At 63.3% G+C, this 55,148-nt stretch carries 58 protein-coding genes and 1 riboswitch (2 of these 59 only partly in view); of the genes, 34 read left to right on the top strand and 24 right to left on the bottom strand.

Annotated features, from left to right (window positions below; translation table 11 throughout):
- Both ACFWYE_RS26335 and ACFWYE_RS26330 read right to left on the bottom strand, forming a co-directional pair.
- Positions 1-214 carry the 5' portion of a hypothetical protein gene (locus tag ACFWYE_RS26335; protein WP_379062907.1) on the bottom strand. Its footprint begins 374 nt before the window's first position, so the window shows 214 of its 588 coding nt (coding positions 1-214); it begins with the start codon at positions 212-214; its stop codon lies beyond the left edge, outside the window.
- A 58-nt stretch (positions 215-272) separates the two neighbouring features.
- A complete protein-coding gene (locus tag ACFWYE_RS26330) occupies positions 273-1,187 on the bottom strand; it encodes a DUF937 domain-containing protein (protein ID WP_379115125.1) in 915 nt (304 codons plus the stop codon).
- Between the two features lie 228 nt (positions 1,188-1,415).
- Here ACFWYE_RS26330 and ACFWYE_RS26325 point away from each other — a divergent pair, with 228 nt between their 5' ends.
- The gene (locus tag ACFWYE_RS26325; protein WP_379115170.1) at positions 1,416-2,246 is read left to right on the top strand and encodes a GyrI-like domain-containing protein; all 831 of its coding nucleotides are present in this window, start codon (positions 1,416-1,418) and stop codon (positions 2,244-2,246) included.
- An 86-nt stretch (positions 2,247-2,332) separates the two neighbouring features.
- Here ACFWYE_RS26325 and ACFWYE_RS26320 read toward each other — a convergent pair whose 3' ends face one another.
- The gene (locus ACFWYE_RS26320) at positions 2,333-3,706 is read right to left on the bottom strand and encodes a glutamate--cysteine ligase (RefSeq protein ID WP_379115124.1); all 1,374 of its coding nucleotides are present in this window, start codon (positions 3,704-3,706) and stop codon (positions 2,333-2,335) included.
- A gap of 187 nt (positions 3,707-3,893) precedes the next feature.
- A complete protein-coding gene (locus ACFWYE_RS26315) occupies positions 3,894-4,520 on the bottom strand; it encodes a TetR/AcrR family transcriptional regulator (protein ID WP_379115123.1) in 627 nt (208 codons plus the stop codon).
- A 91-nt stretch (positions 4,521-4,611) separates the two neighbouring features.
- On the opposite strand from ACFWYE_RS26315, the gene ACFWYE_RS26310 reads away from it, so the two are divergent.
- Positions 4,612-5,553: an alpha/beta fold hydrolase gene (locus ACFWYE_RS26310; protein WP_379115122.1), complete on the top strand. Its 942-nt coding sequence runs from the start codon at positions 4,612-4,614 to the stop codon at positions 5,551-5,553.
- A gap of 9 nt (positions 5,554-5,562) precedes the next feature.
- Here the strand turns inward: ACFWYE_RS26310 and ACFWYE_RS26305 are convergent, their stop codons facing one another.
- Positions 5,563-6,294, bottom strand: coding sequence for a 16S rRNA (uracil(1498)-N(3))-methyltransferase (locus ACFWYE_RS26305; RefSeq protein ID WP_379062901.1), 732 nt, complete (start codon positions 6,292-6,294; stop codon positions 5,563-5,565).
- 240 nt (positions 6,295-6,534) lie between these two features.
- On the opposite strand from ACFWYE_RS26305, the gene ACFWYE_RS26300 reads away from it, so the two are divergent.
- A complete protein-coding gene (locus tag ACFWYE_RS26300; protein WP_379115121.1) occupies positions 6,535-6,930 on the top strand; it encodes a GFA family protein in 396 nt (131 codons plus the stop codon).
- A gap of 9 nt (positions 6,931-6,939) precedes the next feature.
- Here the strand turns inward: ACFWYE_RS26300 and ACFWYE_RS26295 are convergent, their stop codons facing one another.
- Positions 6,940-7,911 (bottom strand): helix-turn-helix domain-containing protein, encoded by a 972-nt coding sequence (locus tag ACFWYE_RS26295; RefSeq protein WP_379115120.1) that lies wholly within the window; start codon positions 7,909-7,911, stop codon positions 6,940-6,942.
- A 217-nt stretch (positions 7,912-8,128) separates the two neighbouring features.
- Between ACFWYE_RS26295 and ACFWYE_RS26290 the strand changes: the two genes are divergently transcribed.
- Both ACFWYE_RS26290 and ACFWYE_RS26285 read left to right on the top strand, forming a co-directional pair.
- Positions 8,129-9,877, top strand: a complete 1,749-nt coding sequence (locus ACFWYE_RS26290) for a hydantoinase B/oxoprolinase family protein (protein WP_379115119.1) — start codon at positions 8,129-8,131, stop codon at positions 9,875-9,877.
- A 10-nt stretch (positions 9,878-9,887) separates the two neighbouring features.
- Entirely contained in the window at positions 9,888-11,966 is a 2,079-nt protein-coding gene (locus tag ACFWYE_RS26285) for a hydantoinase/oxoprolinase family protein (RefSeq protein ID WP_379115118.1), read from the top strand.
- Positions 11,967-12,019: 53 nt separating this feature from the next.
- On the opposite strand, the gene ACFWYE_RS26280 is transcribed toward ACFWYE_RS26285, so the two are convergent.
- Positions 12,020-12,925 (bottom strand): LysR family transcriptional regulator, encoded by a 906-nt coding sequence (locus ACFWYE_RS26280; protein ID WP_129411244.1) that lies wholly within the window; start codon positions 12,923-12,925, stop codon positions 12,020-12,022.
- A 285-nt stretch (positions 12,926-13,210) separates the two neighbouring features.
- Here ACFWYE_RS26280 and ACFWYE_RS26275 point away from each other — a divergent pair, with 285 nt between their 5' ends.
- The 7 genes from ACFWYE_RS26275 (at position 13,211) to ACFWYE_RS26245 (ending at position 19,614) form a co-directional block, all read left to right on the top strand.
- A complete protein-coding gene (locus ACFWYE_RS26275) occupies positions 13,211-14,011 on the top strand; it encodes a 5-oxoprolinase subunit PxpA (RefSeq protein ID WP_379115117.1) in 801 nt (266 codons plus the stop codon).
- A gap of 3 nt (positions 14,012-14,014) precedes the next feature.
- Entirely contained in the window at positions 14,015-14,257 is a 243-nt protein-coding gene (locus ACFWYE_RS26270; RefSeq protein WP_379115116.1) for an acetyl-CoA carboxylase, read from the top strand.
- Positions 14,254-15,642: an acetyl-CoA carboxylase biotin carboxylase subunit gene (locus ACFWYE_RS26265; RefSeq protein WP_379115115.1), complete on the top strand. Its 1,389-nt coding sequence runs from the start codon at positions 14,254-14,256 to the stop codon at positions 15,640-15,642. Before ACFWYE_RS26270 ends, ACFWYE_RS26265 begins: the two co-directional genes overlap by 4 nt.
- Positions 15,639-16,514 carry an allophanate hydrolase subunit 1 gene (locus tag ACFWYE_RS26260; RefSeq protein WP_379115114.1) on the top strand — a complete coding sequence of 292 codons (876 nt, stop codon included), beginning with the start codon at positions 15,639-15,641 and terminating at the stop codon, positions 16,512-16,514. The genes ACFWYE_RS26265 and ACFWYE_RS26260 overlap by 4 nt, the downstream gene beginning before the upstream one ends.
- A complete protein-coding gene (locus ACFWYE_RS26255) occupies positions 16,504-17,475 on the top strand; it encodes a biotin-dependent carboxyltransferase family protein (protein WP_379115112.1) in 972 nt (323 codons plus the stop codon). Before ACFWYE_RS26260 ends, ACFWYE_RS26255 begins: the two co-directional genes overlap by 11 nt.
- Positions 17,476-17,585: 110 nt before the next feature.
- Positions 17,586-18,941: a purine-cytosine permease family protein gene (locus tag ACFWYE_RS26250; RefSeq protein ID WP_379062883.1), complete on the top strand. Its 1,356-nt coding sequence runs from the start codon at positions 17,586-17,588 to the stop codon at positions 18,939-18,941.
- Between the two features lie 85 nt (positions 18,942-19,026).
- Entirely contained in the window at positions 19,027-19,614 is a 588-nt protein-coding gene (locus tag ACFWYE_RS26245) for a biotin transporter BioY (RefSeq protein WP_379062881.1), read from the top strand.
- Between the two features lie 177 nt (positions 19,615-19,791).
- Here ACFWYE_RS26245 and ACFWYE_RS26240 read toward each other — a convergent pair whose 3' ends face one another.
- On the bottom strand, positions 19,792-20,451 hold the full coding sequence (locus ACFWYE_RS26240) for a hypothetical protein (RefSeq protein ID WP_379062879.1): 660 nt from the start codon (positions 20,449-20,451) through the stop codon (positions 19,792-19,794).
- A 92-nt stretch (positions 20,452-20,543) separates the two neighbouring features.
- On the opposite strand from ACFWYE_RS26240, the gene ACFWYE_RS26235 reads away from it, so the two are divergent.
- The gene (locus ACFWYE_RS26235; RefSeq protein WP_379115111.1) at positions 20,544-21,242 is read left to right on the top strand and encodes a type 1 glutamine amidotransferase; all 699 of its coding nucleotides are present in this window, start codon (positions 20,544-20,546) and stop codon (positions 21,240-21,242) included.
- A gap of 195 nt (positions 21,243-21,437) precedes the next feature.
- On the opposite strand, the gene ACFWYE_RS26230 is transcribed toward ACFWYE_RS26235, so the two are convergent.
- From ACFWYE_RS26230 to ACFWYE_RS26215, 4 genes are all read right to left on the bottom strand, one after another.
- A complete protein-coding gene (locus ACFWYE_RS26230) occupies positions 21,438-21,704 on the bottom strand; it encodes a hypothetical protein (RefSeq protein WP_379115110.1) in 267 nt (88 codons plus the stop codon).
- A 271-nt stretch (positions 21,705-21,975) separates the two neighbouring features.
- Positions 21,976-22,368, bottom strand: a complete 393-nt coding sequence (locus ACFWYE_RS26225; protein ID WP_379115109.1) for a RidA family protein — start codon at positions 22,366-22,368, stop codon at positions 21,976-21,978.
- Between the two features lie 186 nt (positions 22,369-22,554).
- Entirely contained in the window at positions 22,555-22,812 is a 258-nt protein-coding gene (locus tag ACFWYE_RS26220) for a hypothetical protein (RefSeq protein WP_379062873.1), read from the bottom strand.
- A 309-nt stretch (positions 22,813-23,121) separates the two neighbouring features.
- Entirely contained in the window at positions 23,122-23,784 is a 663-nt protein-coding gene (locus tag ACFWYE_RS26215) for a hypothetical protein (protein WP_379115108.1), read from the bottom strand.
- A gap of 600 nt (positions 23,785-24,384) precedes the next feature.
- Here ACFWYE_RS26215 and ACFWYE_RS26210 point away from each other — a divergent pair.
- Complete coding sequence (locus ACFWYE_RS26210; RefSeq protein WP_379115107.1) at positions 24,385-24,585, top strand: hypothetical protein; 201 nt, start codon at positions 24,385-24,387, stop codon at positions 24,583-24,585.
- Between the two features lie 491 nt (positions 24,586-25,076).
- Here ACFWYE_RS26210 and ACFWYE_RS26205 read toward each other — a convergent pair whose 3' ends face one another.
- The 5 genes from ACFWYE_RS26205 to ACFWYE_RS26185 form a co-directional block, all read right to left on the bottom strand.
- Complete coding sequence (locus ACFWYE_RS26205) at positions 25,077-25,538, bottom strand: hypothetical protein (RefSeq protein ID WP_379115106.1); 462 nt, start codon at positions 25,536-25,538, stop codon at positions 25,077-25,079.
- A 67-nt stretch (positions 25,539-25,605) separates the two neighbouring features.
- The gene (locus tag ACFWYE_RS26200; protein ID WP_379115105.1) at positions 25,606-25,947 is read right to left on the bottom strand and encodes a hypothetical protein; all 342 of its coding nucleotides are present in this window, start codon (positions 25,945-25,947) and stop codon (positions 25,606-25,608) included.
- Positions 25,948-25,950: 3 nt separating this feature from the next.
- Positions 25,951-27,057, bottom strand: coding sequence for a calcium:proton antiporter (locus tag ACFWYE_RS26195; protein ID WP_379062861.1), 1,107 nt, complete (start codon positions 27,055-27,057; stop codon positions 25,951-25,953).
- 153 nt (positions 27,058-27,210) lie between these two features.
- Positions 27,211-27,663, bottom strand: a complete 453-nt coding sequence (locus ACFWYE_RS26190; RefSeq protein ID WP_379062860.1) for a MarR family winged helix-turn-helix transcriptional regulator — start codon at positions 27,661-27,663, stop codon at positions 27,211-27,213.
- Between the two features lie 658 nt (positions 27,664-28,321).
- Positions 28,322-29,476, bottom strand: a complete 1,155-nt coding sequence (locus tag ACFWYE_RS26185; protein ID WP_379062858.1) for a porin — start codon at positions 29,474-29,476, stop codon at positions 28,322-28,324.
- A 699-nt stretch (positions 29,477-30,175) separates the two neighbouring features.
- Between ACFWYE_RS26185 and ACFWYE_RS26180 the strand changes: the two genes are divergently transcribed.
- The gene (locus ACFWYE_RS26180; protein WP_165358046.1) at positions 30,176-30,316 is read left to right on the top strand and encodes a hypothetical protein; all 141 of its coding nucleotides are present in this window, start codon (positions 30,176-30,178) and stop codon (positions 30,314-30,316) included.
- Between the two features lie 115 nt (positions 30,317-30,431).
- Here the strand turns inward: ACFWYE_RS26180 and ACFWYE_RS26175 are convergent, their stop codons facing one another.
- Complete coding sequence (locus ACFWYE_RS26175; RefSeq protein ID WP_379062854.1) at positions 30,432-31,463, bottom strand: LacI family DNA-binding transcriptional regulator; 1,032 nt, start codon at positions 31,461-31,463, stop codon at positions 30,432-30,434.
- Between the two features lie 192 nt (positions 31,464-31,655).
- Here ACFWYE_RS26175 and ACFWYE_RS26170 point away from each other — a divergent pair, with 192 nt between their 5' ends.
- The 11 genes from ACFWYE_RS26170 (at position 31,656) to ACFWYE_RS26120 (ending at position 43,091) form a co-directional block, all read left to right on the top strand.
- Complete coding sequence (locus ACFWYE_RS26170) at positions 31,656-32,561, top strand: carbohydrate ABC transporter permease (RefSeq protein ID WP_379115104.1); 906 nt, start codon at positions 31,656-31,658, stop codon at positions 32,559-32,561.
- An 8-nt stretch (positions 32,562-32,569) separates the two neighbouring features.
- A complete protein-coding gene (locus tag ACFWYE_RS26165) occupies positions 32,570-33,442 on the top strand; it encodes a carbohydrate ABC transporter permease (RefSeq protein WP_379115103.1) in 873 nt (290 codons plus the stop codon).
- 37 nt (positions 33,443-33,479) lie between these two features.
- Positions 33,480-34,796 carry an ABC transporter substrate-binding protein gene (locus ACFWYE_RS26160; protein WP_379115102.1) on the top strand — a complete coding sequence of 439 codons (1,317 nt, stop codon included), beginning with the start codon at positions 33,480-33,482 and terminating at the stop codon, positions 34,794-34,796.
- Between the two features lie 181 nt (positions 34,797-34,977).
- Positions 34,978-36,327 carry an alpha-glucosidase/alpha-galactosidase gene (locus ACFWYE_RS26155; protein WP_379062846.1) on the top strand — a complete coding sequence of 450 codons (1,350 nt, stop codon included), beginning with the start codon at positions 34,978-34,980 and terminating at the stop codon, positions 36,325-36,327.
- A gap of 54 nt (positions 36,328-36,381) precedes the next feature.
- A complete protein-coding gene (locus ACFWYE_RS26150) occupies positions 36,382-37,470 on the top strand; it encodes an ABC transporter ATP-binding protein (protein WP_379062844.1) in 1,089 nt (362 codons plus the stop codon).
- A gap of 183 nt (positions 37,471-37,653) precedes the next feature.
- Positions 37,654-37,765: riboswitch (TPP riboswitch) on the top strand.
- 113 nt (positions 37,766-37,878) lie between these two features.
- On the top strand, positions 37,879-39,735 hold the full coding sequence (gene thiC / locus ACFWYE_RS26145; RefSeq protein WP_379062842.1) for a phosphomethylpyrimidine synthase ThiC: 1,857 nt from the start codon (positions 37,879-37,881) through the stop codon (positions 39,733-39,735).
- The gene (gene thiO, locus ACFWYE_RS26140; protein WP_379062840.1) at positions 39,732-40,715 is read left to right on the top strand and encodes a glycine oxidase ThiO; all 984 of its coding nucleotides are present in this window, start codon (positions 39,732-39,734) and stop codon (positions 40,713-40,715) included. The genes thiC and thiO overlap by 4 nt, the downstream gene beginning before the upstream one ends.
- Positions 40,699-40,896 (top strand): sulfur carrier protein ThiS, encoded by a 198-nt coding sequence (gene thiS, locus ACFWYE_RS26135; protein WP_379062838.1) that lies wholly within the window; start codon positions 40,699-40,701, stop codon positions 40,894-40,896. The genes thiO and thiS overlap by 17 nt, the downstream gene beginning before the upstream one ends.
- A 4-nt stretch (positions 40,897-40,900) precedes the next feature.
- Entirely contained in the window at positions 40,901-41,674 is a 774-nt protein-coding gene (locus tag ACFWYE_RS26130) for a thiazole synthase (protein WP_379115101.1), read from the top strand.
- The gene (locus ACFWYE_RS26125) at positions 41,671-42,276 is read left to right on the top strand and encodes a thiamine phosphate synthase (protein WP_379115099.1); all 606 of its coding nucleotides are present in this window, start codon (positions 41,671-41,673) and stop codon (positions 42,274-42,276) included. Before ACFWYE_RS26130 ends, ACFWYE_RS26125 begins: the two co-directional genes overlap by 4 nt.
- The gene (locus tag ACFWYE_RS26120; protein ID WP_379115098.1) at positions 42,246-43,091 is read left to right on the top strand and encodes a hydroxymethylpyrimidine/phosphomethylpyrimidine kinase; all 846 of its coding nucleotides are present in this window, start codon (positions 42,246-42,248) and stop codon (positions 43,089-43,091) included. Before ACFWYE_RS26125 ends, ACFWYE_RS26120 begins: the two co-directional genes overlap by 31 nt.
- 15 nt (positions 43,092-43,106) lie before the next feature.
- Here ACFWYE_RS26120 and ACFWYE_RS26115 read toward each other — a convergent pair whose 3' ends face one another.
- The 4 genes from ACFWYE_RS26115 to ACFWYE_RS26100 form a co-directional block, all read right to left on the bottom strand.
- Positions 43,107-43,802: a metallophosphoesterase gene (locus tag ACFWYE_RS26115; RefSeq protein WP_379115168.1), complete on the bottom strand. Its 696-nt coding sequence runs from the start codon at positions 43,800-43,802 to the stop codon at positions 43,107-43,109.
- A gap of 192 nt (positions 43,803-43,994) precedes the next feature.
- Positions 43,995-44,213, bottom strand: a complete 219-nt coding sequence (locus ACFWYE_RS26110; RefSeq protein ID WP_379062833.1) for a hypothetical protein — start codon at positions 44,211-44,213, stop codon at positions 43,995-43,997.
- A 140-nt stretch (positions 44,214-44,353) separates the two neighbouring features.
- A complete protein-coding gene (locus ACFWYE_RS26105; protein WP_379115097.1) occupies positions 44,354-45,490 on the bottom strand; it encodes an L-lactate dehydrogenase in 1,137 nt (378 codons plus the stop codon).
- Positions 45,487-46,338 carry an FCD domain-containing protein gene (locus ACFWYE_RS26100; protein WP_379115096.1) on the bottom strand — a complete coding sequence of 284 codons (852 nt, stop codon included), beginning with the start codon at positions 46,336-46,338 and terminating at the stop codon, positions 45,487-45,489. Before ACFWYE_RS26100 ends, ACFWYE_RS26105 begins: the two co-directional genes overlap by 4 nt.
- 202 nt (positions 46,339-46,540) lie before the next feature.
- Here ACFWYE_RS26100 and ACFWYE_RS26095 point away from each other — a divergent pair, with 202 nt between their 5' ends.
- From ACFWYE_RS26095 to glcF, 6 genes are all read left to right on the top strand, one after another.
- A complete protein-coding gene (locus tag ACFWYE_RS26095) occupies positions 46,541-47,863 on the top strand; it encodes a DUF3422 family protein (RefSeq protein WP_379115095.1) in 1,323 nt (440 codons plus the stop codon).
- Between the two features lie 156 nt (positions 47,864-48,019).
- Positions 48,020-49,516, top strand: coding sequence for an FAD-linked oxidase C-terminal domain-containing protein (locus ACFWYE_RS26090; protein ID WP_379115094.1), 1,497 nt, complete (start codon positions 48,020-48,022; stop codon positions 49,514-49,516).
- A gap of 135 nt (positions 49,517-49,651) precedes the next feature.
- Positions 49,652-49,927, top strand: a complete 276-nt coding sequence (locus ACFWYE_RS26085) for a hypothetical protein (protein WP_379115093.1) — start codon at positions 49,652-49,654, stop codon at positions 49,925-49,927.
- Between the two features lie 10 nt (positions 49,928-49,937).
- Complete coding sequence (locus ACFWYE_RS26080) at positions 49,938-50,522, top strand: ASCH domain-containing protein (protein ID WP_379115092.1); 585 nt, start codon at positions 49,938-49,940, stop codon at positions 50,520-50,522.
- On the top strand, positions 50,519-51,721 hold the full coding sequence (glcE, locus tag ACFWYE_RS26075) for a glycolate oxidase subunit GlcE (protein ID WP_379115091.1): 1,203 nt from the start codon (positions 50,519-50,521) through the stop codon (positions 51,719-51,721). The genes ACFWYE_RS26080 and glcE overlap by 4 nt, the downstream gene beginning before the upstream one ends.
- 2 nt (positions 51,722-51,723) lie before the next feature.
- A complete protein-coding gene (gene glcF, locus ACFWYE_RS26070) occupies positions 51,724-53,043 on the top strand; it encodes a glycolate oxidase subunit GlcF (protein ID WP_379115090.1) in 1,320 nt (439 codons plus the stop codon).
- Between the two features lie 69 nt (positions 53,044-53,112).
- On the opposite strand, the gene ACFWYE_RS26065 is transcribed toward glcF, so the two are convergent.
- Entirely contained in the window at positions 53,113-53,961 is an 849-nt protein-coding gene (locus tag ACFWYE_RS26065; RefSeq protein WP_379115089.1) for an SDR family oxidoreductase, read from the bottom strand.
- Between the two features lie 83 nt (positions 53,962-54,044).
- Between ACFWYE_RS26065 and ACFWYE_RS26060 the strand changes: the two genes are divergently transcribed.
- Positions 54,045-54,608, top strand: a complete 564-nt coding sequence (locus ACFWYE_RS26060) for a TetR/AcrR family transcriptional regulator (RefSeq protein ID WP_379115088.1) — start codon at positions 54,045-54,047, stop codon at positions 54,606-54,608.
- 98 nt (positions 54,609-54,706) lie between these two features.
- Complete coding sequence (locus ACFWYE_RS26055) at positions 54,707-55,030, top strand: putative quinol monooxygenase (RefSeq protein ID WP_379115087.1); 324 nt, start codon at positions 54,707-54,709, stop codon at positions 55,028-55,030.
- A 2-nt stretch (positions 55,031-55,032) separates the two neighbouring features.
- On the opposite strand, the gene ACFWYE_RS26050 is transcribed toward ACFWYE_RS26055, so the two are convergent.
- Positions 55,033-55,148 carry the 3' end of a bifunctional 5,10-methylenetetrahydrofolate dehydrogenase/5,10-methenyltetrahydrofolate cyclohydrolase gene (locus ACFWYE_RS26050; protein ID WP_379115086.1) on the bottom strand. 811 nt of this gene lie beyond the right edge of the window, so the window shows 116 of its 927 coding nt (coding positions 812-927); the start codon falls outside the window, past its right edge; it ends in the stop codon at positions 55,033-55,035.

The raw sequence follows: 55,148 nt of genomic DNA, 5'->3' as shown, positions 1-55,148 counted from the left end.
CGTCGATTTCGATCTCGATGTCGCATTGGCTGACTTCGCCGTTGGCCTCCAGCAAGGTGCCGCCACCCACCGTGCGGATGCCGAAGCCCTGTTCCGACATGGCCACGTCGAATGCGTCTTCGATCTCGCCGCGGTCCAGCGGCTGTAATCTGGCATTCAGCACGGCCACCACGCGCACAGGAGCGGCTTTTTTCTTCCCAAACAAGCCGAACATGCATGGTCCCCTCGATCCAGCGCCGTGGAGACTGCCGCACACTCGTTAAGGAATTGGCTTACCGGCGGTCCATGCCTTTGAGGAATTGGTCGAAGATGCTTTCGACGCCCTGCTGGTAGTCGTCGCGCTGCTGGCGGCCGCTTTCGAACATCTTGCCGAAGATGTCGTCATAAGGGTTGCGCGCCCGACCGCTCGGGTTCGGTTCGGGTTCCGGAGCGCGACGCTGCGGGGCAGGGTCGGGCGCCTGCTGTGCGCCGCCCAGCATGTCCTGCAGGATCTTGCCCCAGGGATTGTTGTCGCCGAAAGGGTTTTGCGGCTGCTGCGGCTGCTGCGGCTGCGGCGCCTGTTGCTGTGCGCCGCCGCCGAACATGTCCTGCAGCACCTTGCCGAGCGGATTGTCGCCCAGCGGGTTGTTGCCGAACGGGTTCTGGCCCTGCGGCGCCTGGCGCTGCTGCGGCTGCCCGCCCATCATGCCGCCACCCTGCCGCATCATCTCCTCGATGATCTGGCCGAACGGGTTGTTGCCGCCGCCGAAACCGCCGGCCTGCATCTGGTTGGTGGTCTGCTTGAACAGCCCGCCCATCACCATCGAGGCCAGCACCGGCAGCATCTGCTGCAATACCTGCTGGCCGACGCCGCTGGCCTGTGCAGCCTGCGCCGCGACGGCGCGCGACAGGTCCTTGGAGCCGAACAACTGGCCGAGCACATCGTTGCCCTGGCTCACGCCCTGTGGCGAAAAGGCCTGGGCTGCATTGTCGAAATACTGACCGTACTGGCCGCTGGCCATCGCGTTCATGAAGGTGCCGACGCCATAGGGGTCGGCGGTGTTGCGCTTCAGGCCCTGGCTGAAGGCGGGCAGCAGTGCCTCGACCGCAGCCTGCGTCTGCTGCTGGCTCAGGTTGAACTGCCGTGCCAGCGCCTCCATGCCGTTGCCGTTCTGGGACTGGTTCAGCATGTCGAACAGGTTCAGCACGTCTTGCTCCTCCTCAGCCTATGCGCTTCTCAAGCAATTCCAGCAAAAGTGCGCTGCGGTTTTGCGTATCAAGGGGAGCGTAGAGCCTTTCAATGCAGGATTGAAGTGGGCAATTGGCTCGAGCGTTTCGATCGCATTCGAGCCATCTGGACATCGTCCATGCGCAACGGCGATCAAATGGCGGCACCCGGAATCGGCCATAAGGAGAAAATCTTCATGGGAGAGCGCATGGATCCCGTCGGCAAAGCCCTGTGGCTTATCGAGCACCGCTTCGGGCAAGCCATTTCGCTGGCCGATGTCGCCGAGGCGAGCGGCGTGTCGCGCTTTCACCTGTCACGGGTGTTCGGGGCCGCGACCGGTCACACGGTGATGGGTTATCTGCGCAACCGTCGCCTGGCCGAGGCGGCCCGGGCGCTTTCCGCAGGCGCGCCGGACATCCTGGCCGTGGCACTGGACGCGGGCTACGGCTCCCATGAGGCCTTCTCACGGGCCTTCCGCAGCCATTTCGGCCTCACACCCGAGCAGGTGCGCGCGCAAGGCCATCTCGAAAACCTGAAACTACTGGAGCCGATCAGGATGGATCACAGTCTTCTCGTCGACTTGGAAGCGCCGCGCGTCGAGGACGGCCAGGCCTTGCTGATTGCCGGTCTGGGCGAGCGTTATACATTCGAGACCAATGAGGGCATTCCGGCGCAGTGGCAGCGTTTCGGGCCATCGATCGGCAGCATCCCCGGGCAGGTCGGATGGACGTGCTACGGCGTATGCTGCAACGGCGACGATGCCGGTAATTTCGAATACATCTGCGGCGTGGAAGTCCGCGATTTCTCCGCCATCCCGGCGGAACTGACCCGCATACGAATTCCGGCTTGCCGATATGCGGTGTTTACCCACCGGGGGCATATCTCCGCGATACGCAGCACCGTCTATACGATCTGGAACAAGTCCCTGCCGGAAGCGGGCCTCGAGACGGCATGTGCGCCGGATTTCGAGCGTTATGACGGGCGTTTCGACGCTGCGAGCGGTTTCGGCGAGGTCGAAATCTGGATTCCGATCAAGTGATGCATGGACTGGAGCCCGGCGGTTTTCGGCCCGCTCCAGTGAAGATCGCGAATTCGTTCTCCCGGCGGAAGACTAAGACGCAGGCCTCAATACGCATACTCCAGGAACACCGGCTCGATCGAGTCGCCCCAGCGTGTGTGGTAGGCGGCCAGCATCTCTTCGGCGCTCGTGGTGCCGCGCGCCACCACCTCGTCCAGCGTCGACAGGAACGAGGTTTCGTCGAAGCCGTCTCGGTTCAGCCTGTTGCGGTTCCTAAGGCCCATGCGCGACAGCGCAAGCGTTTCGCGCGCGATCTCGCGCAGCGTGGTCGTGCGGAACGACGTGCCGATGCCTTTCTCCGGCACCGCGTCGCGCATCGCCCTGACCTCCTCATAGCTCCAGTCGCGTGTCAGCGCCTCGGCTGCGTCGAGCGCCGCTTCATCATAAAGCAGGCCGACCCAGAAGGCCGGCAGCGCGCAGATGCGCCGCCACGGGCCGCCGTCGGCGCCACGCATTTCCAGGAAGCGCTTGAGGCGCACGTCGGGGAACAGCGTCGACAGATGGTTTGCCCAGTCGCCCATGGTGGGCAGGCCATCCGGTACCTGGTTGCGCGCCGCGCCTTCCATGAACTGGCGGAAGGTGATGTGCGTCATGTCGTGGTAGCGGCCGTCACGGATGATGAAATACATCGGCACGTCGAGCGCCCATTCGACATAGTCGGCGAATCCGAATTCGGGTGAGAAGCAGAAGTCGAGCAGGCCGGAGCGCTGGTTGTCGGTGTCGCGCCAGATGTCGCCGCGCCAGCTCTGCAGGCCGTTGGGCCGGCCATCGGTGAAAGGTGAGTTGGCAAACAGTGCGGTGGCCAGCGGCTGCAGTTTCAGTGAAACCTGCATCTTGCGGCGCATGTCCGCCTCGCTCTCGAAGTCGAGATTCACCTGGATGGTGCAGGTGCGATACATCATGTCGAGGCCCTTGGTGCCGACCTTGGGCATGTAGCGCGTCATGATCTCATAACGCGACTTTGGCATTTGCGGCGTCTCGGCAAGCGTCCATTTCGGGCTGCCGCCAAGACCGAGGAAGCGGATGCCGAGCGGCTCGGCGATCTCGCGCACCTGTGCCAGGTGGGCATTGCCTTCGCGACAGGTCTGGTGGATCGATTCCAGTGGTGCGCCTGAGAGCTCGAACTGTCCGCCCGGCTCCAGCGAAATCGCGCCCTGGCCGGTTGGCTCGACCAGGCCGATGATGCGGCCTTCATCCAGGATCGGATCCCAGCCGAGTTTCTCCTGCATGCCTTCCAGGATCGAACGGATGCCGCGGTCGCCGCCATAAGGCACCGGCGCATGGCCGTCGACATAGAAGGGGAATTTCTCGTGTTCGGTGCCGATGCGCCACTCGGAGCGCGGCTTGTTGCCCTTGGCCAGGTAGTCGACGAGTTCGTCCATGCCCTCGATGGGTCGGAAATCGGTCGTGTCGCGTGCCATATGCCCCTCTTCGGTGGCGGATCGGTAGATCGCCGCGCGCTTGATGAACGAAATGTCAGGAGGCGATCAAGCAAAAAATCCTGAGCCAATCGTCAACAGGATTTGATCGCGCTGCAATTGAATATTGTCTCTAAGCAATTCCAGCAAAAGTGCGTAGCGGTTTTGCGTCCGGGATTGCGTAAAACTATCAGAGCGCTTCCGCGTTTCCGCTAAAGGCGGAAACGCTCTGGGGAGGGCGTTGCCCTTGTGCCACCCTGACAAGCGTGGCCGCCGCAGCGCCCGCGCTCTCCATGTAGGAGGGGTCGCGGTTGAGCAGGACGGTGGCGAAGGAGCCGTCGAGCAACAGCAGGATCTGGCGCGCCAGCAACTCGGCGTCCCTGATCCCGTCAGCCTCGAAAACACCCTTCATCCAGTCTTCGAAACGCTTCTTGTGGGCGATGCCGATGCGGATCGCCGGATGGCCCGGCATGTCGGCCAGTTCGGCGGCGGTCCGCAGGAAGCCGCAACCCTTCCAGGCCGGACGCCTGGCCGCCTGTCCGAGCGTGTGGAAGATGGCGGCGACCTTGTCGGCAAGCTCGCCCTCGCTCTCCGTGAACCAGTGCCGGAACAGCCCGAGATTGGGCTGGTCACGCCGCTCCAGATAGGCGGCGATCAGCTCGTCCTTGCTGGCGAAATGATAATAGAACGTGCGCTTGGTGAGCCCGGCTTTTTCGGCCACGGCATCGACCGACACCGCGCGCACGCCCTGGCCGTAGAACAGCTTGGAGGCGGCTGCGACGATGCGCTCGCGGGTCGTGTTGGCAGTCGGTTTCATAAATCTATGTATACTGACTAGTGAGTGTAACAACAAGCTGGTCTGGGTTATGTCGTGTCTCATGCATCTTGTGCTCGAGAAGTGACCTGCCATGAGTGTTTCAGCGCTGATCCAGGAAGCCCAGCCGATCGGGATTGCCGCCGCGGACGCTGTGCTCCTGGGCGGCCATTTCTGGCCGCGCGTAAGCGGGCCGGCGGCCGGCACCGCCATCATCAATCCGGCCACCGGCGTTCTGGCTCGCTACTACCACCATTATGCCCGCTTCCTTGCCGCGCACGGTTTCGATGTCGTTACCTACGACTATCGCGGCATCGGCGCCTCACGTCCGGCACAGCTGCGCGGTTGCGGCTATCGCTGGCGCGAATGGGGCGAAAAGGACTTCGAGGCGGTGCTGGCCTGGGTTCTCGCACGCGACGGTTCCGCTCCTGTCTCCGTCGTCGGCCATAGCGTCGGCGGCGCTTTGCCGGGGCTGGCCGGTCATGCCCCGGCCATTCACCGCCTGCTCTCGGTCGGCGGGCAGTTCGGCTGCTGGCGTCACTACGCGCCTGCGCGTCGCAGCCGCCTGTTCCTGAAATGGCATGTCGCCATGCCGGCGCTGACGGCGCTGTTCGGCTATTTCCCCGGCCGCCGCCTGGGTTGGCTGGAGGACCTGCCCGCTGGCATCGCCTACGAGTGGGCCTTTCGCCGGCCATATCTGGAAGACAACTATCCGCAACGGCAGCGCGAAGCCGTCCTGCGTGGCTTCGACGCCGTGACGGCACCGATCCTGGCGGTCACCATGTCCGATGACGACATCGCCACCGTGCCGGCGATCAGCGCCGTGCTCGATCGTTATCGCGGCGCACAGCGCACGCAGATCCTGCTCCGGCCCGCCGATCTCGGCCAGGAAAAAATTGGCCACTTCAGCCTGTTCCACAACCGCCACGCCACGGGCTTCTGGCTGGATACGCTGTTGTGGTTGCGTGACGGGGTCAATCCCTGGCCCGACAAGGAGGTGGGGAAAGGTTCCTCCTCTCTTTGTGGGAGAAGGTGACGATACTCTCTACCAGTCCCCGACTGTCGCCTGCATCACCGCCAGCGCTGCCACGGCGGCGGTGTCGGCGCGCAGGATGCGAGGTCCCAGCGGAATTGCGGTGACGAAGGGCAGGGCGCGCAGCATGCGGCGCTCTTCGTCGGAAAAGCCGCCTTCGGGGCCGACCAGCAGCGCCAGCTTCTTTTCCGATATCGCCTGCAAGGCGGGCAGCGGGTTGTTGGTCGAGGCATCCTCGTCGCAGAACACCAGCCGCCTTTCCTTGTCCCAGCCGGCAAGCAGCCGCTCGAACTTGACCGCCTCGCGCACCGCCGGAACGGCCAGCACGCCGCATTGCTCGGCGGCTTCGACGGCGTTGGCATGCATGCGCTCGGTCGTGATCTTGCCTTGCGTGTGCTGGGTCAGCACCGGCTGCAACACGCCGGCGCCCATCTCCACCGCCTTCTGGATGAGATAGTCCTGCCGCCCGACCTTCAGCGGCGCGAAGCAGTAGACGAGATCGGGCAGCGGCGGTTGCGGCCGTTGCTGCGTCTTCACGGTGAGCCGCACCGCCTTCTTCGTCCTCGCGGTGATTGCGGCTGTCCATTCACCGTCGCGGCCGTTGAAGGCCAGGAGTTCGGCGCCGTCGGCGAGGCGCAGCACATGCATCAGGTAGTGGCTCTGCTGGGTGTCCGGTTCGAACTCGACACCGGCCGACAGATCGTCGGGCACGAACAGCCGTTGCATTTTGTAGTTGGCGCGCATGGCCGAGCAATGCGGCAGGCCTTGCCGAAGGTCAAGCCGGGCTGACGGTATTGCCGGCAACGACGCCTGGAGCGTTTCCGCTCAACGGAAACGCTGAAACGCTCCAACTCTTTATTTTGTGCAATTCCGGACGCAAAACCACTACGCACTTTTGCTGGAATTGCACACCAGGGGTCGGTTTTACCTCATCGCCAGTGGGACGGCTCGCCTAGCTTTGTGGGTGAATGATGGAGGGCATGCATGAGCAAGATCATGCGCGGCGGCTGCCTGTGCGGCGGTACCACCTATGAACTGCGCGGCGACCTACGCCCGGTCGTCGCCTGCCATTGCCTGCAGTGCCGCAAGACCTCGGGCCACTATGTGGCGGCAACGCAGGTGGCGGCTGCAGACGCGGTGATCGAGGGCGATACGCTGAACTGGTTCCGCTCCTCGGATGTTGCCGAGCGCGGCTTCTGCAAGGTGTGTGGCTCCAACCTGTTCTGGCGACGGTTCGACAGCGACCGGCTCTCCGTCTGGGCTGGCACGATCGACGGCCCGACCGGTCTCAGGATGGAAAGCCAGCTCTATCCCGAGTGCGCCGGCGATTATTACGATCTGCCCGATGTGCCTTCCATCGCCCAGGAAACGTTGAAGTAGGCTGGTTGGTCATCCGTTTGCAGCGTTTCCGGCTCGCCTAAAACAGTCGCGATATTCGCCCGGAGGCATGCCGTATCGCGCCTTGAAGGTCCGGCTGAATTGCGTCTGGTCGCCGAAGCCCCAGCGATAGGCGATCTCCATCACCGTCTGGCCGTTGGCAGGGTCCTCGAGCGCTGCCTTGCAGGCGGCCAGGCGCAATTCCCGCACCCAGCTGGCCACCGTGCGGTCCATGTCGCCGAACAGGCCGTGCAGGTAGCGCGTGGACAGGCCACAGGCGCGCGCTATCAGATCGGGATCAAGTCCCGGGTTTCTCAGATTGGCGCGGATAAAGGCTTCGATGCGTGCGAGGTGGGCGTTGCGCACCGTGGAACTCTTCGACATCAGGATGCGGTCGTCGGCCCTGATCGCCAGCGCCAGCAGGTCGACGAGTTGCCGCCCGACCGCGATGCGGGATTCGGCATTCATGGTGTCGAAGCGGGCGGGCAGGAGATGCAGCATGTCGGTGAACAGGCCACCCGCGCCGTTCGCCGCATCGAACTGCAGCGAGCAGAAACGGTCCGGACCGTGCACGCGATCGGCGAGCGCACGCGACTCGACCTTGAGCACCCAGAGATCGGCAGGATCGGCGTGGCTGAATTCATACGGTTCGTGGCTGCGTTCCAGGAAGAACCCGCCCGGCGAACAGCTGATCTCGCTGCCGCCCTGCGAGAAGAACACTTCCGAACGTGCCGGCACGGTGACGAGGAACTCCTCCTTGCGGGCCGCCCGGAAATGGTGGGGCAGGCGCAGATATTGCAGGGCGTCGGAGGTCAGGCGCGAGATCGAGACGTCGCCGAACTGCCAGATCGTCAGGTCGCCCGAGAAATGGTCGGCGTTCCGGAATTTCAGGTCGAGTGGAAAATAGGCCCCGGCGATGGCCTGGTGCCAGTGCCGGCTCCGGTCTGCGGCGCGCGTCGCGCTTGTTGTGACACTCGTCTTCATGCTCGATCCGACGACGTTACCGAAGACTAGGCACCGTCGCCGCGGAACGCAACGTGCGTGTCGGCCAGTGCACGCAACCTCAATTTTTTGTTCGCGCAGCGCAAAGACCGCGCCTGCAAAACCTGTTTCGCTTGGGTCGCAACGGTGCATCAGACACCGTGCGGGAACAACAAGTGCGATGGGCCATAGGCCTCGTGGCACGGAGGAAAAGGTTGCAATGACGACAATGAAAGTCGATCCGATCACGCTGTCGGTGGTGCGTGGCGTGCTGGAGACAACACAGCGCGAGATGACGCTGGCGCTGGAGAAGACGGCGCGGTCTTCCGTCTTCAACCTGGCGCATGACTATTCGACCGCGCTGTTCAACGCGCGCCCCGAGATGATCCTGCAGGGCCAGGATATCCCGATCCATCTAGGCTCGCTGATCCCCGCCATGAAAGCCGTCGCCGGCTTCTTCGAAGGCGACATCCACGAGGGCGACCTCATCCTGCACAACGATCCGGCCTTCGGCGGCAGCCATGCCATCGACACCTGCATGTACAAGCCTGTCTTCTACCATGGCGAACTGGTCTACTGGACCGTCTGCAAGGGCCACCTCACCGACATCGGCGGCCCGGTGCCGGCGGGCTACAATCCCAACGCGACCGAGATCTATGCCGAATGCCTGCGCATCCCGCCGGTGAAGATCTGGGATCGCGGCAAGCCGCGCAACGATGTGCTGAACATGATCTTCACCAACATGCGGGCGCGGCGCGACCAGGAGGGCGATTTTCGCGCCCTGATCGGCGCCTGTCAGGTCGGGGAACGCAGCCTGATCGCGCTGCTCGACAAATATGGCAAGCCGACGGTCGATGCCTGCATCGACACGCTGCTGGACATGGCGGACCGGCACATGCGCTCGTTGATCGCCACCGTCCCTGATGGGACCTATGAGGGCAAGGCGATCCTTGAGGATGCCGGTCACGGCTTCGGCGATTTCGAGATCGGTGCCCGCGTGACGATCACGGGCGACAGCTGCCACATCGCCATCTCCAGCCCGCCGCAGGTGCCCTATTTCATAAACTCATACGAGGGCAATTCGCATTCCGGCGTCTATCTCGGCCTGATGATGTTCGCCGCGCTGCCGCCGCCCTACAATGAAGGGCTGTATCGCTGCGTCACCGTCGATTTCGGGCCGAAGGGCACGTTGTGCAATGCGCAGGAGCCGGCGCCGCACATGAACTGCACGACGACGCCGATGGAGACGCTGACCGACGCCGTGCGTCTCGCCTTCGAGAAGGCGATGCCTTCCAAGGTCGCCGCCTCCTGGGGCCATGCCAACGGCCTCAACATCGCCGGCAAGGACAGCCGAAACAACGAGGAATTTGTCACGATGGTGCTGGCGACCATCATTTCGGGCGGCGGCGCGACGCCACAGCAGGACGGCTGGCACGCCGTTGGACCGGAATGCTGCTTCGGCGCGCTGACCTCCGGCGATGTCGAACTGCTCGAATATTCCTATCCCATCATCATCCATCGTTATTCGCTGATGACCGATTCCGGCGGTGCCGGAAAATTCCGCGGCGGTTCCGGCACTGCCTGGGAAGTCGAGCCGCTGGACGGCGACATGCTGTGCATCGGTTTCGGCGAGGGCCGCCGGATTCCGGCCATGGGGGCCGCCGGCGCGAAATCCGCCCTGGTCGACAAGAAAGTCGGCCGTGTCGAGCTGAAACGCGGCGGCAAGGTCGAGGTAGAACGCAAGAACATCATCCAGACGATCAGGACAGGCGAGACGATCACCAATCTCAATCCGGGCGGCGGCGGCTACGGCAATCCTTTCGAGCGGCCGATCGAGAAGGTGGTGTGGGACGTTCGCAACGGCCTCGTCTCGATTGAAGGCGCGCGTGCCGACTATGGCGTGGCCATCGCCGACCCTGAAACGCTGGATGTCGACCTGGCCGAAACCAAGCGACTGCGCGCAGCCTGAGGAGACGATCATGGAACACGCATATCGTCTCGGCATCGATGCCGGCGGCACCTTCACGGACTTTGTCGTGGCCAATCGCGCCACCGGCGAGGTGAAACTTTTCAAGGCGCTTTCGACGCCTTCGGATCCGACCAGGGCCATCGAGAATGGCCTCAGGCTGATCGCCGACGACCTCGGCGTGTCACCTTCAGAGGTCGTCTCCGATTGCGACCTGTGCATCAACGGCACCACGGTCGGGCTGAATGCGCTGATCACCCATCGCGGCGGCAGGACCGGCCTGATCTGCACCGCGGGCCATGAGGACTCCATCGAGATCCGCAACGGCCACAAGGAAGACGGCTATCGCTACGATCCGGAATACCCGGCGGCGACGATGCTGGTGCCGCGCTATCTGCGCAAGGGCGTCCGCGAACGGGTGATCTCGGATGGTTCCGTCCGCACGCCGATGAACGAGGACGACGTTCGCGAGGCGTGCCGGTTGTTCCTGAAGGAAGGTGTCGAGACCGTCGCCATCTCCTTCGTGTGGTCGGTGCTCAATGCCGAACACGAGCGGCGCGCGGCGGAGATCGTGCGCGAGATGATGCCGGGCGTTGTCCTGACGGTCGGCAGCGAACTTTATCCGCAGGTGCGCGAATACACCCGCACTTCGACCGCGGTGACCAATGCCTATCTCGCGCCAGTGATGCGCCGCTACGTCACGGCGGTCGACAGCTATTTCCGCGCCCTCGGGGCGAAGCAGCCGGTCCGCTATTTCCAGTCGAATGGCGGTCTGGCGATCGGCCAGGCGATGACCGACCGTTCCGTCTACGCGATCAATTCCGGCCCGGCCTCCGCGCCGCAGGCAGGGCTGTTTGTCGGGGCGCCGTTCGGCAAGGACAACGTCATCACCGTCGACATGGGCGGCACCTCCTTCGACATCACGCTGACGCGCAACGGCCAGACCAACCTCAACAAGAACATCGACTTCCTGCGCTACCGCATCGGCGTGCCGATGATCCAGGTCGAGACGCTAGGCGCCGGCGGCGGTTCCATCGGCCGGATCGACAGCCTTGGCCTGCTGCAGGTCGGGCCGCAGTCGGCCGGTTCCGAACCGGGGCCTGCCTGTTACGGGCGCGGCGGCACGGAGCCGACCACGTCGGACGCCAACCTGGTGCTCGGCTATCTCAACCCGGAAGGACTGCTCGGCGGCAAGCTGCCGCTCGACCTCGAAAAGGCGCGGCAGGCGGTGGCGACGATCGCCGCTCCGCTCAACATCAGCATCGAGCAGGCCGCCTATGGCATGTTCACCATCGTCAACAACAACATGGTCAACGGCATTCGCCGCGTGTCTGTCGAACGCGGCTACGACCCGCGCGATTTCGTGCTGGTCGGGGCAGGCGGCGCGACCGCGGCCCACATCACCGCACTGGCGCGCGAGATGGGCATCGACACGATCATCCTGCCCAAGCTGGCCTCGGGTCTCTGCGCCTTCGGCCAGGTCATCTCGGACGTCAAGTACAACTACATGGCGACCGCGCCGCTCAGGCTCGACAATGCCACCGCCTGCGACAGGATCGAACAGCTGTTCGAGGAGATCGAGGCGCAGGGCATTGCTCATCTGAAGGCCGACGGCTTTCCGGGCACGCTGATCGAGGTCCAGCGCAGCCTCGAGATGCGTTATGTCGGCCAGGTGCACGAATGCACGGTCGATATTCCCAATTTCAGGATCACCGAGGAGACCATCGGCCAGGTCAAGGACGCGTTCCATGCCCGGCACGAGGAACTCTACACCTATGCCGAGCGCCACAGCACGGTCGAGGTCGTCAACATCGAATCGACCATCTACGGCCGCATCGAAAAGCCGAAGGCACCGAGACTGCGCGGCACCGGCGCGCTGCAGCAGGCGCTGAAGGGGCATCGCGACGCCGTCTTCGACGCGTCGGGCAAGCCAAGATCAACGCCGGTCTATGACGGTGCGGCGCTCGGCGTCGGCGTGACCGTAGCCGGTCCCGCGATCATCGAGGAAGTGACGACGACCATCGTCATCGAGCCCGGCTGGGCTGCGGCGCTGCATGAAAGCGGCAGCTACCTGATCACCCGGCAGGATTAGTCGAGATGACGCCGGCCACCCGCTCAAGGACGAGCATGGCCGGCCCGCTGCTTCTACCTGTGCGACGGCAGGAAGAAGGTCTGGTGGAAATAGGAGCGGAAGGCTTCCATCGCCGGCGTGAACTGCGCGCCGCGGCGCCAGGCAAGGCCGACATCCATCGACGGGATCGGTTCGGTCGGAACGATCGTCTCGATGCGCTTGCCTTCCAGCGACCATGGCCGCAGCACCATGTCGGACAGGATCGCGACACCTTGCCCATCCGCCACCAGCGAGCGGACGGCTTCGACCGAGGACGTCCTCAGCGTCACATTGGGCCGGTAGGAGGTGTTGCTCCAGTAGCGCAACGCCGTGTGCGCGGCCTCGTCGACCGTCAGCATGATGTAGGGCTCCTCGGCGATCTCCTTGAGGCCGACACTGCCCTGCGACAGCAGGCGATGCCTGGCCGGCACCCACAGCCGGCGCCGCGAGTTCATCAGCGTTTCCGTCGCCAGGTCCGAGTTGATCACGTTGGAGGTCAAAAGCACCGCCATGTCGTAGCGATTGGCGAGCAGCCCTTCCTCAATGGCCTCGCGGTTCAGCTCGAACAGCTGGATATCGAGGTTCGGCCAGGCGCGGCGAAGCCGTCCGAGATGGTTCGGCAGGAAATAGCCGATCACCGTATAGCTGGCGGCGACCGTCAGCCGCCCCGAAAAATCGCTGGCCGGCAGCAACAGGTTCGTCGCTTCGTCGACCTTGTTCAGGATCTCATAGGCGTGGAACAGGAATTGGCGGCCGGCCGTCGTCATCTCCATGCCCTGGGTCGAGCGGATGAACAGGTCGAGCCCGACGGTCTGCTCGAGCTCCTTGATCGCCGTCGTCACCGCCGATTGGGAAATACCCAGTTCCGCAGCGGCCTGCGAAATCTGCCCATGCTCGGCGGTGGAAACGAAATAGCGGATCTGGCGAAGGCTTACCGGCATAGGCGCTGTGTTCCGAATTTCAGATATTGTGCGCAGCTGTCAGCCGTAAAAGCAATATTACGTTGCCGCATCGCGCGAAGTGGTGCCGTGGCAGTCGTCATGCTCTGCGAAAAAGTCAATGAATCTCGTGATGTCGCGTCTGGGGACAATCACTCGGGCGATAGAAAATTCAGATATTTGATATCGATTAATAGAATTTTCCAAACGATTTCGCCCTCTCTACCTTCTTCATCGAGGAGTGCCCGGGGTCGATGCGGCCGCGCGGTGAGGACAAGGGAGGTCTGCTTGCAGACAGCGGCCGTCGACATCAATTGCGACATGGGCGAAGGCTATGGCCAATGGCGCCTGGGCGACATCGATGACGCCGACCTGATGAAGCTCATCAGCTCCGCCAACATCGCTACCGGTTTCCATGCCGGCGATCCCAATCTGATGGACGCCACCGTCCGCCTGGCGACCCAGCATGGTGTCGGCGTCGGTGCCCACCCGGGCTTCCGCGACCTGCAGGGGTTTGGCCGCCGCCGCATCAACGGCACCAGCGAAGAACTGGTCAACGACATCGTCTACCAGATCGGGGCGCTGCGCGAGTTTGCCCGCCGCTACGGCGCCACCCTGCAGCATGTGAAGCCGCACGGCGCGCTCTACATGGAATTTGCCGCCAGCGAGGAGATGTCGCGCAACTTCGTCCGCACCATGCGCACGATCGCTCCCAACGCCTTCATCTATTGCATGGGGATGTCCGAGACCTACCGTGCAGCAACGGAAGCCGGGCACCCGGTCATCCGCGAATTCTATGCCGACCGCGATTATGACCGGTCGGGCTCGATCGTGTTTACGCGACGGACGGGTCGCCTGGACCCTCGCCTGGTTGCCGAGAAGGTGGTGCACGCCTGCCGGACCGGCAAGGTCCGCACGGTCGAGGGCGACGAGATCGACATCGCCTTCGAGTCCATCTGTTTCCACTCGGACACGCCCGGCAGCCTGGAGATCGCCACCGCCATGCGCGCGGCGCTCGACGCCGCCGGGGTCAAGGTCAGGCCGGTAGCGGAACTCACACATCATCTGAAACCAGCGGCAAGGGGATGACCGATGGCTAGAACCGAACTCAATTCACCCTTGCCCGGCGTCTTCTACAGGCGGCCATCGCCCGACAGCGACGTGTTCAAGAACGATGGCGATACGGTGGTCGCGACCGACATCCTCGGCGTCATCGAAGTGATGAAGTCGTTCCACGAGATCCCGGCCGGCGCCTCGGGAGCCAATCTCAAATTCCTCGTCGACGACGGCGATGCCGTGATGGCGGGACAGGCGATCGCCGAGATCGACGCATGAACATCAAATCGGTCCTCATCGCCAATCGCGGCGAGATCGCCGTGCGCATCAACCGGGCCGCCAGGGCGCTCGGGCTGCGCACGGTGCAGGTGTACAGCGCCGCCGACGCGGATTCGCTGCCGGTCAGGCTGGCCGACGAGGCGATCCTCATCGGCCCGGCGGCAGCAAAGAAATCCTATCTGGACATCGAGGCCGTCATTGCGGCGGCGAAGGCGGCCAGGGTCGATGCGGTGCATCCCGGCTATGGCTTCCTCGCCGAAAACGCCGACTTCGCCGATGCCGTCGTCGCCGCTGGCATGACGTTCGTCGGTCCGTCGGGAGCTTCGATCCGGCTGCTCGGCGACAAGGTTGCCGCCCGCGCCGAAGCCGAGAAGGCCGGCGTTCCGACCGTGCCCGGCAGCGGCGGACGCATCGCCGATGTCGAGGAGGCGGCTGCGATCGCCACCCGCATCGGTTTCCCGGTGATGATCAAGGCGGCTGCCGGCGGTGGCGGCCGCGGCATTCGCGTTGCTGCCGACCTCGACGAATTCACGCGCCAGTTCCCGCAGGCTTCGGCAGAAGCCGCCGCGGCCTTCGGCGATGGTGGGCTGTACATTGAAAAGGCCGTGCTGGCGGCCCGTCACGTCGAGGTGCAGATCCTCGGCGACGGCACCAGTTTCGTGCACTGTTTCGAGCGTGAATGTTCGTTGCAGCGCCGGCGCCAGAAGGTCTGGGAAGAAGCGCCCGCGGTCGGCCTGCCCGCAACCGTGCGCCGGAAGCTCTGCGACAGCGCCGTCGCCCTGGCGCGCTCGGTCGGCTACAGCGGCGCGGGAACGGTGGAATATCTTTATGACGAGGCCAGCCAGGACTTCTACTTCCTCGAAGTGAACACCCGCATCCAGGTCGAGCATCCGGTCACCGAGATGATCACCGGCATCGACCTGGTGCAGGAGATGCTGCGCATCGCCGGCGGCGAACCGCTGTCGCTGCGACAGGAAGACATTTCCATCCACGGCCATGCCATTGAGTGCCGCATCAACGCCGAGGATCCGGCGAAGAACTTCATGCCCTGGCCGGGCGTGGTTTCGAAGCTGGGCATTCCAGCCGGCGAAGGCGTGCGCTTCGATACGATGCTTTTCGACGGCTACGCCGTGCCGCCCTTCTACGACTCGCTGCTGGGCAAGCTGGTGGTGCATGGCGCCGACCGCGCCGATTGCCTGGCGAAACTCGGCGCCGCGCTGCGATCGCTGAAGATCGAGGGCATCCCGACCACTATCCCGCTGCACGCGGCACTGGCCGCCGATGCCAATGTCGCGGCCGGCGCGTTCCACACCCGTTTCCTCGAAGGCTGGCTTGATACCGAATTCCACGCCCAGGCCGACAGTGCGAAGGAGGCTGCGCAATGAGCAACCGCTACTCGTTCGGCGGCGACGAGCACCTCTTCGTCGAATGCGACGAGAGCATGTCGCTGGAGGCGTTCTTCAAGAGCCTGTCCATGACCAACGCCATCCGCGACAGCCGCATCAGGGGCGTCACCGAAATCTGCCCGGCCAACGCCTCCTTCCAGATCAAGTTCGACCCGGATGTCATCAAGCCGGACGACATCCTGGCCGAGATCCAGTCGATCGAGAAGGCCACGACAAAGGCCGAGCCGGTGATCGACACGCGCATCATCGAGATTCCCGTCTTCTACGAGGACCCGTGGACGCACGAGACGCTGATGCGTTTCCGCGAACGCCACCAGGATCCGCAGGCGACCGATCTCGAATATGCCGCGCGCATCAACAATCTGGGCGGCGTGAGCGATTTCATCGCCGCCCACAGCGGCGCGCCATGGTTCGTCTCGATGGTCGGCTTCGTCGCCGGCCTGCCATTCATGTACCAGATGGTCGATCGGCCACGGCAGCTTCAGGTGCCGAAATATCTGCGTCCGCGCACCGACACGCCGAAGCTGACCGTCGGCCATGGCGGCTGTTTCTCCTGCATCTATTCGGTGCGTGGCGCCGGCGGCTACCAGATGTTCGGCATCACGCCGATGCCGATCTTCGATCCCGAGCAGAAGACCAGCTATCTCAGGGATTTCATGGTGTTCTTCCGCCCCGGCGACATCGTGAAATTCCGACCGATCGGCCGTGATGAACATGACGGCATCGAAGGCGATGTGAAGGCCGGGCGCTTCGTGCCGGTCATGCGTGACGTCACCTTCGACCTGCGCGAATTCCGCAAGGACATCGACGGCTACAACGCCAGGCTGGAGGGCGAGGTCCATGGTCGTTAGCGTCATCAATCCCGGCCTCGCCACCACGGTCCAGGACCTCGGCCGGCCTGGCTATTTCCATCTCGGCATTCCCATCGGCGGCGCCATGGACCGGATGGCGCTGCGCGCCGCCAACCTTCTGGTCGGCAACGACGAAGGCGCGGCATGCCTCGAAGCCGTGTTCATGGGGCCCGAGCTCGAATTCGGCGAGGATGCGACCATCGCCGTCACCGGCGCGGACATGCCGATCAAGATCGACGGTGTCGAGCAGCCGTCCTGGACCGCGCTCAAGGTCAGGGCCGGCGGCAAGCTGAGTTTCGGTTTCCTCAAGAAGGGCGCGCGCATCTATGTGGCGATCGCCGGCGGCATCGACGTGCCGGAAGCGCTCGGCAGCCGCTCGACCTATGTCATCGGCGCGCTCGGCGGCTTCAAGGGGCGAGCGATCGCCAAGGGTGACGAACTGCCCGTCGGACGGCCCGGAGCGACGAAGGAAGGCAGGACCTTGCCGGAAGCGCTGCGGCGGCCATCCGCATCGCCGGCGGAGCTGCGCGTGCTGCCGGGGCTCTATGCGCACAGGCTGCTGGAAGAGTCGGCCGCCGGTTTCTTCGAAGACCAGTGGAAGGTCGCCTCCGAAGCCGACCGCATGGGCTATCGTTTCAAGGGCGGGCGGCCCCTGCGGTTCATCGATCGCGAACCGCCCTTCGGTGCCGGCTCCGATCCCTCCAACATCGTCGACAGCTGCTACCCCTACGGCTCCATCCAGGTGCCGAGCGGCAGCGAGCCGATCATCCTGCACCGGGATGCGGTGTCGGGCGGAGGCTACTTCATGCTGGGCACTGTGATTTCCGCCGACATGGACCTGATCGGACAGATGCAGCCGAACACGCCCACGATCTTCATCAAGGTCGACATGGCCGAGGCTTTGCGCGCACGCACTGAGCGGGCAGCGCTGCTCGATCGGATGAGGGAGGCGCTGGCCTGAAGCAATTCCAGGAAAGTGCGCGCGGTTTTCCGTCCGCAATTGCGTCGAAACAAGGCCGGGGTGGACGGCCAATCAGTCAGTCATAACCAAAAAAGAGAAGGGGAAATACCATGGCTGGAAAGCTAGCGGCTGATGAAGCCGACACACTGGACTATTCGAACATTGCCGTACCACCCAATGCCCGCATGCCGAAGATGGCGTTGACGATGGCGTGGTGGGCCGTCTGCAGCGCCGTCTTCTACATCGTCGTCGGCGCCGCATTGGCGCTGGGCTTCGGCACCTGGAATGCGATCATCGGCATGGTGCTGTCGGTGGTTGCCTATGGGCTCATCAACGCGGTGCTGAGCCGGTTCGCCATCAAGACCGGGCTGTCCGTCGCCTTGTTCTCGCGTGTTCTCTTCGGCAATGTAGGGGCGGGCCTCGCGACATTGATCTTCTGCGCCACCGCCATCTACTACGCCGTCTTCGAGGGGTCGGTGATCGCTGTCGGCATCAACAACATCTTCCCGTCGATCTCCTATCCCATCGCGGCCCTGATCGTCGTGCTCTACTCGGTGCCGCTGATCTTCGGCAGCATCCAGACCTGGCTCGACAAGTTCAACGGCGTTTTGCTGCCGTTCTACATACTGGGCCTTGTGCTGGCGGTGGTGCTGGCGATCAGCCAGTACGGCTATAGCGACAAATGGCTCAATCTCGGCCCGGCCGGCGGCGAGCCCGCATTGGGCTGGCTGTCCTGCTTCGTCTACTACATGGGCGTGTGGGTGCTGATGATGTTCACCTTCGACTACGCCCGTTTCGGTCGCCAGGAAGACGCCGGCTATCACGCCTACTTCAACTTCGGCATGCCGTTCTATGTCATGGTGTTCCTGGTCAGCGGCCTGTTCGGCATGTTCATGGTCGGCACGGTGCCGGACCTCGGCGCGGTCACCGAAGTCTCGGTGCTGCTCGCGCTGTTGAAGATCATGGGCATTGGCGGCCTGCTCTTCGTCTGGGTCACGCAGACCCGCATCAACACGGCGAACTATTACCTCGCAGCCGTCAATCTGGAGGCGCTGGTGCAGCTGTTCGGCAAGCCGCCTTTCGGCCGCATCGGCTGGGCCATCGTGGTCGGCGCGATCGTCTATCTGCTGATGCTGATCGACGTGTTCAGCTACCTGCTGCAGGCGCTCGCCTATCAGGGCATCTTCGTCGTCGCCTGGGTGGCGGTCGCCATGGCGCACATCTTCTCCAGCCGCTACGAGCAACTGGTCGGCAGCACGATCGAATACCGTTCGAGCCATGTGCCGGCTTTCAATCCGCTCGGCATCATCGCCTGGTTCGCGGCGGCGGCGGTCGGCATCGCCCTGCATCTGTGGGGTGGCGCCTATACCGAACTGTCGGCGCCGGCCACCGCGGTTGTCGGTTTCTGCATCTACGCATTCGGCCTGAACAGCGCCAAGCGCGAGTGGTTCCTCACCGCGGCATGACATCCGGGCCCCGCGCTCCGTCAGGGGCGCGGGGCCTTTCCGAGAACTCAAAGGCGAGAATGCCGTCGTTGAAAGGACAGGTTCCATGGCTTCCCAGGCTGGTATCTCCACACTGCTGCAGCGTTTCGCTGGCGAGACCTCGCTGTTGCAGAAGGCCGCCGTCGTCTTTGCCGGTTCGCTGCTGCTTTGGGCATCGGCAAAGGTCCAGCTTCCCTTCTATCCCGTGCCGCTGACCATGCAGACCTTCGCGGTGCTGGCCATCGGCGCAGCGCTCGGCTGGCGGCTCGGTCTCGCCACCGTCCTGCTCTATCTCGCCGAAGGCGCGGCCGGGTTCCCGGTCTTTGCCGGCACGCCGGAGAAGGGCATCGGCCTTGCCTACATGATGGGGCCGACCGGTGGCTATCTGCTGGGTTACCTGCCTGCCGCCGCTCTCTGCGGCTGGCTGGCCGAACGCGGCTGGGATCGCAGCATTGCGCTCACCGCGCTGGCGATGCTGGCCGGCAACATCATGATCTATCTGCCCGGCCTGCTCTGGCTTGGCGCGATCGTCGGCTGGGACAAGCCGGTTCTGGCATGGGGGCTGATCCCGTTCCTGCTCGGCGACCTGCTGAAGCTCGGCCTGGCGTCGGCGGTACTGCCGCTGGTCTGGCGCCTCGCCGGCAAGAACAGCTGATCCGCATTCCTCCCCCCGATGCGGACCGCGTCGGTTCGAGAGGCCGGCAGGGCGGGAGCTACGCCAAGGCGCGATGGGGGCATCCCGCAAGCGTCGCGCCCCGCCCTGCCGGCTCCCTCAAGTGCCCGCGTTCCCCGTCATGCAGCGGGGCAGGGCGGGGAACAGTTCGCGCAGGTCTCATCCGTTTCCTGCGCTCGCATGCCAGACCGGCGTAAAGCCGGCGGTGAGCGCGGCAACCGCTGTTGGAGGGGTGATCAGCGCGCATGACGCGCCGCCCCTCGTTGCCGCGCTCATGCTGGCCGGCTCGTCGTAGCCGGCAAAACTCCAGCGCAGCAGTCCGCCGCCGCGCACGGCAAAAGGCCTGCCGCCGATGTCCACCATCGCGCCATCAGGCAGCCGCATGATCTCGTCGGCCCGGATCGACGGCAAGGGCTTGCGCGAGGAGGCGAAGCGCTCCTTGTGCAGCCGCGCGTCCAGCTGCGGCGCACGCGGCTCGGCGATGCCGAAGGCCTTGCCGAAACGGCCGAGGAATTCGCTGGCCTGCGCCCGTTGGCAGAAAAAGCAGGGCCGGTGCCCGGCGGCGAGCGCGCTCGGCTCGTCGAGGAAGAACAGCTCGGTCCAGCCGGCTTTGCCGCCCGGCCGGTTGCGGCCCATCGGTTCGCGCCTGCGCCCCTGGTAATCGCAGACGCAGATGATCCAGGCCGGCAGCGCCCAGCGTTTCTTCAGCAGCGTCTTTGTCTCCGGGTCGTGGATGATGCCGCGATTGCCTGTGAACAGCCCGCGCTCGGCCACAGCGTGGATGGCTCCATAAGGATCGACGCGGTTCTGCAGTGGCATAGGCTTTTCCCGATCCTGTCCGGCGCACGCACTTGGCCGGTGCTTCGTTGCCATGATACGCAATCGCCAGTTCAAATCATGTCAGGATGGTCATGCGGGTTCTTGTCGTCGAGAATTATCAGGGCACGGATCTCGGCAATGTCGGGGCGGCACTTGGCGAAGCCAATGCCGAACTCGATGTCCGCCGGGCCTATCTTGGCGACGAACTGCCGAAGGATGCCAGCGAGCATGACGCGCTGGTGATGTTCGGCGGCGGCCAGAATGCGCTTGCCGACGACAGCCATCCCTATTTCCCCGAACTGCTCGACCTGATCCGCGACTTCGCCCACAAGGATCGCTCGGTGCTCGGCATCTGCCTCGGCAGCCAGCTCGTGGCGCGCGCCTTCGGCGGCATCAACCAGGTCGGCGGCGCCTCCGAATTCGGCTGGCACGGCGTGACCCTGACCGATGAGGCGAAGGCCGACGCGGTCCTCGGCGCCATGCCGGTGGCATTCCCGATCTTCCAGTGGCACGACGACACTTTCACCCTGCCGCCCGGCGCCGTGCGGCTGGCTTCGAGCACGGTGGCCGAAAACCAGGCCTTCCGCCTCGGCCGCGCCGTCTATGCCTTCCAGTTCCATTTCGAGGCCGACACGCCGGTGGTCAACTACTGGACGACGACCTTTGCCGAAACGGTGACCGCGCGCTGGCCCGATTGGCCGGAGCGGCTGCCCGCCGAAGCCGCCCGCAACGCCGCGCTGGCCGACCAGTCGGGTCTGGCGATCGCACGGGCCTGGGTGGCGACGATCTGAGGTCTGGCTGATCAAAGGGTCGGGAAAGTGCCGTCGGGATGACCCCGCGCGTTCGCTCTGTTTGTGAGGATGAGCCGCAAGCTGCGTTTTCTGTGTCGCGGGGGGAAATATCCGCGCCGCGAGGCTGGCCGTAAACAGACGGCTTGAAGTTTGGACGGGCAGGACGACCGGGCAGGCCGCCCTGCTCGGTGGAACTCAGTTCTTCTTCATCATCGCCTTGCCGGCTTCTTCGAGATGCATGGCGCATTCGTCGTTCTTTTTGGCTTTCATAGCCGTCTTGGCCATTTCCACGTGCTTCATGGCCTCGTCTTTCTGCATCTTCATCGAATCGTCTTTCATGGCATCCATTTCGGCCTGGACCTTCATCATGGATGCTTCATCGCATTTCATCGGATCCATGGCGAATGCTGGCTGGGCCGCCATGATGCTTGAAGCTGCGGCAAGGATTATCAAGCTGCGCATGTTCATTCTCCTCCGTTGATGGGGAACGTCTTCCCCATCATGAAGCTTCGCCCGGAAACAGGAATTGTTACCTTGACCCCGGCAGAGTCCGCAAAATCCCTGCTCGTGGCGGCTGCGGGTCTCCGGGCTGGCAGGCTGGCGGGGGAGGACAGCCGGTCTCGCTGCCTGCAGGGGAAGAGCTCGCCGGATTAGCCTGCGCTCGGGAATGGGGCTGAGGACAATCTGGCGGGCAACCGAAAGGATGACGGGGAGTTAACTTCCGGCAGCTTGGTCAAATCACTGCTATCGCGTCGACCTCTATGAGGTAGCCCGGCGACATGATCGCCACCCCGACCACCACATTCGCCGGCTTGTGATTTCCAAACAGCGAGATCTGCGCCTCCTCGATGATCGGGACATGCTCGTCGCGGTTATAGCCGACGATGTAGATGGTGATCTTGCAGACCTGCTCGGGCCGCGCGCCCGCAGCTCTGAGCGCCCGGCCGAGATTGCCGAACGCCAGGCGCGCCTGCGCCGCAAAATCGCCGTGCCCGAGCAGCTTGCCATCCCTGCCTTCGGGCTGCTGGCCGGAGACGAACACCATCCTGGATCCCGTCGCGATGACAACCTGCGTGTAGATCTCCGGAACGGGCAGGTCGTCCGGGTTGATGAGTTCAAGCGACATTGGACGATCTCCTGTCTTGTTCGACTGAAACGGATATTCCCGTCACCGTATCGCTAGCCCGCGGTACGGTGGCGAAGCATCGGCGACGGCGCAACAAACCGAGCCCCGGGGGCTGGCTGGCAGCCGCTCAAAGTCCGGTTTTCACGGAGTTGGCGATGGCCGCGCGAGGCAGCCGATCAAGCGTGACTAGGCCAACTGCCTTTCCTTGTCCCGCCTTTCGAGATCGCGCCTTTCGAGTTCCGCGTAGAGCCCCTCCCATCGCTGCGCGTTGGCGTCCGCTTCACGGGCATACATGAAAAGGATGAGCAGTGTGGCGGTCGCATACCAGGGAATACGAAATCCCAGATAGCCGGAGACGACATCCAAAATCGCGGGGATCAGCAGCGTTGCGCTCATGATCCGAAAGACGTTCTTTGTGTTGAGGATTGTGTTTTCGAAAGTCATTTTCTTTTCCCCCAGTTTGGCCAAAGTTAACCAAACGTAAGGCTGCCTGACAAGGAAGCCGTTTGGAGGCGGGGCGGTGCGGATGTTGAGGGAGTTTGCAATGGCTGGTGAAGGCCACCGAAGACAGCGGCAGTTGAGAAACAGCGTCGGGTAGCTGACGCATGATCTCCATTCATGGCCGGCGGATGGGTGCCTTCGCTCCGTTCATGAGCAACGAGCCACAGGCTGCGTTCTCATGGGCGAAGAAGCGGAACGAGCAGCGTCGGCAGCACGAAGCAAAGCGCCAGAAAGCCGCTTAGGAAGGACTTGTCAGTTCTTCGCAATGCATTCGATCGTTCCTCGAACACACGGAGCGCCAATGTAATTGGCGGCGCACATTAAAAGAGCGCCATAAGTATGACTCTTGATATTCGACACAAAGTCTTTGCACTGCTCAACAACGCGAGGATGAACCACGCGCCAGAATGGCTCAAGGAGAGATTTGAGCTGTTGTTCGCGATTCATGCACTCGGTTATCTTGCCAAAACCCAGAACCTTATCGGCTATTTCTGCAAAGGCCGCCGTGCAATAACTCTCGCTGTCTAACTGCGGAATAGTTCCCGTCTGTAAGAAGAAGTCCGCTGGGTAACGACAATCAAGTCGACCGTCGAGGCACGCTAACCCGACACCCTGATCGACTGAACCTGCGAGGGTCATGTACGTCTGGTGTCGTTTCTCTTTGAAATGAGTCTGCATCACTTTGATCTGTGATGCTGGGTTACCGAAGCGCCAAAACCTTCTGACTTTGTCCTTGAGTGCAGCTTCGTCCACAAAGCATTTGTCCAACTCAATTTTCTGTTCTGCCTTGTCGAGCATCTTTGAGACAAGATCTGTGCAGTAAGCTCGAGTGTCTAGCTCCGGAAACTGAACTTGTTCCTCGGCCATGGCCATTTGAGCAAGCATCAGCACAAGGCCAACAACAAGTGTGCGCATTTCATCCCCCGGCGAGACTGAGAGGAAATCATCGCTCGCGTCACTTGTCGAGCGCTGCTGTAGGCCTCTACCTTGATCCATCGCAGGCAGTGAAGCCGAGATCGCCCAGCATATCGAGAAAGTGAATATGCAGCGCCGCGAGGAAGCGGAGCGGCAGCGGAGGGCGGCGCTCAAACGGGCAGAGGAAGAGGCGAAGCTCGCGACCGCCGTTGCGGCTCAGTTGGCGAGGCGGCGTCAGAAGTAGGCGGATTAGATTAGATCAGGTTTTTGTCAGGTTGGCGTACCAAGCAGCATAGCAAATTGCCGAACATAGTCCCACTGGCGGGTCGCCAGCTTAAGCAGGCCCGGATGCTTGATCCGCCTCGACAAAGAGGCTTTCAGCGTAAAATTCGAAATACGAAACGCCCTTCTTGTCCAAAACCAATTTTCCGAGCAGTATCGTTTTCTTCGTGCGCCATGTCGATCTCCTCGGTGTCTCCGAGGATTGAATGGCCGTCGCAGGGACGCGTTCCAAAAGGTTGAGACGCGGTGTTATCGGGCAACTCGGGTGTGCTCCGCCCCGCGTTTCAGCTATGATCGGTCTCTGGATAGGAGACCCCAATGTCCGCTTTCTGGTTTGATCAGCAAGAGCGCCTGAAGACGGCGAAAGGCCAGGAGCTTCTGTCTGCTGACCGAAGGGGAGATATTGAACCAACGGCGGTCGCATCGGCTCCCGAGCCGGTCGAAGGCAAGATCGCTGTTCGGATAGGCGCTGGCGGCCGGCCGATTGTTGTCATCAAAGACAGACCTGCAGGAGAATAGGCTTCCCGCCGTCCATGACGGCACGGAGATACGAGGCAGTTGCGTCTGTGTAGTTGCGACGAAGTGATCGCGGGACACGGGTGAAAGCGTAGGGGGGCCTACGGAGTTGCCCGCGCCTCGCGTTCGAACGCCTCGCGTTCGAATTGCCTGCCAGCGCTCCTTCACCTCAAGAGCCCAGTGCCAGCGGATGCCAGTGCGGGCAAGCCTGTTTGAAACTTGATCGCGTATCGCGCGCTTAGTACGCGAGTCCAGAAGCTCTCCCTTGGCAGGTGGGACACTTTCGCTGCCAGTTATCGGAACCATTCGATCCGAACTCATGCCCGGTCGGGCATTGGAGTACATAAACTACCTGAAGGTGGTCGTTGCCTGGTTGATCCGTCTTCCGAAGAACTCGGTTGCCATGCTTATTCACGTAGCCGATCTCCGTCGTGCCCTTGGATTTCGCCATGCCCATTCTCCCCAATGCCCGTCATGGGAGCTTCGCCCAGTGACTAACGGTTGGAAGTATCAAGTTGGGTGATGCTACCTCGCCGCTGCAATCGCCAGTATGCGAAAATAAGGGCGCCGCTTAGCAACGCCTCGATCCACGGCCCGGTGACATACCAAAAAAACCGAAACGCGGGCAAAAATTCGACGCCATAATTCCAGCCCGCATGGAGTACGGTGCAGAAGGCCAATGCCGGCCAGATGTGGCGCACATTGCCATATAGGATTGAAGTGAAGACGTGGAACAAGCTGGAGCCCACGATAACTGAGACTGAGCCCGCCAACGCTGCCCCGCCGGATGCGCCAAGTGCCAGAGAGTGTGGGTATACATCCCCCCACTTCATCGCGCACTCAGCGGCAAAGAAGACGAAGTAAGATGGTACGCGAAACCAGGTGTTTCTGAACAGGAGCACGATGCCGAGCTTTATCAGTTCTTCGACAAGCGCGAAGAAGACTATTTCAAGCATGTGTGCGCTTGCTCCCGAGTCCCCAGCCCGAGCTTCGCCCAAGCACTTGCAAAGGGCAAGGCAGCGATCAGTTCTCGCCGTGCTTCGCTGCTTCCAGCAGTCGATCGAACCTGATGCGGGGTTTGCCTTGCCCGAGCATTTCCCGATACGAGGCTACGCTGTAGCGATGAACATCTTCCGGAACGGCCGGATTGGACCTTGAAAGTTCAAACGACACGACCTCCCGGTCGTCTATGAGGACGGTATAGAAATCTTCGAACTGGTCAGGAATCTCGGAAACGAGATGATGCAGGCGACCTGCCATGTCGACGCTCGCGAGTGCTTTGAGTATCCGTTGATCTCGTTCGGCTGCAGCCGAAAGCAGCGTGCCTTCGATGGAGTATCGATCGCGGAAGTAGCGCTCCGTCATCGGCTACGGCACCGCCGTGATCAGCAGGAAGATGACAAAGATGCCGAGATGCACCGCGCCCTGCAGCACGGTGGTGCGTCCGGTGCCGAGCGTGATGGTGCTGACGAACAGCGTCAGCAGCAAAAGCACCATGGCGGCGGGGCTGAGGCCGAGCATCAGCTTGCGGTCGGTCAGCACGGCGACGGCGGCCACCACCGGGATCGTCATGCCGATGCTGGCGAGCGCCGAACCGAGCACCAGGTTCACGCTGTTCTGCAGCCGGTTCAGAAGTGCGGCGCGAACCGAGGCGATGCCTTCCGGCAAAAGCACCAGCGTGGCGATGATGACGCCGACGACGGCCTGCGGCAGGCCGGCTGCGGCGACGAGGTTCTCCAGCGGGTGCGACAGCACTTTCGCCAGCAGGATGACGACAAGCAGCGACAGCGGCAGCATCACCGCGCTGACCAGGGTCACCCTGGATGTCGGCGGTTCGAGAGGCGCCTCGTCGGGATCCTGCCCGCCGACGGGAACGTCCATGAAATAATCGCGATGCTTGATCGTCTGGATGAAGACGAAGACCGCGTAGAGCGCCAGCAGCACCAGGCTGACCACCAGCAGCTGGACGGGCGAGAATTGCTGCGGTCCACCCGCCGAGACGAAATTCGGCAGCACCAGCACGCTGATCGCCAGGGTTCCCAGCACGGCAAGCGAAGCGGAGGCCGCGTTGAGCTGGAAAGTCTGCTCGTGGTGGCGCCGGCCGCCAAACACCAGGCACAGTCCGATCACGCAGTTGAGGACGATCATCAGCGCCGAGAAGACCGTGTCGCGGGCGACGGATTCGCTGCCCTCCGAGCCGGCAAGCATGATGGAGACGATCAGCCCGACCTCCAGGATCGTCACGCAGACGGCAAGAATGATCGAGCCCATCGGTTCGCCGACCCTGAGCGCCAGGATCTCCGCATGGTGCACCGACGCGAAGATCGACGCGCCAAGGGCGATCGATGCAAGGATGATGACCAGGATCGAGTCGTCTGAAACCAGTCCCAGATATTTCAGCGCAACCAGCACAAGCGCCGCCGCCGGTGCTGCCCAGGTCCAGAGCGGTATCGTGGTATGGTGATCGAGAGCCATGTATTCCCTAAGCGCCGGAGATCATTGCGGGTCCTGGCCGCGAAGGTAGAGGAACTGTGTCGGCCTGTACATTCGCCCCGGACCGGCCGGGGCGCAAAAGTGCCGCCGTCCCGGAGGGCCGGGTGACATCGGGAAGATACCGGTGGCGCGGGATTATCGTCCCCTGGCGCGGGCGAGGGCCCCGATGCTGGTCGAGATGTCCCTGACGACCGATTTCGTGGCTTCCAGCTCGGCGCGGCCGAAACAGGACAGCAATTCGGCAGTGTCGGCGGCGAGTTTCTCGGTAAACCTCGAGACGAGCGACATGCCTTCGGTGGTAACGAAAAGCTGCTTCACGCGACGGTCGCTGTCGTCCTCGAAACGCCGGATCAGCCCACGGATCTCCAGCCTTCTGGCCAGGCGGGCAAAGGTTGGCGTCTCGATCCGCAATTTGTCGGCCAGCATCTTCTGGCTGTTGGCGCCGCCATGCGCGATCCGGTATAGCGTCGCGCCTTCTTCCAGCGAGAGGCCCGTACCTTGCAGTGCGATCTCGTAGATGTCTTGCAGGCGCCTGACTATCTCCCCCATGTCTTCGAAAATTGCGATGGGGCTATCCTGTTCTTCCATTGTCGACTTTTCCGCATATCACCCATTGAAGTCGCGGCACCCTGGTAGCCTCCGGGGAGGCGTGGAAGACGAGGAGATCGTTGCGTCACGAATGGGAACGGGCGAGGTCCCTCCCACAGCATGCTTCACTGATCGATCTCCCGCTTCCATTTGATGGTGTTGACCTCGCCGGAGTTCCCGATCCGGCAGACGAAAAATGCAGGCAGGGAAAGGGAGTTCCCGCAACACGGAAATGTTACGGCCGAATTCGCCTGCAACATTCCACGGCGCCTCTTGCAGCCAAAACCGAACCGCGGCCGACAGGGGTGGCGGCCGCGGTTCAGCTGGATCATGGATGATGTCGTCTGCGCCGAAAGGTCGAGGCGAAGTTGCTCGTGGGACGACGGCATCAGCATGTCCCAACCTGCGGTCCTGGTTTCAATCGGCCTGTGCGGGTCCGGGAGGACCGGGGGGCCGGGAGCTTTTGATGGGATCGGCCCAGGCTGGGCCGATCCCGGGAGGTTTCTCACCTCGATAAAAAGAGCGAATGACTGGAGGTCAAACCGGCACCCGCTAAAGGAGGAAGGTCCTGGAGCTTTTCCGTTTTTCACGGAAAGGCTCCAACGTTTGCTACGCAATTCCGGACGGAAAACCGCCAGGCAGTTTTCCTGGAACTGCTCTAGAAGTCGCGCTGGAAGCGGAGGATGCCGCCGACGCTGCTCTTCTTGTCCGTCGTGGTCCAGTCGCCGAGCCAGTCGGAATCGCCGCGCTTGCCTTCGTTGAGGTAGTCGACTTCGGCCGTGACGGTGAAGCCCTGAACCACCTGGTAAGCGACGTTGGCGGCGATGCCCAGGTTTTCCTGCTCGTCATACGACGCCTGGAGGTTGAACGTGGTCTTCTCGTTGAACTTGTAGCTGCCGCCGCCCCAGACGGCCCAGTTGCCACCCCACGGCTTGTAGAAAGTGCGGGCAGCATTGTCGTCCGTGCCGTAGCCGCCCATGACCCAGAGAGCGATCTGGTCGGTTGCGTTCACGTCGAGGCGCACCTTGCCGGCCCATTCTTCCCAGCTCGGATTGTAGGCGATGACACCGGTGATGCCGCCCCAGCCCTGGCTGTACTTGGCGCCGACCACGACGTTCGGAGCGTAGCTGTCGATGGTGTTGTCGACGATGCCCGGAACCCAGTTGCCAGCCCCGTCCTTGACGAAGGTGTCGTAGCTGCCCGAGCCCTGTTCCAGCGAGACGATCGCCGAGAAGCCGTTGCCGGCGTCGAAGGTGTAGCTGATCAGGTTGGTGTCGAATTCGCCATAAGGAACGATCGTGTCCTGGATGACGTTGCCGGCATAACCGATGAAGGTGTCGTAGGCCGACTCGTCCTTGCCGACGCGCAGGCCGCCGAGCTGGATCCAGGCGAAGTTCAGCGAGACGTTCTTGTTGCGGGCATCGGCATTGCTGTTGTCGTTGCCGAAGTTGAAACGGGTCTCGGTGTAGGTCTTCAGGGTACCGAGTTCGGTCTCCTGGCCGGTCCAGGTCTTCAGCGTGAAGCGGGTGTTCTTGCCCCAGGTATCCTGTTCCTTGCCATTGAGACGGTCGTTGGTCTTGGCGCCGTCGAAGGTGCCGCGATCACCGAGGCTGGCATCGTAACGGACGTAACCGCCGACACGCAGGCAGGTCTCGGTGCCCGGGATGTAGAAGTAGCCGGCGCCGTAGACGTCGCAGATCTTGACGTATTCAGCGGGTTCCGGCTCGGCGACGACGACCGCGTCAGCGGCGCGTGCGCCGGAAACGGCAATCAAGGCCGCAGTCGAACCTAAAAGAAGCGTTCTGATGTTCACTGTAATCCCCTATCGATACTGGGTTCCGAGTACGTACGATCAATCTCGCACCCCGAATATTTTTAAGCTCAAATGTCATTGAATGATATTACGTGGCGTCACTTAAGTTGTTGTGTAGCCGAATAGCAACGAGAGATCACGTATTCGTGTTCTCGAACGAAGCATTGATTTCATATGAAACGATTTCAATATTGTGGTGTCTCGCATCTATTTGTTTGTCATGACAAATTCGTTTTGAATATTAATTCGTTTTGCGTTTACTTTTAGTTGATCATCAAATGAAACGATTTCAAATGGACATAGTCAGCCTCCGAAACAATTTCGATTTCGCATCGGCGGAGGTTGCAGGCTGGCTTCAGCGATTTGCCGGCGCTGGTGGTGAGGGGCGGGCGGCAAATGATTCCGCTCACCTGCAACGCGCCCGGGAACACCTTCCGCAACGTCCGCGTGGCAAATTTGGCACGCCGCCCGGATTCCGCTGTGGATGGCGCATTTCGCGCTTGGCCTGTGTCGGCGCGATTTTCTAGAAGGCGGCGGCTGGCTTGCCGGCGCTGATGTCCCACTGTGGCACAAGCGTCACACAAGCCGAAACAAGCATCGTCCAGACACGCGAATGTGCGGAAACAACGCCACGAAGTGTGCGTTTCAACACATTCGTAACCGATCCTTTGCAGGACAATACAGAAGGCTCAACTTGAGATGACCTCCGTGAAAGCAGCGCTTCTGTCCTTCTTCATGCTGTCCGCAATCGTGATCTGCGGCCTCGGTATCTACTCGGCCGACGCAGCCAACAACCACCTCGCCGTCGACGGCTACGGCGTCGTCTCCGCCTCGCACTGACCGGCCTTCCAGGCTCGTTCCCGGCCGAAAGCATGGCCGGTGGTGCGTCCAGGCGCTTCGGTGCCTGGATCGAGCCGATGGCTTCGCAGGCTCCGGCGCATTTTTCCTGAAAATCCTATGATGGTGCAGGCGCCGTCGAACGGCGCACCACCAGTTCCGGCTCGAGCCGTACACGGTTGCTTTCCAGCGGCCGGTGGTTCAGTCGCGCGAACAGCATCTGGGCGGCGATCGTTCCCTGCCGCACGCCCTCCGTCTTGATCGTGGTCAAGGGCGGCGTCAGCCATCGCGCGAATGGCAGGTCGTCGAAGCCGACAATGGAAAGGTCGTCCGGAACGCGGCGGCCCATCTCCTGTGCCGCGTTGAGCACGCCGATGGCAATCGTGTCGTTGCCCGCAAAAAGCGCTGTGATGTCCGGGCGGCGCCGCAGCAGCGCGGTTGCAGCGGCGTGGCCGCTTTCGGCGCTGAAGTCGCCCTCCTGCACCGCATCGTCGTCCAGCGAAAGCCCATGCTCCTGCAGGCTGCGCTCGAGCGCTCTCAATCGCGCATCGGTCGCCACGAAACCGCGTGGAGAGAAGGTTATGGCACCGATCCGCTTGTGGCCGAGGCCGGCGACATGGTCGACGGCAGCCTTGATCGCCCCGCGCGTGCTGAAGGTTACCGAGACCTCTGAAGGGTGGCGTACCGAGCCGACGAGGACGACCGGGAAATTCTTGTCGATCAGGGAGATCAGCGCTTCGTCGCCGGCGCGTGGGTTGACAACGATCAGCCCGTCGATGCGCCGCGATTCCACCAGATTGTCATAGGCGCCGCCTTTGCCATGGGCCTCCAGCCCCTCGACCAGGACATGGAAGCCCATTTCGCGGTTGGCCTTTTCGATGCCGTAGAGAACCTGCGGAATATACTGGTCGACCAGCAGGATCGAGGGATCCGAGACCACCAGCCCTATGGTTTCGGTCAAGCCGCTCACCAGCATGCGCCCGGCTGAATTGGGCTTGTAGCCGAGTTCCGCCGCGGCCTGCATCACGCGTTCGCGGGTTTCCTTGCTGAGGACCACGCTTTCCGAGCGGTTCAGCACCAGCGACACCGTCGCACGCGATACGCCGGCGCGGCGCGCCACGTCATGACTGGTCACACGGCTGGAATTCATCTTCTGCCTCCGGCCGCTCGTGTCGTGCTGATTTTTCATCAGCGCGTTCAGTCGCTTCGCCCTTGCCATGACCTACAACCGCAGACGCGGCTTGACAACAACAGGTTTTCATCATTATCCATTACTAACACGTGTTAGGAATGAAAATTCATGGAGGCTAACACGTGTAATGATCGATTGGGTGGAGATCGTATGTCGGGACGTGCGAGGACTGTGTCGCTACGCCAGAGGCGGCGGAAGGAGGCCCTGGTCGGCTATCTGTTCGTCGCCCCGGCGTTTCTCGGTTTCCTGATCTTCTACCTGTTGCCGACACTTCGCGCCGTCGAGATCAGCCTGACCGACTGGAACCTCATGCGCGCCCCGAAATTCGTCGGGCTCGGCAATTATGCGACGCTGCTTTCGGACGCGAATTTCTGGCATTCGGCCAGGGTGACGTTCGCCTACGTCCTCTACAACATTCCGCTGCAGACCGTGCTCGGGCTGCTGCTGGCAGTGCTTTCGGACCGGCTGGCGCGTGCCGTCTGGCTGCGGGCGATCATCATCGCGCCCTATCTGATTTCCAATGTGGTCGCAGCACTGGTCTGGATGATGATGCTGGACCCGATCCTGGGGCTCGTGAACGCATTCCTCACCTTCTTCGGTGCCGGACCGCAGGGATTTCTTGCCTCTCCGGATCAGGCGATGGTGTCGGTGGCCGCCATCTCCACCTGGCGGCACACGGGCCTGACCGCGCTGCTGTTCTATGCCGGCCTGCAGGCGATTCCCGCCCATCTCTACGAGGCGGCCAGGCTTGAAGGGGCAGGTGAGTGGACGATGTTCCGGCGCATCACCCTGCCGCTGCTGCGCCCGGTGCTGGCCTTCGTCGTGGTGACCAGCCTCATCGGTTCGTTTCAGGTCTTCGACGTCGTCGCTGTCGCGACAGCGGGCGGACCGTCCAATTCGACCCGCGTCATTCTCTGGTACATCTACGAGAATGCCTTCAAATTCAACAAGATGGGGTACGCATCGGCGATTTCCGTCGTGCTGTTTGTCACGCTGATCCTCATCACGCTGCTGCAGATGCGGGTGTTGCGGGCAGATCAGTCGGATCTGGATTGAGGCCTGCGATGAAGAAGCTCACCCCGCAGGCCGTCCTGGGTTATCCCGTCCTTGCCCTGTTCGTTTTCATATCGTTGCTGCCGCTGTGGATGGCGCTCAAGATCGGCCTCACCTATCCGGCCGATGTCTATACCAGCGCTTCGAGCCTGCTGCCGAACGCCTACACGCCCGGGAACTTCCTGCGCGTGATGGGCCTGCCCTCGACGATCGAGCTGTCGGCCTTCCGTGCCTCGCCGATCGACTTCATGCTGGCGTTGCGAAACAGCGTCATCTACACCGCGCTCACGGTCACGGGGCAGATCTTCTTTTCGGCGCTCGCCGGCTACGCCTTTGCCCGCATGAATTTCCCGGGCCGCAACAAGCTGTTCTTCGCTTTCCTGGCCGCCACCATGATCCCCAGCGTGGTGCTGTTCATCCCGAACTTCGTCCTCATCAAGCAGCTCGGTCTCCTGAACAGCTTTGCCGGGCTGGTTGCCCCGACGATCCTGATGACGCCCTTTGCGGTGTTTTTCCTGCGCCAGTTCTTCCTGTCGGCGCCGAAGGAACTCGATGAAGCGGCGCGGCTGGAAGGGGCTTCCCAGTTTCAGATCTTCTGGCGCATCGCACTGCCGATCCAGAAGGGGCCGATCGCCACGCTGGCGATCCTTTTGTCGATCAATTCCTGGAACGAGTTCTTCTGGCCCTTCCTGGTCGGGCGCGATCCCGGCGTTCGCGTCATGGCGGTCGCGCTGTCGGATTTCATGAGCCAGACGGGCAGGGGCAATCCAGACTGGAGCGGGCTGATGGCGGCGATCATGCTGTCGATCCTGCCCGTCATCGCCATGCTCATCATTTTCGGCCGGCAGATCGTGGAGTCGCTCCAGACGAGCGGCCTGAAATAGCCGGCCAGTCGTGAGGTCATAAAGTGGAGGAGAGACAATGAGAAAAAACCTGACAGGCGTTCTTGCCGCCGCAACCGCGTTGACCACGCTCGCACCCTCGTTTGCCCGGGCAGAGGACGTGACCCTGAACTATGCCATGTGGGACGCCAACCAGGCGCCCGTCTATCGCCAGTGCGCGGACAGGTTCGAGGCTGAAAATCCCGGCATCAAGATCAACATCAAGCAAGACAGCTGGGACAATTACTGGACCACGCTGAGCACGTCCTTTGTCGCCGGCACCGCGCCGGACGTGTTCGTCAACCATCTCAGCCGTTTCCCGGAATTCCTGGCGAACGGGGTGATGGATGACCTGTCGGACCGCATCGCGGCCGACAAGGTTGACATGAAGGCCTATCTGCCCGGTCTCGCCGAAAGCTGGAACAAGGACGACCGGCAATACGGTCTGCCGAAGGACTGGGACACGATTGCCCTCGTCTACAACAAGAAGATGGTCGCTGATGCCGGTGTCAGCGAGGAGGAGCTCAGGAACCTCACCTGGAACCCGAAAGACGGCGGTTCCCTCGAAAAGGTCGTTGCGCGCCTCAGCGTGGACCAGAACGGCAAGCGCGGTAACGAAGCCGGTTTCGACAAGTCCAGGGTTGCCGTCTATGGCTGGGCAACCAACACTGTGGATGGCTACGGCCAGACGCAATGGAGCTTCCTGGCTGTCTCCGACGGCTTCAAGCCGATCGATAAGCCGTGGGGCAAACAATATGGTTATGACAGCCCGGCGCTTGTCGAAACGCTGACCTGGATGCGCGACCTGGCCTTGAAGAAGGGCTACGCGCTCAGCCAGGAACAGACCGGCAGGCTGAACGCGACCGCGATCTTCGCGGCTGGCAAGGCCGCCATCGTTCCGGATGGCTCGTGGAACATCTCCTCCTATCGCGACACCTCCAAGGCCGAGTTCGGCTTTGCGCCGCTGCCGCAGGGGCCTGAAGGCCGCCGCTCGATGTTCAACGGTCTGTCCGACAGCATCTGGTCCGGATCCCAGCACAAGGACGAAGCCTGGAAATGGGTGAAATATCTCGGCGGATCGGACTGCCAGACCATCGTCGGCAAATCCGGGGTCGTTTTCCCGGCTCGTCCCGAAGCAGCAAAAGCGGCCGAGGAAGCCCATAAGGCAAAGGGACTTGATGTGTCTGCCTTCGTCCAACTGGCAACGCCGGAAACCACTTTCCCGTTCCCCATCTCGGATCGCGCCTCGGAGATTTCGGCGATCCTGACGACGGCCATCGAGAACATCCTGCTTGGCAAGGGCGATCCGGCGGCCGTCCTCAAGGAAGCCAACGACCAGGCGAATGGCATGCTCTGAGCGTGATCCCGAAAAGTGGAACCCGGTTTTCGGATAAGATCACGCTCCGACAATGAAGCCGGACCGGTACCGAGCCTCCAACTCCTGACGCGCTTCCTCCCGCGGCAGGATCTTCCTCCGGCGTTCTTTCCGGACGCCGGAGGACCCTTCACAATCCCCCTCATCTTATCGAGAACCCGCAATGCGACGCCCAAAGATCACGTTCATCGGAGCCGGCTCCACCGTTTTCATGAAGAACATCATCGGCGATGTGCTGTATCGCCCCGCGCTCAAGAATGCTGTGATCGCGCTGATGGACATCAATCCCGAGCGGCTGCAGGAAAGCGAGGTCGTCGCCGGCAAGCTCGTGCAGGCGCTTGGCGCCAATGCGACCATTGAAACTCACTCCAACCAGCGCAAGGCCCTGGAAGGGGCGGATTTCGTCGTCGTCGCCTTCCAGATCGGCGGCTACGAACCTTGCACCGTGACCGACTTTGAGGTCCCCAGGCAATTCGGCCTGCGCCAGACCATCGCCGACACGCTCGGCGTCGGTGGCATCATGCGCGGCCTGCGCACCGTGCCGCATCTGTGGGCCATCTGCGAGGACATGCTGCAGGTCTGCCCCGACGCGATCCTGCTGCAATATGTGAATCCGATGGCGATCAACACATGGGCGATCGCCGAGAAATATCCTTCGATCCGGCAGGTGGGGCTGTGCCATTCCGTTCAGGGCACTGCCTATGAACTGGCGCGCGATCTCGATATCCCGGTTTCGGAAATCCGCTACCGCGCCGCGGGCATCAACCACATGGCGTTCTTCCTCACCTTCGAACATCGCCAGGCGGACGGCAGCCATCGCAACCTCTATCCCGACCTCGTGCAGGGCTATCGCGAAGGGCGCTTCCCGAAACCAAGCCACTGGAACCCGCGCTGTCCGAACAGGGTCCGCTATGAAATGCTGACGCGGCTCGGCTATTTCGTCACCGAAAGCTCCGAGCACTTCGCGGAATACACGCCCTATTTCATCAAGGACGGCCGTGCCGACCTCATCGAGAAATTCGGCATCCCGCTCGATGAATATCCGAAACGCTGTGTCGAGCAGATCGCCCGCTGGAAGGAGGAATCCAAGACATTGAAAGGCGCCGGCACGATCGACATCAAGGAGAGCCACGAATACGCCTCCTCGATCATGAATTCGGTCTGGACCGGCGAGCCGTCGATCATCTACGGCAATCAGCGCAACAACGGCTCGATCACTTCGCTGCCGGCCAATTGTGTCGCGGAAGTGCCTTGCCTCGTCGATGCAAACGGTATCCAGCCAACCGTCGTCGGCGATCTGCCGCCACAACTGACGGCGCTCATCCGCACCAACATCAACGTGCAGGAACTCACCGTCCGGGCGCTGACGACCGAAAACCGCGACCATATCTACCATGCGGCGATGATGGATCCGCACACCGCGGCCGAGCTCGATCTCGACCAGATATGGACCCTCGTCGACAGGCTGATCGCGGCGCATGGCGATTGGCTGCCCGCATGGGCACGCGGCTGAGCGGCGCCGCATCGCGGGCAATTCGCAAAACAACCGGAGCAGCAGTTCGACCCCATGACCTTTCTCAGGATCGATCACGTCACCAAGCAGTTCGGCTCCCTTCAGGTCGTCAAGGGAGTGTCGATCGAGGCCGGGAAGGGTGAGTTCGTCGTCTTCGTCGGCCCCTCGGGTTGCGGCAAGTCGACCCTGCTTCGCATGATCGCCGGCCTCGAGGAGACCAGCGAGGGCACGATCTCGATCGACGGCGAGGATCTGACCCATGCCGATCCGGCCGATCGCCATGTCGCGATGGTGTTCCAGTCCTACGCGCTGTTCCCGCACATGTCGGTCTTCGACAACATCGCCTTCGGCATGCAGATCAACAAGGTGCCGAAGGCCGAGATCAAGGCGCGTGTCGCGGAGGCCGCCCGCATCCTGCAGATCGAGCCGCTGCTCGACCGCAGGCCGAAGCAACTCTCCGGCGGCCAGCGCCAGCGTGTCGCCATCGGCCGCGCCATCGTGCGCAAGCCCAAGATATTCCTGTTCGACGAGCCTCTCTCCAATCTGGACGCCGAGCTGCGCACCCAGATGCGTGTCGAGATCGCCAAGATCCATCGCGAGATCGGGGCGACCATGATCTACGTCACGCACGATCAGGTCGAGGCCATGACGCTCGCGGACAGGATTGTCGTCCTGCGTGGCGGCCTGGTGGAACAGATCGGCACCCCCATCGACCTCTACGACAATCCGGCCAATCTCTTCGTTGCCGGCTTCATAGGCAGCCCGCGAATGACCCTGTTGTCCGGCAAGGTGGAAAGCATTTCGGCGGATGGGATGCAGGTCGCTTGCCCGGCTTTCTCGCGACCGCAATCCATTCCCGGGCCGTTTGCACGGCCGCTGGAAACGGGCAGCCAGGTCACGCTCGGCCTGCGTCCGGAAGCCATCAGGATCGATGCCGCGAATCCGGTGTTCAGCGCCAGGGTGGAAATCACCGAAAATCTGGGCGGGTCCACGCTCATCTATGCCGTGGCCCCGGACGGCACCGCGCTGATCGTGCCGGCGCAGGAGCGCACGGCGGTTCGTTCCGGCGACACGCTGCCGCTGTCCTTTTCCACAGCCCCGCACGTGTTCGATGCGCAGGGAAACAACCTTCGTTTGCCCTAGGGCACGATCTCGAAAAGTAGCAGACCTTTCGGATTGAGATCGCACGACAAAACAAGGAAATGGAGCGGAACGCCGGTTCAGCTGATCGCATTTCGCGCAAAGGCCGAGGGCGTCCAGCGCTGGCGTCCTCTTGCCTTCTGCTCAAACCCCTGTTGACAAAAAGCCTGCTTGAGGTCCACCCTTGAGGCTCACCAGGGGGGTCCCGACAAGGGGCTGAGATACTGCTGTAACGCGCAGTGACCCGTTGAACCTGATCCAGTTCATACTGGCGTAGGGACGGTGGGAACACTTCGCGGGCCGGCATTTTTCGGCTTCGGTTTCGGGCAAGAATGCCCGTATTCCATTCAGCGAAGCGTCACTTCCTCCTCATGCGCGAACTGGGTCTCCGTCACTCGAGGAGGCTCGCTCATGAATATCCATACCCCGACCGTCACCGTTGGCGAATTGCCGGCATCGCGCAAGGTCTACAAGCCGGGCGTCATCCATCCCGGCCTGCGCGTGCCGATGCGCGAAATTTCCGTGCATCCCACCGCCGGCGAGCCACCCGTCACGGTCTATGATTCCTCCGGCCCCTACACCGACATCAGCGTGCAGACCGATATCGAGCGCGGCCTGCCGCGCCTGCGCGAGGAATGGGTCGTGGCGCGCGGCGATGTCGAGCGCTACGAGGGCCGCCTGGTCAAGCCGGAGGACAATGGCTTCGTCTCCGGCGAGCGGCTGACGCCGGAATTCCCGGTGCGCAACCAGCCGTTCCGGGCCAGGGACGGACGCGCCGTCACCCAGCTCGCTTATGCGCGCGCCGGCATCATCACGCCGGAAATGGAATTCATCGCCATCCGCGAGAACCTCGGCCGCCAGGCGGTGCACACCAAACTGCAGCGCGACGGCGAGAGTTTCGGCGCGGCGGTTCCCGACTATGTCACGCCGGAATTCGTGCGCGACGAGGTGGCGCGTGGTCGCGCCATCATCCCGGCCAACATCAACCATCCGGAAGCCGAGCCGATGATCATCGGCCGCAATTTCCTGGTCAAGATCAACGCCAACATCGGCAACTCGGCCGTCACCTCGTCCATGGCCGAGGAAGTGGAAAAGATGGTCTGGGCGACCCGCTGGGGCGCCGACACGGTGATGGACCTTTCCACCGGCCGCAACATCCACAACATCCGCGACTGGATCCTGCGCAATTCACCGGTGCCGATCGGCACCGTGCCGCTCTACCAGGCACTGGAAAAGGTCGGCGGCGTTGCCGAGGACCTCAGCTGGGAGGTGTTTCGCGACACGCTGATCGAGCAGGCGGAGCAGGGGGTGGATTATTTCACCATCCATGCCGGCGTGCGGCTGCCCTACATTCCGCTCACCGTCGACCGCGTCACCGGCATCGTCAGCCGCGGCGGCTCGATCATGGCCAAGTGGTGCCTCTACCATCACAGGGAAAGCTTCCTCTACGAGCACTTCGAGGAGATCTGCGATATCTGTCGCGCCTATGACGTGTCGTTCTCGCTGGGCGACGGGCTGCGGCCAGGCTCGATCGCCGACGCCAACGATGCGGCGCAGTTCGCCGAGTTGGAGACGCTGGGCGAGTTGACGCAGATCGCCTGGGCCAGGGATTGCCAGGTGATGATCGAAGGTCCCGGCCATGTGCCGATGCACAAGATCAAGGAGAACATGGACAAGCAGCTCGCCGTCTGCGGTGAGGCGCCATTCTACACGCTCGGGCCGCTCACCACGGACATCGCGCCGGGCTACGACCACATTACCAGCGGCATCGGCGCCGCGATGATCGGCTGGTTCGGCACCGCCATGCTCTGCTACGTGACGCCGAAGGAGCATCTCGGCCTGCCCGACCGCAACGACGTGAAGGTCGGCGTCATCACCTACAAGATCGCCGCCCACGCCGCCGACCTCGCCAAGGGCCATCCCGCCGCCAAGGTTAGGGACGACGCTCTGTCACGCGCACGCTTCGAGTTCCGCTGGGAGGATCAGTTCAACCTCTCGCTCGATCCCGAAACCGCGCGTGCGTTCCACGACGAGACCTTGCCCAAGGAAGCGCACAAGGTGGCGCATTTCTGCTCCATGTGCGGGCCGAAATTCTGCTCCATGCGCATCTCCCACGACATCCGTGCCGAAGCGCAGAAGGAGGGCATGGCGGCGATGGCGGAAAAGTTCCGCGTCGGTGGCGATCTCTACCTGCCGCTCGATTCCGTCGACACCGTCGATGTGGCTGCTTCCTTCGAAGCATCGGAGGCGGGGGCCGACCAGCCATGAAAGCGCTGGTCAAGGGAGCCGGCGTCGCCGGGCTGACGCTGGCCCTCGAGCTGGCGTCGCGTGGCGCCGACGTCACCGTCATCGAAAAGCGGCATCGCCTTGCCGGCAGCGCGTCCTGGGCTGCCGGCGGCATGCTGGCGCCCTGGTGCGAGCGCGAGAGCGCGGAGGAGGCGGTCGTGACGCTCGGCCGCCTGGCGCTCGACTGGTGGGATGCCGTGCTGCCGGGGCATGTCGTGCGCGCCGGCACGCTGGTGGTGGCTCCGGCGCGGGACGCGGGCGAGCTCGACCGTTTCGCGCGACGCACGGCCGGGTTTTCGGCGATCGGCGAAGAGGCCGTTGCCGCACTCGAACCGGATCTTGCCGGCCGGTTCCGGCGCGGGCTGTTCTTCGGCGAGGAAGCGCATCTCGATCCTCGTCGTGCCCTGATTGCGCTCAAGGACAGGCTGGTCGGCATGGGCGTGCGCTTCGAATTCGGCTATGGCGCGGTGCGGGTTCCGGAAACCGTCGACATCGAGGCCGACTGCACCGGCATCGCAGCAAGCGTCCCGGGACTGCGCGGCGTGCGCGGCGAGATGCTCCTGCTGCATGCGCCCGATGTCTCGCTGGCGCGCCCCGTCCGGCTGCTGCACCCGCGCTTCCCCGTCTATGTCGTGCCGCGCGCCGATCACCTGTTCATGGTCGGCGCGACGATGATCGAAAGCGACGCCAATGAACCGGTCACCGCGCGTTCGATGATGGAACTGCTCGGCGCCGCCTACGCGCTGCACCCGGCTTTCGGCGAAGCCGAGATCGTCGAGGCCGGTGTCGGCGTGCGTCCAGCCTTCGCCGATAACCTGCCGCGCGTCAGCCGCGACGCAAACCGGGTCTCGATCAACGGCCTCTACCGCCACGGCTTTCTGCTGGCGCCGGCAATGGCACGGCAGGCGTCCGAACTGATCTTCAATTCGCAAAGGGAGCTTGCCGATGCGGCTCATCATTAACGGCGAAAGCCGCGAGGTCGACGCCGGCACGCTGGCGGGCCTGCTCGCCGAACTCGACTATGCAGGCGGCTGGCTGGCAACGGCGCTCAACGGCGAAGTGGTGCCGGCGAGGGAACGCGAGACCTGCCGGATCGCCGATGGCGATTGCATCGAAATCCTGTCGCCGATGAAAGGAGGGTGAAGCCATGCTCGAACTCTATGGACAGCAGTTCTCGTCGCGCCTGCTGCTTGGCACCGCACTTTATCCGTCGCCGGCGATCATGGCCGATGCGGTCAAGGCTGCGAAGACCGAGATCGTGACGGTGTCGCTGCGTCGCGAAAGCGCCGGCGGCAGGACCGGCGGGCAGTTCTGGTCTCTGATCCAGTCACTCGGCGTGCGCGTGCTGCCCAACACCGCCGGCTGTCATTCGGTGAAGGAGGCCGTCACCACGGCGCAGATGGCGCGCGAGGTCTTTGCAACCAACTGGATCAAGCTGGAGGTCATCGGCAACCACGACACCTTGCAGCCGGATGTGTTCGGCCTCGTCGAGGCGGCACGCATCCTGAGCGATGATGGCTTCGAGGTGTTTCCCTACACTACCGACGACCTGGTCGTGGCCGAACGATTGCTGGAAGCCGGCTGCAGACTGCTGATGCCGTGGTGCGCGCCGATCGGTTCGGCGCGCGGGCCGCAGAATGTCGATGCACTGCGCTCGCTGCGCGGGCATTTCCCAAATGTGCCGCTGATCGTCGATGCCGGCATCGGCCGCCCGTCGCACGCGGCCGAAGTCATGGAACTCGGCTACGACGCCGTGCTGCTCAACACCGCCGTCGCCAGGGCGGGCGATCCGGTGGCGATGGCAGGCGCCTTCGGCAAGGCGATCGAGGCAGGGCGGGAAGCCTGCCTTGCCGGTCCGCTCGAACCGCGCGACATGGCCGTTCCCTCCACCCCCGTCATCGGCATGGCAGCCTTCTCATGAAACTCGACCCGTTCTACCTCATCGTCGATTCCGCCGCCTGGATCGAGCGGCTGGTGCCGCTTGGCGTGAAGCTGTTGCAACTGCGCGTCAAGGACATGCCCGCCGAGGCGCTACGCGCCGAAATCCGTGCCGCCAGGGCAATCTGCGAACGCCATGGCTGCCAGCTCGTCGTCAACGACTACTGGCGACTCGCCATCGACGAGGGCTGCGACTTCGTCCATCTCGGCCAGGAGGATCTGGCCGAAGCCGATGTCGGGGCGATCCGCCGGGCCGGGTTGAAACTGGGCTTGAGCACGCACGATCATCCTGAACTGGAAACCGCACTGGCGGCCGAGCCCGACTATGTCGCGTTGGGCCCGGTCTATCCAACCATCCTGAAGGCCATGAAATGGGCACCGCAAGGCCTCGACCGCATCGCCGAATGGAAACGCCGGGCGGGTGAATTGCCCCTCGTCGCCATCGGCGGATTGACCGTCGAGCGCATCCCGGGTGTCTTCGCGCAAGGTGCCGACAGTGCCGCCGTCGTCACCGACATCACCCGCAATGCCGATCCGGAGGCGCGTACCCGCGAATGGCTGGCGGCCACGGCATCATGGCGGTGACGCCCGACCGGCATGTGCTGGTCGCCGCCGGTACGGACTCCAGCGGCGGCGCCGGCATTGCGCGCGACGTCGAGACGGTCGCGACGTTCGGCCTGCGCGCCTGCCTCACGGTCACCGCCGTGACCGTGCAGACCCACGGCGCCGTCGAGCGGGTCGAGCAGATGCCGCCCGACCTGATCGCCGCGCAAATGCGCGCCGCCTTTGCTTCCAACGCGATAGCCGCGGTCAAGATCGGCATGCTGGGCAGTGTGGATGCCGTAACCACCGTTGCTTCCGTATTGGCCAGCCGCCTGCCGCTGCCGGTGGTACTCGATCCTGTCCTGGCCTCGACATCAGGCCGCGCGCTGCTGCCAATGGATGCGGTCGAGGTGCTGAAACGCCGGCTGATGCCACTGTGCACGCTCGTCACGCCCAATCTGCCTGAACTGGCGCTGCTGAGCGGCAAACCGGTTGCGACAGACGAGGCTGGCATCATTGGACAAGCGGGGTCGCTGTTCGAAAGCGGCGTTGCAGCCTTGTTGGTCAAGGGCGGTCATGCCGAAGGCGATCGTTCAGTCGACCTTCTCCTGCGCGCTGGCCAGAAACCGTCACGCTTCGAGGCGTCCCGTCTTGATACCAGCATGCGCGGCACCGGCTGCATGCTGGCCAGCGCCATCGCTGCCGGGCTGGCCTTGGGTGATGATCTGGATGCGGCAATCGGCAAGGCCAAGGATCATGTTTTCCGGAAACTGAATGAGGCGGCAAAGCCGCCGGGGCTCGGCCACCTTCTCCCACAAGGGGAGAAGGGAACACCGTGCTACCCGATGATCCGGTGAGGGGGCAGGAAAAGGCTACGCGGCTTCAGTCACTATCCGCTTGTCCGCACCATCGACGACCAGTGCCGTCAGCCTGCCGCTCTGGTAGGCGGCGGTGTCGACATTGACGCGGTTGGGCATCAGCTCGGCTTCCGACTGCGGCGTGTGGCCGTGCACGATGACCTTTTCGTAAAGCCCGGGATGATCGAGGAAGATGGAGCGGACCCAGATCAGGTCGTCATGCGCCTGCCGGTCGAGCGCGATGCCGGGACGCACGCCGGCGTGGCAGAAGAAGAAATCACCGAACGAAACCGAATAGGGCAGGTCGTGCAGGAACTGTTTCTGCTCGGGCGGCACCGCGCTGACGAGATCCTTCCAGCCTTGTTCGAGCGAGGCCGGATCGGCGAAGTCGATCGCCACGCCGTAGGACAGTGCCGTCTCGCGGCCGCCATAGCGCGCGAACAGCCCATCGGCGTCCGGCATGGCCAGGAAGTCGCGGAAGCCGATATCGTGGTTGCCGGCCAGCGCGATGATGCGTGGATCGCGCTGCTGCGCGGTGATCAGGAAATCGATGACGCCTTTCGAGTCCGGGCCGCGGTCGACATAGTCGCCGAGATGGATGATGCGCCAGTCGGTCGGCCGGTCGCGCTCGATTTCGGCGGCAATGGTCCGGTGCATGCCGGACAGCAGGTCGAGCCGACCATGCACGTCGCCGATGGCGTAAAGGCGCATGCCGTCCGGCGCGCGGGCGTCGAGGAAATGGATACCGTCGGTCAAAGGAGAAGCTGCTTTCAGATGGGTTCGGGAGCGCTGAATTATGATCCCGAACCGAAGGTCAGCAAAGCGAAAGTCGCGGAACTTTTGGACAAGGATGCGGCAAAAGGGAGATAACGATTCTTCGGCGGGAGGCTTTGTGACGCTTCGTTAGATGACGCTCCGGTTGCCTTCGTTATCTACGAGCACGAGCGCGCTGCCGCGCACTTGGCCGCGGTATTTTTCGAAGAATGCATCGCGGCGTTCACGACCTTTTTTTGTCTTTGGTTTCAAGAAGGCCTGCGCCTTTTCAAACCGCGCTTCGTGATGTGACGAGCCTGAGTTGGCCATCCAAGCCAGCTTACGAAACACGAAGTCTATTCGCCCCATCAGCATGTCTCCATTGCCCATCGAGACCCTAGCAAGTCAGCGCCTGGGAGGCCACTGCTGATCAGAGATATTCGGACCGGGATGCGCCAAGACAGCAAGATAGCGTTTCGGCTCGGTAGTTTGAAGATAGCGGAAGTGCGCTAGCGGTAAAGCATGTGCTTGCCGACATCCTTGATGTCGCGCTTGCCGCACAGCGCCAGCGTCAGGTCGAGCTCCTTGCGGATGATCTCCAGCGCCAGCGTGACGCCTTTCTTTCCGGCCGCCCCAAGCCCGTAGAGGAACGGACGGCCGATATAGGTGCCCTTTGCGCCGAGGCACAGCGCCTTCAGCACATCTTGCCCGGAACGAATACCGCCATCCATGTGGACCTCGATGCGGTCGCCGACAGTGTCGACGATCTCTTCCAGTACCGCGATGGAGGAGGGGGCGCCGTCGAGCTGGCGGCCGCCATGGTTGGAGATGATGATGGCATCGGCGCCAGTCTTGGCCGCCAGCACCGCGTCTTCCTTGTCGAGGATGCCTTTCAGGATCAGCTTGCCGCCCCAGCGCTGGCGGATCCATTCGACGTCGTCCCACGACAGGGTCTGGTCGAACTGCTCGTTCGTCCAGGACGACAGCGAGGCAAGATCGCCGACGCCCTTCACATGGCCGACGATGTTGCGGAAGGTGCGGCGTTTGGTGCCGAGCATGCCGAGGCACCAGCCGGGCCGGATCGCCATGTCGATCAGGTTCGGCAGGGTCAATCGCGGCGGGGCCGACAGGCCGTTGCGCACATCCTTGTGGCGCTGCGCCAGGATCTGCAGGTCAAGCGTCAGCACCAGCGCCGAACATCTGGCCGCCTTGGCCCGGTCGATCAGGTTGAGCACGAAATCCTTGTCGCGCATCACATAGAGTTGGAACCAGAACGGCTTCTTGGTCACCGAGGCGACGTCCTCGATCGAGCAGATGCTCATGGTCGACAGCGTGAACGGCACGCCGAACTCTTCGGCCGCCTGTGCGGCCAGCATCTCGCCATCGGCATGCTGCATGCCGGTCGAGCCGGTCGGCGCCAGCGCCACCGGCATCGAGACGGTCTCTCCGATCATGGTCGAGGCGAGCGACCGGTTGGCCATGTCGACCAGCACGCGCTGGCGCAGCTTGATCTTGCCGAAGTCCTCTTCGTTGGCGCGGTAGGTGCTCTCCGTCCACGCGCCGGAATCGGCGTAGTCGAAGAACATCCTCGGCACGCGCCGGCGCGCCTGGTTCTTGAGATCGTCGATTGTCAGAAGCATGCTCATTCCGCTTTCCCGGTTTCGCGTGCCGCCGCGTCCGTTTCGTTGCGCCTGCGGCCGGGTTCCCCGTCACGCTGTTTCGCGTCCCCGCCGCGCTGTTTCAGCCGAAGCCGCGACACGCGTTGCCAGTCGCCGCTGCGTTCGGCTTCCACCATGGAGCGTTCGACATAGGTGATATGGTCCATCGCCGCCTTTCGTGCCGCCGCCGGGTTGCCCGATGTGACGGCGGCATGGATGGCGCGGTGCTGCGCCAGCAGTTCGTCGCGCGCGCCGGGCAGGGTGAAGACCAGCAGCCGGTTCTGGAACACGCCTTCCGACAGCAGGCGGTAGCAGGAGCGCAAGGTGTGGAGCAGGATGATGTTGTGCGCGCACTCGCCGACGGCGTTGTGGAACTCGACGTCGATGTCGGCTTCGTGCTGGAAGTCTCCGGTGCGGTGCGCTTCGTCCATGCGCGCCATGATGCGGTCGAGCAGGGCAAGGTCGTCCGGTGTTGCGCGCCGGGCCGCATATTCGGCGGCGACGCCCTCGATCTCGCGGCGGTATTCAAGATAGTCGGCGGCGGCTTTGCGGTGGGAGGAGATCAACTCCATCACCGGCTTGGAGAACACCTGGCCGATCACGTCGGCGACATGGGTGCCGCCGCCGTGCCGCGTCGTCAGCAGGCCGCGTGTCTCCAGCGCTTTCAGCGCATCGCGCAGGATCGGCCGCGACACCTCGAACTGGCGCGCGAGGTCGCGTTCACCCGGCAGCCGGTCGGCCGGGCGCAGCACGCCTTCCAGGATCAGGGCCTCGATCTGCGCCACCACCTCGTCGGCGGTGCGCGAATGATCGATGCGGGAAAAGATGTCGCCCAAGGGAGTGCCCGAGAAAAAGCTTCTGTAGCCCAGAATAGCGGCAATCACGCGAACTGGTCAATTAATCTATCCAATTTGGTGTTCAAACGCGAAGCGATGACGGTCGCTTTGACGGCCTGTCGCCCGGACTTTTCGTTGTCATAGCTCCGGATTGCTCCTAGAGCTTTGCAAAAGACAGGGCTCGGAACCTGGGGGAACTGCCGTGTCGGACGACCAGTCCAATCTCGAATTCCGGCCGCGTGCCATCGGCAGCGTGCTGGGCTTTCCCGCGCATGAGGGCCGCCCGAGCGCGCTCGGCGAGGTGCATGCCCGCCCGCACCCGCTGGTCGAGACGCCACGTGTCCTGATCCAGCTTTCCTTCATGACCGAGGGTGGCACCAGCGTCGACCACGCCGTGCTGTCCGAACTTTCGCGCCGCCTTGGCATCGCGGCACCCGGCAGTCAGGCGCGCCTCCATGCCATGAAGTGGGGCAAGGGTTCGCTGCGCTGGGAGCGTCACACCGAGTTCTCGACCTATCTGTGGGAAGGGCCGCTCGACGAGAGCGGGCGCGCGCATGAGGACACGCCGTTCGGCAATGGCTTCTCGCCGCCCGGCACGGTGATTTCCGGCATTCGGCTGGAGATCCGCAACTGGACCGCCGCCAACGAGAAGCTGCTCGACAGTTTCGATCCCACCAGCCTGTGTTTCTCGCTGGTGGAACGGGGTGCCGCCGCCATCGTCGCCGATTTCCGCCAGGACGGTGACGGGCTGACCCGCGTCCTGGTGCTGAACCGTTCGCTGACCGCGGCCAGCACCGGCGCGCTGTCGCAGCGCCTGCTCGACATCGAGACCTACCGGACGCTGGCCATGCTCGGCCTGCCGCTGGCGCTGTCGCTGTCGGCACGCGTGCGCCGTATAGAAGACAAGCTCGCCGTCATTACCCGCGAGATGAAGGCAGCAGAAACCCGCGACAGCCAGACCTTGCTCGCCGACCTGACCGAACTTGCCGCCGAACTGGAAGCGGATGCCGCTTCCAGTCTCTATCGCTTCGGTGCCAGCCGCGCTTATGACGGCATCGTCACGGAGCGCCTGGAGGCGCTCGATGAGGAGGTGGTGCCGGGCTACGACACCTGGGCCGGTTTCCTGCAGCGCCGCGTCGCGCCGGCCATGCGCACCTGCCGTTCGGTCGAGGAGCGGCAGGCCAACCTGTCGCGCAAGCTGACGCGCGCCACCACGCTGCTGCGCACCTGGGTCGATGTCGAGGTGGAGAAGCAGAACCGCGACCTGCTCGCCTCGATGAACAACCGCGCCCGCCTGCAACTGCGCCTGCAGCAGACCGTCGAAGGTCTGTCGGTGGCGGCGGTGTCCTATTATGTCGTCGGGCTGATCGGCTATCTCGCCAAGGGCGCCTCCTTCTTCGGCCATGCCTTTGCGCCGGAAGTGGTCACGGCCGCATCCGTGCCGGTCGCCGTGCTGCTGGTCTGGTGGGGCGTGCGCCGGGTGCAGCGCCTGCACGGCGAGCCGGCAGGCCACGCCGGCGAATAGTCCGGAACCATCTGTCCATTTGCCAGCGTCAGATTGACGCGCGGGAAGGTGCGCGTGCGGCCGTGCGTGCCTGGGCCTAAAGCATCATTTGCAAGCACTGCGGCAAATTGGTAAAAAGCTTTTACCAGTCTGCCTATTTGCCAAGCGGGAGGCATCATGTCCGGTCTTGCCATGCCGAAGCCGGATGGGGCGACGCTTGGGCGACGCGCCACCATCGTTGCCGATCTCAGGTCGATCGTGCCGGGCGAAGGCGTCGTCGAAACCGTCAACGAGATGCGCGCTTTCGAAAGCGATGGACTGACCGCTTATCGCCAGCTTCCGCTAGTCGTGGTGCTGCCCGAGACGGTGGCGCAAGTGTCGCGGGTGCTGAAATACTGCAATGACCGCAACATCCGCGTCGTGCCGCGCGGCGCCGGCACCTCGCTCTCGGGCGGAGCCTTGCCGCTGCAAGACGCGGTCCTGCTGGTGATGAGCCGTTTCAACCGTATCCTCGGCATCGATTATCCCAACCGCACCGTGACGGCGCAGCCAGGCGTCACCAATCTCGGTATCACGCATGCGGTGGAGCAGGAGGGTTTCTATTACGCGCCGGATCCGTCCTCACAGATTGCCTGCTCGATCGGCGGCAATGTCGCGGAGAATTCCGGCGGCGTGCATTGCCTGAAATACGGGCTCACCGCCAACAACGTGCTGGGCATCGAGATGGTGCTGATGAATGGCGAGGTGGTGCGGCTCGGCGGCAAGCATCTCGACGCCGAGGGGTATGACCTGCTCGGCCTGATGACCGGTTCCGAGGGATTGCTCGGCGTCGTCACCGAAGTGACGGTGCGGATCCTGAAGAAGCCGGAAACGGCACGCGCGCTGCTGATAGGCTTCCCGACCAGCGAGCAGGGCGGCCAGTGCGTGGCTGACATCATCGGTGCCGGCATCATCCCAGGCGGCATGGAGATGATGGACCGGCCGGCGATCCACGCGGCGGAGGATTTCGTCCAGGCCGGCTATCCGCTGGAGTGCGAAGCGCTGCTGATCGTCGAACTTGACGGACCGGCGGTCGAGGTCGATCACCTGATCGGCGCCGTCGAGGCGATCGCCATCAGCAATGGCTCGACCACCTGCCGCATCTCCAATTCGGAGGAAGAGCGCCTGCGCTTCTGGGCCGGCCGCAAGGCCGCCTTCCCGGCGGTCGGTCGCATCTCGCCGGACTACTACTGCATGGACGGCACCATCCCGCGCAAGGAATTGCCGCGCGTGCTGGCCGGCATGCGCGAGCTTTCTGAAACCTACGGCTTGCGTGTCGCCAACGTCTTCCATGCCGGCGACGGCAACCTGCATCCGCTCATCCTGTACGATGCCAATGTGCCAGGGGAACTGGATAGGGCCGAGAAGTTCGGCGCCGATATCCTGCGGCTCTGCGTCGAGGTCGGCGGCGTGCTGACCGGCGAACATGGCGTCGGTGTCGAGAAGCGCGACCTGATGCCGGAGATGTTCAGCGAGGCCGATCTCGACCAGCAGATGCGGGTGAAATGCGCCTTCGACCCCAACCATCTGCTCAACCCCGGCAAGGTGTTTCCGCAACTGCGCCGCTGCGCCGAACTCGGCCGCATGCATGTACATCGCGGTCAGGTCGCCTTTCCCGACATTCCGAGGTTTTGAGCGATGGGGCGATTGGCTGGGCCACAGTCCAAGGGGCAGATATTGCGCGCTTGGATACGAGAGACCAAGGAACAACGTGAGGTGTTGGATCGCCTGGCAACCGCTCCACCAAGGCCCTTGGCGAACCCTCCTTCCATGCGCCGCCGCATGGCGTTGCTTTGTTATGTCGCTCGCGAGCTTCCCGATGGTTTGGGGATCGCCCGCCAACATCGCCCGCCTTACACACCCGACATGCGCTGGCTGGTCGAGCATGGCTATCTGCGACTGGAGCGCGTACGCGCCGGGCGCGGTCGTCTCTGGAGCTTTCTCGTCCTGTCGAATTCAGGCCAGCGCAGGGTGTCGGCCTACGATCTTCCCCAAGCAGACTGGAACTGGATTGCCGCGGCTTTCCATCACGGCATGCTCAAGTGAGACGGATCTCGTGCAACTGAAGCAAGCAACATTGGTCGGCATCGCGCGGGGCGACGTCACGCTCGCCTTCCGCCGCTGGTTGCGGCCGACGGTGAAAGCCGGCACCGGCCTGCGCACGGCGGCAGGCGTGGTGCGTATCGCTGCGGTCGAACCGGTCGACGAACAGGATCTGACCGATGCCGAGGCGAAGGCGGCGGGCTTTGCCGATCGCGCCGCACTGCTGGCTGATCTGCGCTTGGATGGCGATCGCACGCTCTATCGGATCGTTCTCGAAGGCATTGAGCCGGACCAGCGAGTCGGCCTGCGCGGCGCGGTGAAGCTGTCCGAATCCGACTGGCATGATCTGGCGGCCCGCTTCGCGCGCTGGGACAAGGCGAAGCCGGGTTACTTCCCGTCGATCCTGAGCGCTATCGGCGACCATCCGGGCACGCCGGCTGGCGAACTGGCGCAGGCTGCCGGGGTGGAAAAGCTGAAGTTCAAGCAGGATGTGCGCAGGCTGAAGGAGCTCGGCCTGACGCAGAGCCTCGACGTCGGCTACCGGCTCTCACCGCGCGGCGAAGCGGTGCTGGAGAAGTTGCGGGAGCATAGGCTGTGACCACCTTCCCCCCAACCTCGCCTGCCGAAGTTCTTTCCGCCGTGCAATGGGCGGTTGCCGAAGAGGCGCCGCTGGAGATCGTCGGCCACGGCTCCAAGCGCGCGATCGGCCGCCCCCTGCAGACCGAACACACGCTCGATCTTTCGAAGCTCTCCGGTGTGACGCTCTATGAGCCGGCGGAACTGGTGCTGTCGGCGCGCGCCGGAACACCGCTGGCTCAGATCGAGACGCTGCTTGCCGACAACGGCCAGCAGCTTGCCTTCGAGCCGATGGATTATGCCCGGCTGCTCGGGCAGGAGCCTTGCAGGGGCACCATCGGCGGCGTGCTGGCGGCCAACCTCTCCGGTCCGCGCAGGCTGAAGGCAGGGGCTGCACGCGACCACATCCTCGGCATTCATGCCGTGTCGGGGCGTGGCGAGGCGTTCAAATCCGGCGGGCGTGTCGTCAAGAATGTCACCGGCTACGATCTCTCCAAGGCAATGGCGGGCTCATGGGGCACGCTTGCAGTGTTTACCGACGTCACCTTCAAGGTGCTGCCGGCGGCGGAAACTGAGGTGACGCTGGCCGTGCGTGGCCTGCTAGACGACAACGCTGCCGCGGCGATGTCGCTGGCGCTTGGTTCCAGCGCTGAAGTGTCGAGCGCCGCGCATCTGCCGGAACGCATCGCGGCACGTGTTGCCGGCGGCGCTCTGGGCGGCGAGGCGGCGACCTTGCTGCGCGTTGAAGGCTTTGGTCCTTCGGTGACGTATCGTATCGGCGCGCTGAAGGAACTGCTGCGCAATGCCGGACCGCTGCAGGAGATCGCCGACGAAGCGTCCGCCACCATCTGGCACGATGTCCGCGACTGCATGCCGTTCGCCGGTTCCGACAAGCCGCTCTGGCGCGTGTCGATGGCACCCGCCGATGGCCACGCCATGGTGATGGCGCTGCGCATGCAGTCGGCGGTGGAAGTGTTCTACGACTGGCAGGGCGGTCTGATCTGGCTCAGTATGGAAATGGGCGAACCGGAACACCAGTTGGTGCGGGCGGCGGTGCAGCATTTCGGCGGCGGCCACGCGACGCTTGTCCGCGCTGCCCCCGGCGTCCGCGCGGCGACGCCGGTGTTCCAGCCGCAACCCCCGGCCCTGGCTGGCCTTGCCGAGCGGCTCAAGTCCGAGTTCGACCCCAGGCAGATCCTCAATCCCGGCCGGATGGCATAACGATGCAGACCTCTTTCACAGCCGACCAGCTCGCCGATCCGCATGTCGCGGAATCGGAGAAGATCCTGCGCAAATGCGTGCATTGCGGCTTCTGCACCGCCACCTGTCCGACCTATGTGACGCTTGGCAACGAACTCGACAGCCCACGCGGGCGCATCTACCTGATCAAGGACATGCTGGAGAACGGCCGTCCGGCCGACAAGGAGATCGTCACCCACGTCGATCGCTGCCTGTCCTGCCTCGCCTGCATGACGACCTGCCCCTCGGGCGTCAACTACATGCATCTGGTCGACCATGCGCGCAGCCATATCGAAAAGACCTACAGGCGCCCGCTCGCCGACCGCCTGATCCGCTCCGTACTCGCCTTCGTGCTGCCGCATCCGGCGCGCTTCCGCACCGCGTTGAAGCTGGCGAGGCTCGGCCGGCCGTTCGCGGGGTTTTTCGAAAACAGCAAAACGCTTAAGCCGCTCGCCGCCATGCTGAAGCTGGCGCCCGCCAGCGTGCCGGCGGCATCGCCATTGGCCAGGCCCGGCGCGCGCAGCGCCGCGAAGGGGCAGAGACGGGGACGGGTCGCCTTGCTTACCGGTTGCGCGCAGCAGGTGCTGGAGCCCGGCATCAACGAGGCGACGGTGTCGCTGCTCAACAGGCTCGGCATCGACGTGGTGATGCCGCAAGGCGAGGGCTGCTGCGGCGCGCTGGTCCATCACATGGGTCGTGAGGAAGCGGCGCTCGCCTCGGCCCGCCGCAATGTCGACGCATGGATGCGGGAGATCGAGGGGGAGGGGCTAGATGCCATCGTCATCACCGCTTCGGGCTGCGGCACCACGATCAAGGACTATGGCTTCATGCTGCGGCTGGACCCGGCCTATGTCGAAAAGGCCGCCAAAGTGTCGGCGCTCGCCAGTGACGTGACCGAATATCTCACCACGCTCGACCTGCCGGAGCCTGCGCGCAAGCCGGGCACGGTCGTTGCCTATCATTCCGCATGCTCCATGCAGCATGGCCAGAAGATCACGCGACAGCCGAAGGAGCTGCTCGCCCGTGCCGGTTTCGTGGTGAAGGAGCCGCGCGAAGGGCATCTGTGCTGCGGTTCGGCGGGAACTTACAACATCCTGCAGCCGGAGATTTCCGCTCGTCTGCTCGAACGCAAGGTCAGGAACATCACCGCCACCGGCGCCGACGTGGTAGCCACTGGCAATATCGGCTGCATCACGCAGATCGGCTCGGCCGCGAAACTGCCGGTGGTGCATACGGTGAAGCTGCTCGACTGGGCCTATGGCGGCAAGCAGCCTGCCGAACTGCGCGGCGGCAAGGCGGCCTAACCCAGCACGCTACCGATAGCCAGTGGCGTCTGCCGGCTTGCCGGGTTCCTCGACCTCGGCGATGTAACGCTAGGCATCCGGTCGGGACCCGTCGAGGTCGGTGAAGCCGTACTCTTGCGCCAGGCTTCCGCTCGACAGCGACTGGCCGTTCCAGCGCGCGCGGTCCGGATCGGCCGCAAGTGCCGCGACCGCACGTCCGACGAAATGTGGCGTTTCCGAAATGACGAAATGCGGCACCTTATCCGTTGCGTCGCGCCAGTTCTCTTCCCTCACGCCAAAGGTCTCCAGCATGATTTCGGAACGCAGCCATCCGGGCGTCAAGGAGATCGCGGTCGCGCCATGCGGGGCAAGGTCCTTGGCATGCGCCCAGCCCATGCGGTTCACCGCCACCTTGGCGAGGTCGTAAAAGGGCGAGAGGCGATAGTGGCTGGCATTGTATTCAGCCGTCCCGTCCGTCACCTCCACCAGCAGTCCGCCGGGATTTTCGATCAGCAGCGGCAAAGCGTGATGCGCGGTAATGAGATGCGTGTCGACAGCCAGGTGCAGCATGCGCAGGCCCTTGGCGAGGTCGTGTTCCCATACGGGCTTGTTCCACTCGACGTAGTTCTCGCCGCCCCATATGTCGTTGACCAGGATGTCGAGCCGGCCCTGCTCTGCGCGGATGCGTTGCACGAGGGCCGCGACCTCTTCCGAAACGAGATGGTCGACCTGCACGGCGATGCCCCTGCCGCCGGCAGCAGTGACGAGTTCGGCGGTCTCCTCGATCGTCTCGGGCCGCTGGTACTCGGATGGATGCTGCCGCGTCGTGCGCCCGGTGACGTAGACCGTGGCGCCGGCAGCTCCCAGTTCGACCGCTATCCCGCGCCCAGCACCGCGTGTTGCGCCGGCGACGAGCGCGACCTTTCCAGCAAGAGTCATTGAAACCTCCTGGGCTTTTGCCTTTGATGGCGTGATGTGAAATAATATATAAATGAATATTCACTTATTAATCGGAAATCAAGATGCCGCGACCCAAAACGCTGTCCGACGAGAAGGTGCTGGAGATCGCGCTGGGCCTGATCCATGAGCGCGGCCCCGAGGCGCTGACCTTCGAGAGCCTGGCACGCGCCTGCGGCCTTTCCCCGGCAACGCTGGTGCAGCGCTTCAAGACCAAGGCCGGGCTGAAGCAGGCTGCCTTGCTGGCCGCCTGGGACCGATTGGACACGCGCACCGAAGAGCTTGGCGGCAGCGTCGCCAGGACGCCGGATGGGGCGGTCGACCTGCTGGTCGACCTGTCGCGCGGCTACGGCGAGATCGAAGCCTATGCGGAGGGCCTGCTCGTGTTGCGCGAGGACCTGCGTGACCCGGTGCTGCGGGCGCGCGGCGCAGCCTGGCGCCGGCGTCTCTCAGCCGCGCTCGACGCGTGTTTCGCGGATACCGCAGCCGCGCCGGAGGATGTCGGCCTGCTGATGGCCTCGCAGTGGCAGGGTTCGCTGCTGTGGTGGGGGTTTGACCCGCAAGGGCGCGTCGAGGATTTCGTCGAGACCAGCCTGCGCCAGTTCGTTACGGCGCTGCTGCCGCGTTGATCCGGTCCGCTGCCGGGATTTCATTACCTGCGAGGTCATTGCCGCTGTCGCTCGATCTGGCATTTTGCGCGCCATCGAGCCCAGACAGGAGAAAAACAGTGGCCATCACCTACATCATCGGCTTTCGCGTCCGCCCGCAGCATCAGGAGCGGTTCATGATGCTGCTCGATGGTGTCCTCGACACGATGCGTCACGAAGAGATGTTCATCTCCGCCACCTTGCACCGGGATCCGCAAGATCCGTTGCGGTTGTTGCTGCACGAGACCTGGGCCGACCATCAGGACGTGCTCGACGTGCAGTTGAAGCGCCCTTACCGCGAGGAATGGCACGCTGCGCTGGACGAAGTGCTGGAGGGTCCGCGCGACATCCAGGTCTGGCAGCCGCTCAGGAGCGACAGCCGGAAGACCTTTGACCTCGTCTAGCCTTATTCCGCGGCGATCTGGCCGGGCTGTTCGTCGACGGCATAGCTGGCGCGGTAGAGCTCGCGCTGGCGGTTGAGCGCCACCATCGTGTTGCGCAGCAGGATCGACACCGTGATCG

The organism is Mesorhizobium sp. NPDC059025 (assembly GCF_042739655.1).
GTDB lineage: Bacteria > Pseudomonadota > Alphaproteobacteria > Rhizobiales > Rhizobiaceae > Mesorhizobium.
The sequence above is the reverse complement of the archived record's forward strand: the minus strand, read 5'-3'. Positions and strand labels throughout refer to the sequence as shown.

Coding starts and splice junctions, on each gene's coding strand:
- ACFWYE_RS26325 (WP_379115170.1), top strand. CDS start 1,416: ATGGATCCCGTCGGCAAAGCCCTGTGGCTTATCGAGCACCGCTTCGGG.
- ACFWYE_RS26320 (WP_379115124.1), bottom strand. CDS start 3,706: ATGGCACGCGACACGACCGATTTCCGACCCATCGAGGGCATGGACGAA.
- ACFWYE_RS26315 (WP_379115123.1), bottom strand. CDS start 4,520: ATGAAACCGACTGCCAACACGACCCGCGAGCGCATCGTCGCAGCCGCC.
- ACFWYE_RS26310 (WP_379115122.1), top strand. CDS start 4,612: ATGAGTGTTTCAGCGCTGATCCAGGAAGCCCAGCCGATCGGGATTGCC.
- ACFWYE_RS26305 (WP_379062901.1), bottom strand. CDS start 6,294: ATGCGCGCCAACTACAAAATGCAACGGCTGTTCGTGCCCGACGATCTG.
- ACFWYE_RS26300 (WP_379115121.1), top strand. CDS start 6,535: ATGAGCAAGATCATGCGCGGCGGCTGCCTGTGCGGCGGTACCACCTAT.
- ACFWYE_RS26295 (WP_379115120.1), bottom strand. CDS start 7,911: ATGAAGACGAGTGTCACAACAAGCGCGACGCGCGCCGCAGACCGGAGC.
- ACFWYE_RS26290 (WP_379115119.1), top strand. CDS start 8,129: ATGACGACAATGAAAGTCGATCCGATCACGCTGTCGGTGGTGCGTGGC.
- ACFWYE_RS26285 (WP_379115118.1), top strand. CDS start 9,888: ATGGAACACGCATATCGTCTCGGCATCGATGCCGGCGGCACCTTCACG.
- ACFWYE_RS26280 (WP_129411244.1), bottom strand. CDS start 12,925: ATGCCGGTAAGCCTTCGCCAGATCCGCTATTTCGTTTCCACCGCCGAG.
- ACFWYE_RS26270 (WP_379115116.1), top strand. CDS start 14,015: ATGGCTAGAACCGAACTCAATTCACCCTTGCCCGGCGTCTTCTACAGG.
- ACFWYE_RS26265 (WP_379115115.1), top strand. CDS start 14,254: ATGAACATCAAATCGGTCCTCATCGCCAATCGCGGCGAGATCGCCGTG.
- ACFWYE_RS26260 (WP_379115114.1), top strand. CDS start 15,639: ATGAGCAACCGCTACTCGTTCGGCGGCGACGAGCACCTCTTCGTCGAA.
- ACFWYE_RS26255 (WP_379115112.1), top strand. CDS start 16,504: ATGGTCGTTAGCGTCATCAATCCCGGCCTCGCCACCACGGTCCAGGAC.
- ACFWYE_RS26250 (WP_379062883.1), top strand. CDS start 17,586: ATGGCTGGAAAGCTAGCGGCTGATGAAGCCGACACACTGGACTATTCG.
- ACFWYE_RS26245 (WP_379062881.1), top strand. CDS start 19,027: ATGGCTTCCCAGGCTGGTATCTCCACACTGCTGCAGCGTTTCGCTGGC.
- ACFWYE_RS26240 (WP_379062879.1), bottom strand. CDS start 20,451: ATGCCACTGCAGAACCGCGTCGATCCTTATGGAGCCATCCACGCTGTG.
- ACFWYE_RS26235 (WP_379115111.1), top strand. CDS start 20,544: ATGCGGGTTCTTGTCGTCGAGAATTATCAGGGCACGGATCTCGGCAAT.
- ACFWYE_RS26230 (WP_379115110.1), bottom strand. CDS start 21,704: ATGCGCAGCTTGATAATCCTTGCCGCAGCTTCAAGCATCATGGCGGCC.
- ACFWYE_RS26225 (WP_379115109.1), bottom strand. CDS start 22,368: ATGTCGCTTGAACTCATCAACCCGGACGACCTGCCCGTTCCGGAGATC.
- ACFWYE_RS26220 (WP_379062873.1), bottom strand. CDS start 22,812: ATGACTTTCGAAAACACAATCCTCAACACAAAGAACGTCTTTCGGATC.
- ACFWYE_RS26215 (WP_379115108.1), bottom strand. CDS start 23,784: ATGCGCACACTTGTTGTTGGCCTTGTGCTGATGCTTGCTCAAATGGCC.
- ACFWYE_RS26210 (WP_379115107.1), top strand. CDS start 24,385: ATGTCCGCTTTCTGGTTTGATCAGCAAGAGCGCCTGAAGACGGCGAAA.
- ACFWYE_RS26205 (WP_379115106.1), bottom strand. CDS start 25,538: ATGCTTGAAATAGTCTTCTTCGCGCTTGTCGAAGAACTGATAAAGCTC.
- ACFWYE_RS26200 (WP_379115105.1), bottom strand. CDS start 25,947: ATGACGGAGCGCTACTTCCGCGATCGATACTCCATCGAAGGCACGCTG.
- ACFWYE_RS26195 (WP_379062861.1), bottom strand. CDS start 27,057: ATGGCTCTCGATCACCATACCACGATACCGCTCTGGACCTGGGCAGCA.
- ACFWYE_RS26190 (WP_379062860.1), bottom strand. CDS start 27,663: ATGGAAGAACAGGATAGCCCCATCGCAATTTTCGAAGACATGGGGGAG.
- ACFWYE_RS26180 (WP_165358046.1), top strand. CDS start 30,176: ATGACCTCCGTGAAAGCAGCGCTTCTGTCCTTCTTCATGCTGTCCGCA.
- ACFWYE_RS26175 (WP_379062854.1), bottom strand. CDS start 31,463: ATGAATTCCAGCCGTGTGACCAGTCATGACGTGGCGCGCCGCGCCGGC.
- ACFWYE_RS26170 (WP_379115104.1), top strand. CDS start 31,656: ATGTCGGGACGTGCGAGGACTGTGTCGCTACGCCAGAGGCGGCGGAAG.
- ACFWYE_RS26165 (WP_379115103.1), top strand. CDS start 32,570: ATGAAGAAGCTCACCCCGCAGGCCGTCCTGGGTTATCCCGTCCTTGCC.
- ACFWYE_RS26160 (WP_379115102.1), top strand. CDS start 33,480: ATGAGAAAAAACCTGACAGGCGTTCTTGCCGCCGCAACCGCGTTGACC.
- ACFWYE_RS26155 (WP_379062846.1), top strand. CDS start 34,978: ATGCGACGCCCAAAGATCACGTTCATCGGAGCCGGCTCCACCGTTTTC.
- ACFWYE_RS26150 (WP_379062844.1), top strand. CDS start 36,382: ATGACCTTTCTCAGGATCGATCACGTCACCAAGCAGTTCGGCTCCCTT.
- thiC (WP_379062842.1), top strand. CDS start 37,879: ATGAATATCCATACCCCGACCGTCACCGTTGGCGAATTGCCGGCATCG.
- thiO (WP_379062840.1), top strand. CDS start 39,732: ATGAAAGCGCTGGTCAAGGGAGCCGGCGTCGCCGGGCTGACGCTGGCC.
- thiS (WP_379062838.1), top strand. CDS start 40,699: ATGCGGCTCATCATTAACGGCGAAAGCCGCGAGGTCGACGCCGGCACG.
- ACFWYE_RS26130 (WP_379115101.1), top strand. CDS start 40,901: ATGCTCGAACTCTATGGACAGCAGTTCTCGTCGCGCCTGCTGCTTGGC.
- ACFWYE_RS26125 (WP_379115099.1), top strand. CDS start 41,671: ATGAAACTCGACCCGTTCTACCTCATCGTCGATTCCGCCGCCTGGATC.
- ACFWYE_RS26120 (WP_379115098.1), top strand. CDS start 42,246: ATGGCTGGCGGCCACGGCATCATGGCGGTGACGCCCGACCGGCATGTG.
- ACFWYE_RS26115 (WP_379115168.1), bottom strand. CDS start 43,802: ATGCGCCTTTACGCCATCGGCGACGTGCATGGTCGGCTCGACCTGCTG.
- ACFWYE_RS26110 (WP_379062833.1), bottom strand. CDS start 44,213: ATGGGGCGAATAGACTTCGTGTTTCGTAAGCTGGCTTGGATGGCCAAC.
- ACFWYE_RS26105 (WP_379115097.1), bottom strand. CDS start 45,490: ATGAGCATGCTTCTGACAATCGACGATCTCAAGAACCAGGCGCGCCGG.
- ACFWYE_RS26090 (WP_379115094.1), top strand. CDS start 48,020: ATGTCCGGTCTTGCCATGCCGAAGCCGGATGGGGCGACGCTTGGGCGA.
- ACFWYE_RS26085 (WP_379115093.1), top strand. CDS start 49,652: ATGCGCCGCCGCATGGCGTTGCTTTGTTATGTCGCTCGCGAGCTTCCC.
- glcF (WP_379115090.1), top strand. CDS start 51,724: ATGCAGACCTCTTTCACAGCCGACCAGCTCGCCGATCCGCATGTCGCG.
- ACFWYE_RS26065 (WP_379115089.1), bottom strand. CDS start 53,961: ATGACTCTTGCTGGAAAGGTCGCGCTCGTCGCCGGCGCAACACGCGGT.
- ACFWYE_RS26060 (WP_379115088.1), top strand. CDS start 54,045: ATGCCGCGACCCAAAACGCTGTCCGACGAGAAGGTGCTGGAGATCGCG.